The following is a 54210-nucleotide window of genomic DNA, read 5'->3' on the forward strand; positions in this document are numbered from 1 at the left end:
TTTCTGGCCCGCGCACAGGAAGACACCGACGGAAGAGACAGATCGCAGTTCCCTGGTTCCGCCTGTGCCGCCCGCCGCGCGCGCCCCGTAAGGCAAGCGAACCCTCATGGATACTCCCCTGCAGAATCTGGCCGTCATCGGCGCCGGCGCCATGGGCAGCGGCATCGCCGCGCTCTTCGCCTCGAAGGGATTGGACGTGGTCCTGGTCGATCCGATGGACGGCGCCCTGGATCGCGCCCGCGCCGTCATCGAACGCCAATTGAACGTCTACGCCCCCGGCCAGGTCGACGCCGTGATGCAACGCATCCGCATGGCGCCCGGCCTGGACGCGGCGGCGGCCTGTGACCTCGTCATCGAGGCGGTGCCCGAGAACCTGGAACTCAAGCGCGGCCTGTTCGCCCAGCTCGACGCGCTGTGCAAGCCCGAAGCGATCTTCGCCACCAACACCTCGGGCCTGTCGATCAACGCCATCGCCAGTGCTGTCGCGCGCCGCGACCGCTTCGTCGGCACGCACTTCTTCACCCCCGCCGACGTCATCCCGCTGGTCGAAGTGGTGCGCAACGACGCCACCTCGGAAGACACCGTGGCGCGCGTCATGGCGACGCTGCGCCTGGGCGGCAAGCGCCCGGTGCTGGTGCGCCAGGACATCCCCGGCTTCATCGCCAACCGCATCCAGCACGCCCTGGCGCGCGAGGCCATCTCGCTGCTGGAAAAGGGCGTGGCCAGCGCCGAAGACATCGACGAAGTGGTCAAGTGGAGCCTGGGCATCCGCCTGGCGCTGTCCGGTCCGCTGGAACAGCGCGACATGAACGGCATTGACGTCCACTACGCCATCGCCAGCTATCTCTACAAAGACCTGGAAAACCGCACCGAGCCGTCCGACCTGCTCAAGAGCAAGGTCGAGAACGGCCAGCTCGGCGCCAAGAGCGGCCAGGGGTTCTATACCTGGAGCCCCGAGCGCCGCGAACAGGTGCTGCGCGAGAAGAGCGCGGCGCTGGGCGAGCTGGCCGCGTGGCTCAACGCCAAGGCCGGCGATTCCTGACGCCGCCGCAACACCGAAACCTACACCATAAGGCGCGCGGCGATCCGTCCGACGCGCCAGCGGGCCACGAGCCCAACCACACAAAGAAACCGACCGTCCCATCCGCTCCGCGCCCTTATCCGGCGCACGGCGGCGCAAGACACAAGAGCAATACGCCTTACCGGAGTTCGTAGGAGGCACCATGAATAAATTGGCATCTTTTTTCACTGAGCTGATGCGCAAGTATCTGCCCGATCCCTTTGTCTTCGCGATCGCGCTGACCTTGCTCACCGTGCTGCTGGCCATGGGCATCGAAGGCCAGGGCATCGGCGACGTGACCCGCGCCTGGGGCAAGGGCTTCTGGAGCCTGCTGGCCTTCACCACCCAGATGGCCGTGATCCTGGCCATGGGCTACGTGCTGGCCACCGCGCCGCTGACCGACCGCCTGCTCAACCGCATCGTCAGCCACGTGCACAAGCCGCACACCGCCATCATCGTCGCCACGCTGGTCGGCGGCATCGGCAGCTACCTGAACTGGGGCTTCGGCCTGGTCATCGGCGGCATCGTCGCCAAGAAGCTGGCGCTCAAGGTCAAGGGCGTGCACTACCCGCTGATCATCGCCGCGGCCTACAGCGGCTTCACCATGTACGGCCTGGGCCTGTCGGCCAGCATCCCGGTGCTGGTGGCCACGCCTGGCCACCCCACCGCCAAGCAGATGGGCACCATTCCGCTGACGGAAACCATCTTCTCGGTGCCGATGCTGATCACCAGCCTGGTGATCATCGTGACGCTGCCGCTGCTGAACGCCTGGCTGCATCCGAAGAAAGGCGAAAAGATCGTCGAAGTGGACCCGGCCATCGACCGCGACACCACCGCCGCCGGCGCCGCCGAGGACCTGCTCGAAAAGGGCACGCTGGCCTCCAAGCTGAACAACAGCCGCCTGCTGAGCCTGCTGATCGGCGCGCTGGGCGTGGCCTACGTCGTCTTCCACTTCATGGACGGCGGCTCGCTCGACCTGAACCTGATCAACTTCATCATCCTGTTCCTGGGCATCATCCTGCTGGGCACGCCGGCCGCCTACGTGGCCAAGCTGACCGAAGGCATCAAGACGATCTCCGGGATCATCCTGCAATATCCGTTCTACGCCGGCATCATGGCCATCATGGCCGCCTCGGGCCTGGTGACCACCATCTCCAAGGTCTTCGTCGACGTCGCCACGCCGGCCACGCTGCCGTTCTGGGGCCTGATCAGCTCGTTCGTCATCAACTTCTTCGCGCCCTCGGCCGGCGGCCACTGGGTCATCCAGGGCCCGTTCATGATCGACGCCGCCCGCGAAATCGGCAGCGCGCTCAACCAGACCACCATGGCCGTGATGCTGGGCAACGCCTGGAACGATCTGGTGCAACCTTTCTGGATCCTGCCGGCGCTGGCGCTGTCCAAGCTCAAGCTGCGCGACGTGATGGGCTACACGGTCATCATGATGCTGTGGGTCGGCGTGATCCACATCACCGCCGTCCTGGCGTGGGGCTATCTGACGCATTAAGCCCCCCCGTACGCGCTTGCGCGCGCCCCCCAGGGGGCGACACCTGCAGACCGGCAGAGCCGGATCTGGCGGTGTCCTCGATGGGGAGGCAGATGGAATGTTGAGAGGCGGTGTTCTTGAGGACGTCGCGATTGAGAACTGAATTGGGAGCTGAGATGAGCAAACCTACCGCGTACCTGGTGACCGGCGGCAGCGCCGGGATCGGCGCCGCCATCATCCGCATGCTGCTGGATGCCGGGCACAAAGTCGTCAACATCGACTACCGCCTGCCCGAGCATCCGCCGGCGGGGCTGGTGTCGTACCAGGCCGACCTGACCGACGAGGCGCGCACCAAGGCAGTGGCCGCGGAAGTGACTGCGGCCTACGACATCGTCGGCCTGGTCAACAACGCCGGCGCCACGCGTCCCGGCACCGCCGACACGGCCACGCTGGCCGACCTGGACTACGTGGTCAACCTGCATCTGCGCACCGCGCTGATCCTGGTGCAGGCCGCGTTGCCGGCGATGCGCGCGGCCGGCTTCGGCCGCATCGTCAACATGTCGTCGCGCGCCGCGCTGGGCAAGCCGGACCGCGTGGTCTATTCGGCCACCAAGGCCGGCCTGGTCGGGCTGACGCGCACGCTGGCCATGGAACTGGGCGGCGACGGCATCACCGTCAACGCCATCGGCCCGGGCCCCATCGCCACCGACCTGTTCACCAAGAGCAATCCGGCCGGCGCGCCGCAGACCGAGCGCATCATCAACAGCATCGTGGTCAAGCGCCTGGGCACGCCCGAGGACGTGGCGCGCGCCGCCATGTTCTTCCTGTCGCCCGACAACGGCTTCGTCACCGGCCAGATGCTGTATGTGTGCGGCGGCACGACGCTGGGCGTCGCCCCGATCTGAGGCCCGCCGCGATGGCCGACCATTTTTCAGCCCACGCCCTTCGGCGCCGCCTAGCGGCGCAGCAGCGCGTGGTTGATCTGGTCGGCGGCGCGGCGCAGCGGCGGCAGGAAGGTCGCCAGCATCTCCTCGCGCGAGAAGCGGTTGGCATGGCCGCTGACGTTCATCGCGGCGATCACGCGGCCGCTGCGGTCGACGATCGGCACCGCCACGGACTGCAGGCCCGGCTCCAGTTCCTGCGCCACGCAGGCGTAGCCGTCGGCGCGCACGCCGGCCAGGATGGCCTTGAGCGCGCCGATGTCGGTCACGGTGTCCTTGGTGTAGGCCTGGATCTGGCTCATCGCCAGCACTCGGTCCAGTTCGGCCGCGGGCAGGCCCGCCAGCAGCACGCGGCCCATCGACGTCACCCAGGCCGGCAGGCGGCTGCCCACGGCCAGGTTGATGGTCATGACCTTGTGCGTCGACAGCCGCAGGATGTAGACGATGTCGGCGCCTTCCAGCACCGACACCGAGCACGACTCGCGCGTCAGCTCGGCCACTTCTTCCATGTAGGGCAGCGCCAGGTTCCACAGCGGCGTGCCCGACAGGTAGGCGTAGCCCAGTTCGAGGATGCGCGGGGTCAGCGCGAACTTGCGGTCCTCGACCGTGACGTAGCCCAGGTGCTCCAGCGTCAGCAGGATGCGGCGCGCGCCGGCGCGGGTCAGGCCGGTCACGGCCGCGACCTCGGACAGCGTCATCTGGGAACGATCCGGGCCGAACGCCCGGATCACGGACAGGCCGCGCGCAAAAGATTGAACGTAGCTGTCGCTGGGTTGCTGGGTTGCTTGCTCGGCCATCCGTCTACCGCGAGAAAAAACGTTGCCGCTGCCGGCAACCCTGAAACGGGGAGGATCGCACCGCGCCGGCTTGCCTTGACGGTCGACTATCCCCATGAAACGATGTTCTTCAGAAGAACGAAAGTTCTAATTAAGAACAAATTATGACACGCCACCTATGAGCGAACACCATGATTTCTAAGCTTGTTGCAAGCGCGGCGGCCGCCCTCGCCGACGTCCCGGACGGCGCCACCGTCATGATCGGCGGCTTCGGCACCGCCGGCCAGCCCATGGAACTGATCGACGCCCTGCTCGAGCAAGGCGCCAAGGATCTGGTCATCATCAACAACAACGCCGGCAACGGCACCACCGGCCTGGCCGCCCTGCTGGGCGCCAACCGCGTGCGCAAGATCATCTGCTCGTTCCCGCGCCAGGTGGACTCGCAGATCTTCGACGGCCTGTACCGCAGCGGCAAGATCGAGCTCGAACTGGTGCCCCAGGGCAACCTGGCCGAGCGCATCCGCGCCGCCGGCGCCGGCATCGGCGCGTTCTTCTCGCCCACCGGTTACGGCACCCCGCTGGCCGACGGCAAGGAAACCCGCGAGATCAACGGCCGCCAGTACGTGCTGGAATATCCGTTGCACGCCGACTACGCGCTCATCAAGGCCGAGCGCGGCGACCGCTGGGGCAACCTGGTGTACCGCAAGACCGCGCGCAACTTCGGCCCCATCATGGCCAGCGCCGCGCGCGTGGCCGTGGCGCAGGTGCGTGAAGTCGTCGAACTGGGCGCCCTCGATCCGGAAACCGTCGTCACCCCCGGCATCTTCGTGCAGCGCGTCGTGCAGATCGACGCCGCCCAGGCCGCCAAGGAGCAGCAATGAGCACCAAACTGACCCGCGACCAGATCGCCGCCCGCGTCGCCCAGGACATTCCTGAAGGCGCCTACGTCAACCTCGGCATCGGCCTGCCGACGCTGGTGGCCAACCACCTGCCGGCCGACCGCGAAGTCATCCTGCACACCGAGAACGGCATGCTGGGCATGGGCCCGGCGCCGGCCAAGGGCGAGGAAGACTACGACCTCATCAACGCCGGCAAGCAGCCCGTCACCGAACTGCCCGGCTGCTCGTTCTTCCATCACGCCGACTCGTTCGCGATGATGCGCGGCGGCCACCTGGACATCTGCGTGCTGGGCGCCTTCCAGGTGTCGCAGCACGGCGACTTGGCCAACTGGCACACCGGCGCGCCCGACGCCATCCCCGCCGTGGGCGGCGCGATGGACCTGGCCATCGGCGCCAAGGACGTCTTCGTCATGATGGAGCTGCAGACCCGTGAAGGCCAGAGCAAGCTGGTCGACGTCTGCACCTATCCGCTGACCGGCGTGCGCTGCGTGTCGCGCGTGTACACCGACGTGGCCGTGTTCGACATCCGCGCCGATGGCGTCACGGTGATCGACATGTTCGGCGAAACCACCGCCGACGAGCTGCTGCGCCTGACCGGCCTGCCGCTGAAGTTTTCCAACTGATCCTTCCCCCGCGCCCCGGCAACGCCGGGGCCGATTTCCTGGAGACACCCATCATGTTGTTCATGGTTCAAATGCAGGTCAATCTGCCCGTCGACATGCCGGCGGCCCAAGCCGACAAGCTCAAGGCCGACGAAAAGGCCCTGGCGCAGCAGCTGCAACGCGACGGCAAGTGGAAGAGCCTGTGGCGCGTCGTCGGCCGCTACGCCAACGTCAGCATCTTCGACGTGCAGGACAACGACGAGCTGCACACGCTGCTGTCGTCGCTGCCGCTGTTCCCCTACATGGACATCCAGGTGACGGCGCTGGCGCGCCATCCCTCGGCGATCTGAACGGAGCCGCCCATGCCCTACATCATCGAAACCTTCGACAAGCCCGACCACCAGGCCGTGCGCCAGCAGCATCGCGCCGCGCACCTGGAATACCTGGACGCCAACAAGCACCTGCTGCTGGCCTGCGGCGCCAAGCTGCAGGATGACGGCAAGGACCTGGGCGGCGGCCTGTACATCGTCGACCTGGACACGCGCGAGGCCGCGCAGCAGTTCATCGACGCCGATCCCTTCGCCCAGGCGCAGCTGTTCCAGCGCGTGACCATCACGCGCTGGCGCAAGGCCTACATCGACGGCACCTGCCACCTGTAATCGCCACGCGGCCGCCTCCGGGTGGCCGCGCTTTCATTCCCCGAGGATTTTCCGCATGTCTTACGCCGATCTCAGCCAGGCACGGCTGTTCTACGTCATCGATGGCCCCGCCGACGCGCCGGTGCTGGTGCTCTCCAATTCGCTGGGCACCAACGCCGACATGTGGGCGCGCCAGGTTCCCGCGCTGAGCAAGCACTTCCGCGTGCTGCGCTACGACACCCGCGGCCACGGCAAATCCTCGATCCCCGACGGCGAATACAGCTTCGCGCAGCTGGGCAACGACGTCGCCGAACTGCTGGCGCACCTGGGCATCGAACGCGCCCACTTCTGCGGCCTGTCGATGGGCGGCCCCACCGGCCTGTGGCTGGCGCTGAACCGGCCCGAGCTGATCGGCAAGCTGATCCTGTGCAACACCGCCGCGCGCATCGGCTCGGCCGAAGGCTGGAGCGCCCGCATCGCCGCCGTGGCCGAACAGACGCTGGAAAAGATGGCCCCGACCCTGGTCGAGCGCTGGCTCACCGACGGCTACCGCGCCGCCGAGCCGGGCCTGTCGCAGGTGCTGGTCGACATGCTGCGCCGCACCTCCGACGCCGGCTACTCGGGCAACTGCGCCGCGCTGCGCGACGCCGATTTCCGCGAACAGGTGTCGGCCATCAAGGCGCCGACGCTGGTCATCAGCAGCACCCACGACCTGGCCGCCACGCCCGCGCAGGGCCAGGAACTGGCCGGCGCCATCAACGGCGCGCGCTACCTCGAACTGAACACCTCCCACATCTCCAACTGGGAACAACCGGAAGCCTTCACCCGCGCGGTGGTCGACTTCCTCGCGGAGTAAGCCATGCAGCGCTGGACCCATCGGCCCGAAGGCTCCAACTGGGGCGACTTCGGACCCGACGACCAACTCGGCCGCCTCAATCTCATCACCGAAGAGCAGGTCCTGAAAGGCGCGCGTGAAATCCGCGCCGGCAAGACCTTCTGCCTGTCGCTGCCGCTGGACCTGCCCGGCGGCAACGTGCTCAACCCGCGGCGCCATCCGCCGCAGTTGAGCCCGACCCGGCTGGCCGACACGCCCTACCTGAACTTTCCGCTGCGCAACGTCAACCCGGACGCGGTCGACGTGCTGAGCGACGACCAGGTGCTGCTGTCGATGCAGTACTCGACGCAATGGGACGCGCTGGCGCACGTCGGCGCGCTGTTCGACGCCGACGGCGACGGCAAGCCCGAGCTGCGCTACTACAACGGCTACCAGGCCGGCGTCGACGTCATCGGCCCGGCCGACGGCGACCACACCGGCTGCGGCTGCAACAGCGGCGGCCCCTCGGCCGCGCTGAAGCTCGGCGTCGAGAACCTGGCGCAGAAAGGCATGCAGGGCCGCGGCGTGCTGCTGGACCTGGCGCGCCACTACGGCCCCGGCCGCACCCTGATCGGCCACGCCGAGATCCAGCATGTGCTGAAGACGGACGGCATCGAGATCGAGCCCGGCGACATGCTGGTGCTGCGCACCGGCTACGCCGAAGCCGTGGTCGCCATGGCCGGCAAGCCCGACGCCGAGGTGCTGCACACCTACGGCGCCGCGCTCGACGGCACCGACGCCGCGCTGCTGCAGTGGGTCACCGACAGCGGCATCGCCGCCATCTGCGCCGACAACTACGCCGTCGAAGCCTATCCCGCGCGCGAGAAGACCGGCCCGCGCGCCATGCTGCCGCTGCACCACCACTGCCTGTTCAAGCTGGGCCTGCCTCTGGCCGAGCTGTGGTACCTGAAGGACCTGGCCGAGTGGCTGCGGGCCAACGGCCGCCACCGCTTCATGCTGACGGCGCCGCCGCTGCGACTGCCGCACGCGATCGGTTCGCCGGTCACGCCGATCGCCACGGTGTAGGCGCGCCCCGCGGGGAACGCGCAGAAAAAAGCGCCGGTCCGTTCAACGGCCGGCGCTTTTCCATTGCGCGGATTCAACGCTGTGTTCAGCCCTTCAGGCAGGTGCTCATGAAGGTCTTGCGCTTGTCGCCGGTCAGCTTCTGCTCGCCGGCCTTGGCGTTGCAGTCCTTCATCTTCTGCTGCTGCGGCGTCAACTGCTTGGCGGGCGGCGGCGCCTCGCCCTTCAGGCAGGCGCTCATGTACGTCTTGCGATCATCGCCCTTCTTGCCCTCGGCCGACTTGTTGCAGTCGGCCATGCGCTGCTGCTGCGGGGTTGGCGTCTTGGCGGCAGGCGTGGCGGCGGGCGCGGGGGTCTTGGCGGGTGCGGGCGTGGCGGCGGGCGTCTGGGCGTAGACGGCGCCGAAGCAGCTGGCGGACAACACGATGGCCGAAGCCAATTGGCTAGTACGGGAAAGCATGAGTTCCTCCCTTGATCGCCCGTCGGCGCCAATCTGGCGCACGCCCGGGCCGCAAGATCCGCCGGCCAAGTTGCCGGCGTGGTCATCATCGGACAAAGCCGCACGCTTCGCAAGCGCCGAAAGGACAACAAATGCTAACGCCGCCGCGTTCATTCAGCTTATAGAAAGGTGCTCCGGCGGCCGCCATTTTTCCCGCGAAAACCGCACGCCGTCCCCCCGCGCCACCGCGCCTAAATCCCGCCTAAACCGCCTGAAACGCCCGCAAGTTGGAGACATTCCGATGCACTTGTGGCATCCGCAGAGGAATCTGCGGCTATCCCCTGCAACCTGTTACCCATTCATCCCTTTGGGCCGTTGTGCCCGGGTCGGGAAAGGTGTGAGATAGACGCATGCCCCCGACACGCGACGCCAGAGACCGCGGCGAAGGCAACCCGGTAGCCGGGCCCCACAGGAGACCGTCATGAAAACCGCCCTTGCCTTCCTCGCATTGCTGGCCGGCCTGACCGGTGGCGCGCAGGCGCAAAGCCTGTACGGCGTCACGCTGGGCAACATCCAGGCCATCCGCGACACCAACAAAAACGTCTCCACCATCACCGGTTCGCTCGCCAACCAGTCGGCGCGCGCCGTCAACTACGTCATGCTGACTTTCGTTCTCTACGACGACCAGGGCCGCGAGATCGGCCGCGTGCGCGACGACGACATCGGCCCGCTGGCGCCGGGCCAGATCAAGATGATCCGCGCCATCACGCCGCTGCAATTCGCCAAGGTCACCGCCCTGGACATACGCGCTCGGTAGGCGAAAAACCCTTATCTGGATAGGGTTTAGTCAAGCCGGCGTCAGCCCAATTGTGGGAAAATTCCACAGCCGACTCGACAAAAGGGGCTTCCACACGAAGCCCCTTGTTGCGTCTGCCGGCACGCCGGCATGCCCGGCCTCGTTACCAAGGAAGTGAATAGATCATGTTTCCCAAAAGACTCACCGAAGGCTATCAGTCCTTTCTCGCCGGCCGCTTCCACTCCGAACGCAGCCGCTACGAAAAACTGGCCGAAACTGGGCAAAGCCCGGAAATCCTGATCATCGGCTGCTGCGACTCGCGCGTCTCGCCCGAAGCCATCTTCGACGCCGGCCCCGGCGAGATGTTCGTGGTGCGCAACGTCGCCAACCTGGTCCCGCCCTGTGACCCCGACTCCGAATCCTCGTACCACGGCACCAGCGCCGCCATCGAATTCGCGGTCAACGGCCTGAACGTCAAGCACATCGTCGTCCTCGGCCACGCCTCCTGCGGCGGCATCCGCGCCTTCTTCGACGACGCCAAGCCCCTGACCAAGGGCGACTTCATCGGCAAGTGGATGTCCCAGATCGCGCCCGTCGCCGACGAACTCGGCTCCGGCGGCGACGACCGCGCCGCCAACCTCAAGCGCCTCGAACTCGCCGTCATCGGCCACAGCCTCAAGAACCTGATGACCTTCCCGTCCATCCGCCGCCGCGTCGAAAGCGGCGAACTGGAACTGCACGGCACCTACTTCGGCGTCGCCACCGGCGTCCTGTTCCTGCGCGACGCCGCCACCGGCGAATTCAGCCCCTGCCTGGAAACCGGCCTCCCCAGCTGATCGCTCCGCGAACGCGGCGGCCCCGCCGCCGCGTGCACTGCGCACCACATGATCGCCGTCGCAACCGTCATTGCCAACGCGACGTCGCCGCCAGCGCACCTCCACCACCAGCGCACAGCGTCTTCCCTCCGACGCCAGACACCCAAACGCCAAAGAAGGCCGCCCGCGCGGCCGCCTTTGGCGACCCCGCAAATCCCTCCCCCACCCCCGATTGATGGCAAAAACGCCAAGCAACCAGCCCGCCCCAACGACGGCCGTTAAGTCTCACCGCGAGCGGGTGACGGGGCCGGCGGGGGATGGCGGGGCGTGTAGATGCGCCCGAGGGAAACCGTAGGGAGCCGAAGGCGGACGAGGTTGACAACGGGGCAGTCCGGAGCGAACGCTCCGGACCGCAATCGTAGCCCCGCCATCCCCCGCCGGCCCCGTCACCCGCGCCTAAAGAACCCAACCGCCAACAATCCCCTCAAACCCGATAAGCCTGCGCCAACCTCTCATAATTATTCTTAAGAATGATCCCCGCATAATAGACATGCTCCCGCATCAGATCCTCAGCCCGCGCTCCATCCCGCGCAATAATGGCATTGACGATCCGATGATGATCATCATGCGACCGCAGAATGATCCCGTGGTCCTCCCACAGGATGATCCGATCCGACGCATACGGAATCGCCTGCGCCTGCGTCGCGAACCGCTTCACCCACGGATTGCCCGCCGCCTCCAGGATCCCGTTGTGCAAGGTAATGTTGACCTACTGATACGGCAGATGGTCCTCCGCCAGCAGCACGCCCTTGCCGAGAATGCGGTCGCCTTCGTCCAGGCAGTTCTTCAGCACCGCCACCGCGTCATTCGACAGGCCGCGCAGCGCCGCCTGCCGACAGGCCAGGCCCTCGAGGGCCGCGCGTACCTCGTAGGCCGCCACGATCTCGGCGATGTCATAGGCCCGCACCGTATAGCCGCGCTTGGGCAGGTGCTCCAGCAACCCCTCGTTGCCCAGCGTCGCCAGGGCCGCACGCACCGGCGTGCGCGACACCCCCAGCTTCTCGGCCAGCGGGATTTCCTCCAGACGGGCCCCGGGGCTGAACTTGCCATGCAGCACCCAGTCCCGCAGCGTATCGGTCACGTGTTGAGATAGCGTATCCATGCCCGCATTGTATACATGAAGAATACATGCGACACCGCCCCTTACCACTGCGCTAGGGCTTTCCCCAATGAGAACGATCAAGACCACCGCTCAACTACGGGAAACCCCCTATACCTGCCATCCCTCCATGTATACATAATCGCCAAAAATTCAGATCAGCGGACGCCCCTTCCAAGGCAGGCGAATCCGCGCAACAGGAGACAGCATGTCCAATGTATCCACGCCGGCCGCGGGCCCGGCCCCGCGGCTCGCGCTTGTCACCGGCGGCGGCGGCGGCATCGGCGCCACCATCTGCCAGGAACTGGCCCGCGCCGGCTACCGCGTGGTGGTGTCGGACGTGGATGCCCAGCGCGCCGGCCGCGTGGCCGATGAACTCGGCTCGCCGCACAGCGCCCATGCCTTCGACGTCAGCGACGAAAACGCCGTCGAAACGGCGTTCGACCAGATCGAACAGGCCCACGGCCCCATCGCCGTGCTGGTCAGCGCCGCCGGCCTGCTGCTGTTCCAGGCCAACGGCGAACGCCCGCTGATCAAGGACACCACGCTCGACATCTGGGAACGCAGCTTCGCCGTCAACGCGCGCGGCGTGTTCCTGTGCGGCCGCGCCTACCTGCGGCGGCGCGAAGCCGCGCCGCTCCAGCACGGCCGCATCGTCACCTTCACCTCGGTCGCCGCGCAGCTGGGCGGCTATCGCTCCAGCGCCTCGTGCATCGCCGCCAAGTCCGCCGTGCTGGGCCTGACCAAGGCCATGGCGCGCGAATCGGCGCACCTGGGCGTCACCGTCAACGGCATCGCGCCGGGGCTGATCGACACCGACATGCTGCGCAGCACCGTCACCAGCAGCGGCGCGCTGGCGGCCGCGGCGCAGGCGATTCCGCTGGGCCGCATCGGCACGGTGGACGACGTCGCCGCGGCCGTGCGTTTCCTGGCCTCGGAAGAAGCGGGCTACATCACCGGCAGCGTCATCGACGTGAACGGTGGCTACCGCATGCAGTGAACCCAATCCGGCGGCATCGCCGCCACGCAGCAACGCGCCATGGATAAAGGCGCGCACTCAAAAAACGGGAGACAAACCATGAAGCACCTTCGCCGCCACGCGGCCGCCGCGCTATGCGCCCTTGCCCTGGGCGCCTCCGCCCAGGCCCAGCAGGAACCCGGCATCACCGACAAGACCATCCGCATCGGCCTGTTCGCGCCCCTCTCGGGCAGCGGCATGGCCTACGGTTTCGACGTGCTGAACGCCGCCAAGATGTGGTACGCCAAGGTCAACAGGGAAGGCGGCATCAACGGCCGCCAGATCGAACTGGTGATCGAGGACGACCGCTGCAACGCCAATGACCTGGTGGCGGCCGTCAAGAAGCTGACCGAGCAGGACAAGGTGTTCCTGCTGAACGGCGGCTCGTGCTCGGCCGCCGTGGTGGCCGCGCGCGAATACGTCGAGCGCGAGAAGGTGCCGCTGGTCATGCTCAATGCCTCCGGCGACGGCGCGCTGTATCCGCCGTCCAAGTACATCTACGGCGCGTTCTCGATCTCGCAGCACGCCGTGGGCGGCTCGATGGTGCAGTTCGCCAATGAGCACCTGAAGGCCGCCAAGATCGGCTACATCAACCACGACGACGCCTACGGCGGCTGGAACCTGGAAGCCGCGCAGGCCCAGGCCAAGCAGCTGGGCAACGTGAACCTGCAGGTGCAATCGGTCAATCCCAATATCACCGACGTCACCGCGCCGATGCTCAAGATCCGCGCCGGCAACCCGGACGTGCTGTTGCTGACGACCTATGCCCGCCCCGCCGCGCTGATCATCAAGAAAGCGCAGGAACTGGGCTGGAACAAGCCCATCGTGCTGGCCGTCAACGGCACCGCCGACCTGAAGCAGCTGGTCGAGAACGTCGGCAACAAGGACGCCTTCAAAAACGTCTACATCCAGGAAGTGCTGGCCGACGTGCCCGGCGGCTCGAAGCTGACCTGGGTCTACGACATGTACAAGCAGGCCTATCCGGACCTGGCCGCCAAGCCTGGCCACCCGCAGACCTACATGCCCTACGGCCTGCCGCCGGCGATGGCGGTGGTCAACGCCCTCAAGGCCGCCGGCCCGCAGCCCACCCGCGAGAAGGTGCTGGCCGCGCTGGAGACCATGAAGTTCGATTCCGGCGTCATGGCCGGCCCGATCGAGTTCGGCCCGAACGACCGCGCCGCGCAGGAATCGGCCATCTACATCAAGTTCGACGGCACCAACATGTCGCTCGTGCCGGGCGCCTTCAAGAGCGTCTGGCAGTACCAGCCGTAACCGCCGCCACAGGCCAGGTCCGCGCCGCGGCGCAGCGCCGCGCGGACCGCCGGAGACCATCATGAGCTTTGCCGATATCTGGTTGTTCCTGCAGCAGGGGGTGCTGTCGGGACTGGTGACGGGCAGCGTCTACGCGCTGCTGGCGGTCGCCGTCGTCATTATCTTCAAGACCACCGACGTGCCCAACTTCGCCCAGGGCGAGATCTTCATGGTCGGGGGCTACATCGCCCTGTTCCTGACCCTGGTGATGGGCTGGCCCTACCTGGTCGTCATTCCGGTCACGCTGCTGGTGGTGGCGGCGGTCTCCGGCCTGTTCCAGCGCGTCGTCATGGAACGCGTCATCGCCTCCAGGGGCGTGGGGGTGCAGATGGTGATCGCCACGCTGGGCCTGGCGTATGCCCTGAAGGGGCTGGTGCGCCAGACCGGCCTGGGCGACACGCCGCGCTCGCTGCCGCCGCTGGCGCCGACCGACGCCATCATCATCGGCGACGCCGTGCTGACGCAGCTGGACCTGGTGATCTTCGCGGTGGCCGTGGGCGTGATGCTGCTGCTGTACGGGATGTTCACCTACACCCGCGTGGGCAAGGCCATGCGCGCCGTCGGCATGAACCCCAAGGCCGCGCGCCTGGTGGGCGTGAACCTGACGCGCATCCGCATGATGGTGTGGGCGCTGTCCGGGCTGATCTCGGCCGTGGCCGCGCTGCTCATCACGCCCAAGATCCTGATCACGCCGGACATCGGCCACATCGCCATCCTGGCCTACGCGGCCGCCATCGTCGGCGGCATCACCAGCCTGCCCGGCGCGGTGGTCGGCGGCTTCGTGATTGGCGTGGCCGAGAACCTGGTGGGCCTGTTCATTTCGACCAACGCGATCGTGGTGGCGCCCTTCGTCGCCATCATGGTGGTGCTGCTGCTGCGTCCGCAAGGCCTGCTGGGCGGCAAACTGCAGGTGAAAAAAGTATGAAATCCAAGACCGACCGCGCCCTGCTGGCGCTGATGGCCGTGGCGCTGGCGGCCCTGCCGTTCGTCGCCAGCGGCTATGTGATCTATGTCGTCAACCTGCTGATGGTGTTCGTGGTGCTGGCCCTGGGCCTGCACATCGTCATCGGCGAGACCGGGCAGTTCGCGCTGTCGCACGCCGCGTTCTACGGCGTCGGCATCTATACGGCGGGGCTGATCAACAACCTGTGGCATCCGCCCTTCTTCGTGTCGATCGTGGCCGGCGGGCTGCTGGCCGCGCTGCTGGGCTACGTCATCGGCGCCCTGGCGCTGCGCATGCGCGACATCTACCTGGCGCTGTCGACCTTCGCCTTCGGCGAGGCCATGCAGTGGGTGTTCCTGAACTGGCAGTCGGTGACCAATGGCTCGAACGGCTTCCGCATTTCGCCGGCCACGCTGTTCGGCTATGAACTGGTGTCCGACATCAAGGCCTATCCGTTCGTGGTCGCGATCGCCGCGCTGCTGCTGTGGATCACCGTGGCGCTGTCGCGCTCGCAGCTGGGCTCGGCCTTTCGCGCCGTGCGCGAAAGCGACGTGGCGGCGCAGGCCATGGGGGTGAACGTCAACGCCATCAAGCGCACCGCCTTCACGCTGTCGGCCGCCTACGCCGGCATCGCCGGCGGCATGTACACCACCTTCGCCTCGTTCATCCACCCGGAAAGCCTGGGCTTCCAGACCACTATCCTGATCCTGACCATGGTGGTGGTGGGCGGCATCGGCTCGGTGCGCGGCGCCATCGCCGGCGCGATCGGCTTCGGCCTGATCTCGGAGCTGCTGCGCCAGGCGCTGTCGTTCCAGGAAATCATCTACGGCGTGATCCTGATGGGCTTCATGATGTTCGCGCCCAAGGGCCTGTTCGCCAGCCGCGAGGCGCGCCGCCGCGCGCCGCCGCCGGCCGCCCCGCTGCCCGCGCGCCGGGACGTCCATGGCGGCGCCGCCAAACCCTCGCAAAGGAGCGCGGCATGAGCGCCCAACCCTACCTCGACGTCCAGGGCCTGACGGTGAAGTTCGGCGGCCTGACCGCCATCAACGGCCTGTCGATGCAGGTCGAGCGCGGCCGCATCCACGCGCTGATCGGCCCCAACGGCGCCGGCAAGTCCACCACCTTCAACTGCGTCTCGCGCTACTACCGGCCGACGCAGGGGCGCATCGTCTTCGACGGCGTCGACATCACGAAGAAGAAGCCGCACGAGATGGCCGCGCTGGGCGTGGCCCGCACCTTCCAGAACCTGGAACTGTTCAGCGCCCTGACGGTGCGCGAGAACGCGCTGCTGGGCACCTATGCGCACGGCGCCAACACGGCCTCGCGCCTGCTGCGCCCGGCCAATGCCGAGGCGCGCGAACTCGTCGAGCACCTGCTGGAACGCGTCGGCCTGGCCGATTTCCTCGACACGCCCGCGTGCAGCCTGGACTTCGGCCGCCAGAAGATGCTGGAACTGGCGCGCGCGCTGGCCATCTCGCCCAAGCTGCTGTTGCTGGACGAGCCCGCCGCCGGCCTGCGCAACCGCGAGATCGAGACGCTCGACCACATCCTCACCGAACTGTGCGAACGCGACGGCATCACGGTGCTGCTGGTCGAGCACGTGATGCAGCTGGTGATGTCGATCTCGGATCGCATCACCGTCATGTCGTTCGGCGAGAAGATCGCCGAAGGCACGCCCGCGGAGGTGCGCAGCAACCCCCGCGTCATCGAAGCCTATCTGGGCAAGGGAGCCGCCGGTGGCTGAGAACCTGCTTGAAGTCGAATCGGTCAGCGCCGCCTACGGCAATATCCGCGCCCTGCAGGACGTGTCGCTGAAGGTGCCGCAAGGCGCCATCGTCGCGCTGCTGGGCGCCAACGGCGCCGGCAAGTCCACCACGCTCAACGTGATCTCGCGGCTGGTGACGCCCACCGCGGGCAGCGTGCGCTTTGCCGGCGAGGCCATCCATCGCCAGCCGGCCGACGCCATCGTCGGCCGCGGCATCGTGCAGGTGCCGGAAGGCCGCGAGATCTTCCGCGAGATGAGCGTGCGCGAAAACCTGGAAATGGGCGCCTACCTGCGCCAGGACCGCCAGGCGGTCAAGGCCGACCTGGACATGGTCTGCGACACCTTCCCGCGGCTGCGCGAGCGCTTCGAGCAGAAGGCCGCCACGCTGTCGGGCGGCGAACAGCAGATGCTGGCCACCGGCCGCGCCATGATGGCCCGCCCGCGCATGATCCTGCTGGACGAGCCGTCCATGGGCCTGTCGCCGCTGGTGGTGGAACAGATCTTCGACATCGTGCTGCGCCTGAACCGCGAGCAGGGCATCACCATCCTGCTGGTGGAACAGAACGTGAAGCTGGCGCTGTCGGTGTCCAGCTATGCCTACATCCTGGAAAACGGCGAGATCGCGCTGGAAGGCGAATCGGCCGCGCTGGCCAGCGACGAAGGCGTTCAGCGCGCCTACCTGGGCGGCTAGGAGCCAACACACCATGACCCTGATGATGCAAGACAAGCGAGTCCTCGTCACCGGCGCCGGACGCGGCCTGGGCGCCACCATCGCGCAGGGCTTCGCCCGCGAAGGCGCCACCGTGATCGTGGCCGACCTCGATCCCGCCCTGGCCCGCGCCAGCGCCCAGGCCATCGCGGCCGCGGGCGGCCGCGCCATCGATGCCGCGCTGGACGCGACCGACGCCGCCGCGGTGCGCGCCTTCGCCGACGAGTGCGAGGCGCGTCATGGCGCCATCGACGTGCTGGTCAACAACGCCGGCATCTCGGCGCGGGCGCCGTTCGACGATCCGCAGACGCCGCAGATCTGGGAGCGCGTGATGAACGTGAACCTGCAAGGCACCTTCAACGTCACCCACGCCTTCGTCGAACAGCTCAAGGCCAGCCGCGGCGCCATCGTCAACCTGTGCTCGATCGTGGCCTACGGCTGCGGCATCTCGACCGCCGGCTACGTGGTCTCCAAGGGCGGCGTGCGCTCGTTCACCGAAGTGCTGGCGCGCGACCTGGCGCCGCACGGCGTGCGAGTCAACGCCGTCGCCCCCGGCCTGATGGAAACCGAGATGACCGCCGGCCAGCGCGCCCAGGCCCACGGCACCGACTGGTACATGCGGCGCGCGCCCATGGCGCGGGCCGGACGCGCCGACGAGATCGTCGGCCCCGTGCTGTTCCTGGCCTCGGCCATGGCCAGCTACGTCAATGGCGTGGTGCTGCCGGTGGACGGCGGCTACCTGGCCGTATAGGAATCGATATGGAACCCCTCAATTCTCGTGGCACCGCGCTGGTGACCGGCGGCGCCAGCGGCATGGGCCTGGCGATCGTCGAACGGCTGGCGCGCGACGGCTTTCGGGTCGTCATGGCCGACCGCAACGCGGCCCTGGCCGGCCAGGAAACCCAGGCGCTGCGCGCGCAGGGCCTGGACGTGGACTACCGCGTGGTCGACCTGGCCGACGAACACGCCACCCGCGCCCTGGTGCGCGAACTGGCGCCGCTGGCGGCGCTGGTCAACAACGCCGGCCTGTTCGACGAGCGCAAGTTCTTCGACGTCTCCAGCGACGACTACCGCCGCATGTTCGACGTCAACCTGCTGGCCGTCGCCACCCTGACGCAGGAAGCCGCGCGCGACATGGCCGCCGGCGGCAAGATCGTCAACATCGCCTCGCGCGCCTACCTGGGCGCGCGCAACCATCCGCACTACGTGGCCTCGAAGGCCGCGCTGGTGGGCTACACCCGCGCCTCGGCCATGGAGCTGGCGCCGCGCGGCATCCTGGTCAACGCCATCGCCCCCGGGCTGATCGACACGCCGCTGCTGCGCAACCTGAGCGCCGAGCGCCTGGCGGCCCAGCTGGCATTGCAGCCCACGGGCCGCGCCGGCCAGCCGCAAGACGTGGCCAACGCGGTGTCGTTCCTGGCCTCGCCGCAAATGGACTTCATCACCGGCCAGGTGATTTTCGTGGACGGCGGCAAGTCGCTGGGCGGGTCGGGAGCATAGGCAGCATGGACAGCATCAAGTGGGACAAGGAAGTCGACGCGCTCGTGGTCGGTTCGGGCGCGGGCGGCATGAGCGCCGCGCTGACCGCCAGCGTGGCGGGCCTGGACGTATTGCTCATCGAGAAGACCGACCGCATCGGCGGCTCGACCGCCATTTCCGGCGGCGCGCTATGGATACCGCTGAACGCGCAGACCGAGGCCGCCGGCCATCCGGACAGCTTCGACAAGGTCTGGACCTATCTGCAGGAAACCGTCGGCGCCGCGGCCTCCGACGAGATGAAGCGCGCCTATCTCGACGCCGGCCCGCGCATGATGGATGACCTGGTCGCGCGCGGCTTCCTGCAGGTGGCCGCGCGCACCGCCTCGCCCGACTACTACCCCGACCTGCCCGGCGCCGCCATGGGCGGCCGCTCGCTCGATCCGGTGGAATTCGACGGCCGCAAGCTGGGCCGCCACCTCAAGACGCTGCGCGATCCGCTCAAGGAATTCACGGTGCTGGGCGGCATGATGGTCACCATCACCGACGTGCGCCACCTGCTGCGCGCCACCCGCGCGTTCGCCTCGTGGCGTCACGCCATGAAGCTGGTGCTGCGCTATGGCGCGGACCGCCTGCGCGGCTACCACCGCGGCACCCGCCTGCTGCTGGGCAACGCGCTGGCCGCGCAACTGTTCCACGCCATGCTGGCGCGCAAGGTGCCGTACTGGCTCAACACGCCGGCGCTGGCGCTGCTGCGCGACGCCGACGGCGCGGTGCTGGGCGCCACCGTCGAACACGAGGGCCGGCGCATCAACATCCGCGCCCGCCGTGGCGTGGTCATGGCCACGGGCGGCTTTCCGTGGGATTCGACGCGCCGCCGCCAGACCTATCCCCACCCCACCGACGACTGGTCGATGTCGCCGCGCGACAATACCGGCGACGGCATCCGCCTGGCCGAGGACGCCGGCGCGGCGCTGGGCCAGGGCCATTCCAGCCCCGCCTTCTGGGCCCCGGTCTCGATCCTGGAACAACCCGGCGGCAAACGGCTGCACTATCCGCACCTGGTGTGGGACCGCGCCAAGCCGGGCCTGATCGCCGTCAACGGCGCCGGCCGCCGCTTCGTCAACGAATCGACCTCGTACCACGCCTTCGTGCAGGCCATGTACCGCAGCCACGAACAGGCGCCGACCATGCCCGCCTTCCTGCTGTGCGATCAGCGCTTCATCGACACCTGGGGCCTGGGCCTGGCGCTGCCCGGCGGCCGCCCGCGCCAGCACCTGATCGACGCCGGCTACCTGCTGCAGGCGCCGACGCTGGAAGCGCTGGCGCAAAAGCTGGGCGTGCCGCCGGACGCGCTGCACGCCACCGTGGCGCGCTACAACGAACACGCGGCGCAGGGCCTGGACCCCGACTTCGGCAAGGGCGGCACCGCCTACAACCGCTACCTGGGCGACCCCGAACACCAACCCAATCCCTGCCTGGCCCCGCTCGGCGCCGGCCCCTACTACGCGGTCAAGGTCTATGCCGGCGACATCGGCACCGCCTGCGGCATCGCGGCCAACGGCAATGCGCAGGCCGTGGATGCCAGCGGCCAGGCCATCCCCGGCCTCTACGTGGCCGGCAACGACATGCACTCGGTCATGGGCGGCGCCTATCCCGCGCCCGGCATCACGCTGGGGCCCGCGCTGACTTTCGGCTGGGTCGCTGGACAACACCTGGCCCGTGGCCAACACTGACGCTCCCCCACCGACAAGGACACCCATGAAGATCTACTTCTCGCCCGCCTCGCCCTTCGTGCGCAAATGCATGGTCATCGCCCACGAACTGGGCCTGGCCGACCGCATCGAAAAGCTGCCCAGCGCCGCCGGCCCCGTGGCCCGCGACCAGAACATCATCCCCGACAACCCGCTGGGCCAGGTGCCGACCCTGATCACCGACGACGGCCAGCGCCTGTTCGACAGCCGCGTCATCTGCGAATACCTCAACGACCTGGGCCGGGGCGCGCTGTTCCCCGCCGGCGCCGCGCGCTGGGCCGCGCTGGCCGAGCAATCGCTGGGCGACGGCATGCTGGGCGCGGCGCTGCTGGCGCGCTACGAGACCGTGCTGCGTCCCGAGCCGCTGCGCTGGGACGGCTGGTACGAAGGCCAGATGGGCAAGGTGCGCGACGGCCTGGCGCTGCTCGAAAAGACCGCCGCCCGCCTGGAAGGCCGCCTGGACATCGGCACCATCACCGTCGGCTGCGCCCTGGGCTACCTGGACTTCCGCTATCCCGATTTCGACTGGCGCGCCGGCCACCCCGCCGTCGCCGCGTGGTTCAAGGCGTTCAACCAGCGCCCGTCGATGCAGGCGACGCTGCCGCACGCCTGACCCGCTCCGGTTTGGGTGGCCGCCAGGCCTGGAGAACCCGCCGGGCTCCAGGCGCAACGGCCGCCCGGTACGGCGCGCCCTCTTGGGCCCGCCGCTCGCCCCTGGCGCTTGCCAGGGGCTTTTTTTCTTACAGATCGACATACCGCCCCGCCCGGGGCCGTCTATATTGAACTTCCGAGGTCCCCGCCGGACCAACAGGTAGACCCCACAGAACAGGGAGCCCACGCATGAACGTGACCGCCGTCTCCCCCATCGCCCGCGTCGCCCCGCCGTATGCCGCGCGCATCCCGCTGCTGGACGACACCCGCCCCGTCTGGGAAGCCGAATGGGCCGCCCGCAACGCCGCCACGCGCCAGGCGCAACGCAGCGCGCAGGCGCAGGCCGCCTGGCAGGCCCAGCGCATCGCCCGCACTGCCCCCGCGCCGCGCGCCGACGACGCCGATGCCAGCCGCGCCGTCACAAACACGCCATCCACGGCGGTTGCCGCCGCGGCCGCCGCGCCCGCCGCCGTCAACGTCGACCAGTTGCGCGACCTGTACGCCGACGCGCGCCTGCGCCGCGCCATCGACGAATTCTCGGCGCGCCCCGACCCGGTGGCGCTGCGCGCCGACACCGCCAACGACCTCGGCACCATCGAGGGCCTGACGCCGCTGCAGCCCTACCGCGTGGCCATGGGCAATCCGCAGGTGCAGGAACTGCAGACCGCCGTGGCCATGAAGGCCGCCGGTCTCGGCATCCCCAAGGTCGAGAACATCGGCCCGACCGAGAACGTCACCGACAACGCGCGCTACCGGCCCAACGCCCGCACCTGAGCCGCGCCGACGCCCAGCAAAAAAAAGCCGCCCATACCAGGGCGGCTTTTTCACTTGCCGGACGGCGGCGCCCGATCAGTGGAAGAACTCGGCGATCATCGTCGCGCCCAGGAAGGTGCCGGCGTTGGCCGCCAGCGACACCACCACGATCTTCCAGCCCAGCTTGCGGAAGGCCGGCAGGTCCTTCAGGATCGACAGGCCGGCCATGGCCAGGATCACCGTCGTGAACGGCAGGAAGTTGACCTTGTTGACCGCGGCGATGATCTGGTCCGAATACGGCACCGCGCCGGGGCAGCCCACGGTCATCGCGATCAGCGACAGCACCGCCACGGCGGGCAGCTTGGGCACCACGCGCAGCAGCAGGTCGGCGATCACGACCAGCAGGATGATGATCAGCATGCCGGGCAGCGCGTCCAGGATCGGCACCTTGTAGCCGAACTGGTTGCCGACCAGCGCGAACAGGCCGCACACGGCGTAGGCCGTGAGGCGGTCGCCGAAGCCCATCTTCACGGCATGCGACGGCGCCTCGGTGGCGGCCGGGGTGTCGGCGGCGGTTTCGGCCTTGGCGCGCGAGAAGCGGCCCAGCACCGGCTCCAGCTTGCCGTACAGGAAGATGGTCGTCGGCAGCGAAATGAACAGCGTGAAGTAGACGCCCACCACCGTGGTCAGCAGGTTGGCGGCGGCGGCCAGCGCGGCCACCTGGTGCGCCACTTCCGGCGTCTGCTGCGAGGCGATGGCGCCCACGCCCGCGGCCATCATGCTGCCCGAGCCCACGCCGGCGCCCATGGCGAGCGAACGCGGATCGAAGATGTTCAGGCTGGTGATGAAGCCGGCCATCAGCGCCACGAACAGCGCGCCGATCACGGTGCCGGTGATGTACTCGGCCATCACGCCGCGGCCTTCGGGCGAATTCATGCCGTAGCGCTCGCCGATGATCGCCAGGCTGGGCTCGCGGCCCACCGAGAACGTCGCGCCGATGGCTTCGCGCTTGATGCCCAGCAGCAGCGCCAGCGGCAGGCCGATGGCCATGGTGCCGAAGAAGTGGCCGAACTCCTGGAACACCAGGGCCCAGCCGGCCTCGCGCACTTGCGGCAGCGAGCCGCCGACCATCAGGCCCAGCTTGGCCAGGAACGGCAGCAGCGCGTACTGCAGGTAGCCGCTGATGCGGGTCTGCATGGCGGTGTCGATGCCGACGCCGGACGGCAGGCGCTGGCCGACGGCGGCCACCACCGCGCCGATGAAGATGGCCCAGAGCATGGGCTGCAGAACGATCTTGCCCGGACCCACCGCGAAGGTGGCGCTGCCGATCGCTTCGGACACGAGCACCACCAGCAAGATGGCGACAAGCATGCGGATGCGGCTGGATAGCGGCATGGCGGGCATGGCCAGGCTGGCGCCGGCATGAGACATCGGATTCCCCTGAGTACGTGAGTAGGTATTGGAGCGGCCCGATCGGCGCCTCCACGGCGGTCGCCCCCGGGCTGGAGGGCCGGTACGGGGCGGCTCGCGGGGCGAGCGGGCGGCAGCGGCGATTTTCGCCCGGGGGCCGGCGCGCCAACCATGACACCGCCAGGGCTAATGTGTTGCGTAAAATGCAACGGATGCCCCTAGACAGGGAATTTTTTGCAAGAACCAGCAATATATAAGGGTAAACCCTCAATATATTGCAGACCGAACCGATGTCTTTGCGCCACGGAGCACCGCCATGGACGAAAAACTCGACGCCCGCCGCACCCATTACTTCATGCAGGTCATGAGCCGGGGTTCGGTGCGCGGCGCCGCCGAAGTGCTGAACATGGACCCGTCCGCCGTCAGCCGCGCCATCGCGGCGCTGGAGCGCGACTGCGGCATGGCCCTGTTCGAGCGGCGCGGCCGCGGCGTGGTGCCGACCGACGCCGGCCACATCCTGGCGCGCTACGTGAAGCGCCAGCAGAACATCCAGGAAAGCTTCTTCTCGGAGATCGACAGCCTGCGCAAGGCGGAGCGCGGCCACATCGACCTGGTGCTGGGCGAAGGCTTCGTCGAGCTGATGTTCGACCGGGTGCTGCCCGGCTACTGGCGCAGCCATCCCGAGGTGACGCTGGACATCGACGTGGCCCACACCTCCGAGATCGTGCAGCGCATCGTCGACGACCTGGCCTATATCGGGCTGGTGTTCCAGCCGCCCAACGACGCCCGGCTGCGCACGCACTACTCGCGGCCCGAGCCGATCCGCGCCATCGTGCGCCAGGAACATCCGCTGACGCGCCTGCAACGGCCGCTGCTGCTGACCGACCTGGTCGAGTACCCCGGCGCCTCGATGCAGGAAGGCTTCGGCGTGCGCCAGCACATCCAGGCCGCCGAGATCAGCGAACAGGTGCGGCTGCGCAACGTGCTGACCACCTCGTCGTTCAAGGCGTTGTGGCAGTTCGCCGCCACCGGCATCGGCTACGCCCTGACGCCGCCCATCGCGGTCACCGCCGACATGGCCGCGATGCGCCTGGCCAGCCTGCCGCTGGCCAACCCCATCCTCAACCAGGGCAGCCTGCACGTGCTCAGCCGCGCCGGCCGCCACATCTCGCCGGCCGCGCGCGAACTGCTGGACCACATCGTGCGCGGCATCGGCACGCCCGCCGCCGGCGCCATCTGATACGGTCGCCTGGGGCGAATCTGCATCTGCCCCGCCCGCGCCGGGGCGGCTACAGTGGGCGCATCCCCTTTCAGGAGACCATCCCGATGCTCAGCTTCCTGCGCACGGTCAAATCCGTCCTGTGGGGCTTTTTCGGCGTGCGCCGCGGCCGCGGCTACGACGCCGACATCGCCCACAACAAACCCGCCCCGCTGATCCTCACCGGCCTGTTGATGGCGGCCTGCCTGGTCGTGATCCTGGTGCTGGTGGCGCGCTGGGCGGTCAACGCCGCGCTGTAGGCCCCACCGTTGGGGAATCCCCCCGGCGTGGAGGGCATACGCTTATTACCAGAATGACTTAGACGCTCGAAGCGGCTGCCTGTTACGGTTATGAATCCCCCAGTCCCCGCCCACGGCGGGCCACGCTTGCGGGGACCAGACCGAGAAGACCTCAAGGGCAGTAGACATGTACGTGTATGACCCCGTCGACCAGCAGCTTGTCGAAGAGCGTGTGGCGCAGTTCGCCGACCAGACGCGCCGCTTCCTCGACGGCCAGCTCACCGAAGATGATTTCCGCGTCCTGCGCCTGCAGAACGGCCTGTATATCCAGCGCCACGCGCCGATGCTGCGGGTGGCCATCCCCTACGGCATCCTGGCCTCGCGCCAGCTGCGCACCCTGGCGCACATCGCGCGCAAGTGGGACCGCGGCTACGGCCACTTCAGCACGCGCCAGAACATCCAGTTCAACTGGCCCAAGCTGGAAGACGTGCCGGACATCCTGGCCGAACTGGCCACGGTGCAGATGCACGCCATCCAGACCAGCGGCAACTGTATCCGCAACACCACCACCGACCACTTCGCCGGCGTCGCGCCGGACGAGCTGATCGACCCGCTGGTGTGGTGCGAGATCATCCGCCAGTGGTCCACGCTGCATCCCGAATTCGCGTTCCTGCCGCGCAAGTTCAAGATCGCCGTCAGCGGCGCCGTGCAGGACCGCGCGGCGGTCGGCGTGCACGACATCGGCCTGCAGGCGGTCGAGCGCGATGGCAAGCTCGGTTTCCGCGTCTGGGTCGGCGGCGGCATGGGCCGCACGCCGATCGTCGGCAAGCTGATCAACCCCTTCGTCGAATGGCAGGACCTGCTGACCTACATGCAGGCCGCGCTGCGGGTCTACAACCTGCATGGCCGCCGCGACAACAAGTACAAGGCGCGCATCAAGATCCTGGTGAAGGACCTGACGCCGGAAGTCTATGCGCAGCAGGTGGACGAACAGTGGCAGCTGATCAAGGGCGGCCCCGACACCATCACGCAGGAATTCGTCGACACCATCGCCGCGCGCTTCATCTGGCCGCAATACGACGCGGCCGCGGCCAACGACACCGACAACACCGCGGCGCTGGCCGCCGCCGATCCGCGCTTCGCGCGCTGGGTCCGCACCAACGTGCACGCCCACAAGACGCCGGGCTACGCCGCCGTCACCGTCTCGCTCAAGGCCACCGGCGTGCCGCCGGGCGACATCACCGCCGACCAGATGGACGCGGTGGCCGCGCTGGCCGATGAATACGGCTTCGGCGAACTGCGCGTGTCGCACGAGCAGAACCTGATCCTGGCCGATGTGCGCCGCGCCCGCCTGCACGAACTGTGGGGCAAGCTGGAGGCGCTGAACCTGGCCACGCCCAACGTCGGCCTGCTGACCAACATCATCGCCTGTCCGGGCGGGGATTTCTGCGCGCTCGCCAACGCCGTGTCGATCCCCGTGGCCGAGGCCATCCAGCGCCAGTTCGACAACCTCGACTACCTGTTCGAGATCGGCGAACTGGACCTGAACATCTCCGGCTGCATCAACTCCTGCGGCCACCACCACGTCGGCCACATCGGCATCCTGGGCGTCGATAAGGCCGGCGAAGAGTGGTACCAAGTCACCATCGGCGGCCGCCAGAACGGCGCCGCCAAGCCGCTGCCCGACATCGAATCGACGAAGGGCGGCGGCGCCGCCATCGGCCGCATCATCGGCCCGTCGTTCGCCCGCGACCAGGTGCCGGGCGTGGTCGACCGCCTGATCCAGACCTACCTGGGGCTGCGCGACAGCGAAGAAGAACGCTTCATCGACGTGGTGGACCGGGTCGGCATCGATCCCTTCAAGCAGGACGTCTATTCGGACCCCGCCTTTGCCAAGCCCGCGCAGGAGGCCGCCCATGTCTGAGCTCTATGCCCACGACGCGCCCGGCCCGCACCTGATCCGCAACGGCCGGCTGGAAGCCGACAGCGCCCGCCCCTTCGTGCCCGACCCCGAGGTGGCGGCCGACGGCCAGGTGCCGACCGACGAGCCCGGCTGGATCGTGCCGCTGGCCACCTGGAAAGCCTCGCACGCCACGCTGCGCCGCCATCGCCATCCGGTCGCGGTCCTGCTGGGGCCGGACGCCGACCTGCGCGACCTGCTGGAAGCCGACGGCACGCTCGACCCGGCGAGCATCGCCTTCATCGCGGTGGACTTCCCCGTCTACACCGATGGCCGCGGCTATTCGCTGGCGCAACTGCTGCGCACCCGCTATCAGTGGACCGGCGAGCTGCGGGCGGTGGGCGACGTGATGATCGACACCATCCACTACCAGGCGCGCGTCGGCTTCGACAGCTTCCTGGTCAAGCCGGGCCATGACCCGCGCAAGGCGCTGGATGCGTTCAAGACCTTCACGGTGCATTACCAGAAGACCTACCGCGCGCCGGCGCCCGCCCAGGCCTGACGCCCCAGCTGGGCGCGGATCAATTCCGCAATCGCGCGCTGGCGCGGCGCCTGCATCCGGTCGATCAGGCTCGACACGCTGACCGCCAGCCGCGGATAGCCGCTGGCGTCGCACAGCGCCACCCCCACGCCCAGCACGCCCGGCACGGCGGCATTGCCCACCACCGCCCAACCGCGGTCGCGGGCGTTCTCGGCCAGCCGCCGCATCTGCGCCACCGTCATGCCGCCATAGGCGCGCAGGGCCTGTTCATTCTGCGCGATCACCTCGTCGGCCTCGGCCGGCGGCAGGACGCCCAGCAGCGCCAGGCCAGCCGCGCCCACGCCCAGCGGCTGGCGATGGCCGATCGTCACCGCCAGCACCTGCACCGGGTAGTTGCCGACCTCGCGATGCAGGCATAGCGAATCGCCGCCGGCACGGCAGATCAGGAACGCCGAATCGCCGCTGACATCGCTGATCTGCCGCAGCACCGGCCGCAGGCCGCGCACCGCTTCGGCGTGCGGATCGCCGGCCATCATCACGCCCAGCTCCGCCACGCGCCAGTGCGGCGCATCCGGCTCGCGCAGCGCGTAACCCTCCTGCGCCAGCACGTCCAGATAGCGGTACACGGTGGAGCGCTGCATGCCGGCGGCGCGCGCGATGTCGGTCACGTGCATGCCGGCGGCCCCCGCCTGGCGCAACACGCCCAGCACCCGCAGCCCGCGCCGCAGCACCCGCGGCCCGCCGTCATCGCTTTCCGTCTTGTTCATTTTCTGGACACCTTGCGTTGCTGAGGCGCTTATCAAAGCCCAATATGAAATCGGGCAGGCAAAGATCTGTCCAGATATTAGACAAACGAGACGGAGACAACCATGCAGACATTCAGCAGGCGGCTGGCCGCCAGCGCCGCGGCCCTGGCGGGCGCCCTGGCATTCGCGACCGCCAGCCAGGCCGCCAAGCCCTATCCCGAACGCCCGGTGACCCTGGTGGTCGGCTATGCCGCCGGCGGCGCCACCGACATCGTCGCGCGCCTGGTGGCCAAGGCCCTGAACGAGGAACTGGGCCAGACCATCGTGGTGGAGAACAAGACCGGCGCCAACAGCAACATCGGCGCCGAAATCGTCTCGCGCGCCGCGCCCGACGGCTACACGCTGTACGTCGGCTCGATCGCCAACACCATCAACCGCACGCTCTACAGCAAGCTCAACTACGACTTCATCAAGGACTTCAAGCCGATCGGCCTGCTGGCGACCATCCCCAACATCCTGGTGGTCAACCCCAAGCTGCCGGTCAAGACCGTGCCCGAATACCTGGCCTACGCCAAGGCCCATCCCGGCAAGCTGACCTGCGCCTCGTCGGGCAGCGGCTCGTCGATCCACCTGTCGTGCGAGCTGTTCAAGATGCAGACCGGCACCGACATCCTGCACGTGCCCTATCGCGGCAGCGGCCCGGCGGTGGCCGACCTGCTGGGCGGCCAGGTCGACTCGATGTTCGACAACCTGCCCTCGTCGCTGCCGCACGTGCAGGCCGGCAAGCTGCGCGCCATCGGCGTCACCTCGCCGCAGCGCCTGCCGGCCGTGCCCGACGTGCCGACGCTGGCCGAGTCCGGCCTGCCCGGCTTCGACGTCGAATCGTGGTTCGGCCTGATGGCGCCCGCCGGCACCCCGCCAGCGGTCATCGAGCGCCTGAACCAGGCCATGAACAAGGCGCTGGCCAATCCGGCGCTGCTGGCCTCGTTCCAGCAATCGGGCTTCTACGCGCCGCAGCCGCCCAACACGCCCGAGACCTTCGGCAAGAAGATCGTCAGCGAAATCGACAAATGGAGCGCCGTGGTCAAGCGCGCCGATATCAAAGCCAACTGAGGAGCACCAGGGTGTACCCGATCGATTTCTTTTTCCGCGCCGCCGAGCAATACCCGGAGCGCGTGGCGCTGGACGCGCCCGAGGGCCAGGTGACGTACGAGCAGCTGGCCGCGCAGGTGCGCGCGCTGGCGGCCGCTCTGCAGGACCTGGACCCGGCGCCGCAGACCCGCGTCGCCCTCTGCGCCGGCAACACCGGTCGCCACATCCTGGCGCTGCTGGCGGTGCTGGCCAGCGGCAAGGTCTGGGTGCCGCTCAACACCCGCAGCACGGCGCGCGAGATCGGGCGCATCCTGGATGCCACCGAACCGTCCATCGTCATGGTGGACGGCGCCGGCGACGCGCTGGTCGCGGCGGGCGCGCCGCACCGCGTGAGCCTGTCGGCGGACGCCGCCGGCCTGGATGTCGACACCCTGCTGCAACGCGGCGCCGGGCGCGAACCGCTGCGCCACGCGCTGCCGCGCGACGCCACCCAGGCAATCAAATTCACCGGCGGCACCACCGGCCTGCCCAAGGGCGTGATGCAGCCCTATCACGCCTGGAACGCCGCCATCATCAACCAGATCCACAGCTGGGGCCTGACGCACGAGGACCGCTACGTGGTCGCCGCGCCCGTCACGCACGGCACCGGCACCTACCTCTTGCCGGTGCTGGCGCGCGGCGGCGCCCACGTGCTGCTCGACAGCGCCACGCCGGCCTCGATCACCACCGCCTTCCGCGAACGCGGCGGCACCCTCAGCTTCATGCCGCCGACGCTGATCTACATGATCATGGCGCAGCCGGGCGTGTCGCGCGCCGACTTTCCGGCGCTGCGCAACCTGATCTACGGCGGCGCGCCGATGCCGCCCGAGAAGATCGAACGCGCCCGCGCCTTCTTCGGCCCGGTGCTGGGCACCACCTACGGCCAGACCGAGGCGCCGCAGATCGTCACGGTGCTGCGCCCCGCCGACCTCGAATCGCCCGACAACCGCGCCTCGGTCGGCCGCGTCACCTGGCTGTCGGACGTCGCCATCATGGACCCGGCCGGCGCGCTGCTGCCGCGCGGCGAGATCGGCGAAGTGGTGGTGCGCGGCGACCTGGTGATGTCGGGCTACTGGCGCCTGCCCGAGAAGACCGCCGAGACCATCGTCGATGGCTGGCTGCACACCGGCGACACCGGCCTGATCGACGCGCGCGGCTACCTGTTCCTGAAGGACCGGCTGCGCGACGTCATCATCACCGGCGGCTTCAACATCTATCCCGTCGACGTCGAGAACGCGCTGTCGGCCCACCCCGCCGTATACGAATGCTCGGTGTTCGGCCTGCCCGACGACAAGTGGGGCGAAGCCGTCCACGCCGCGGTGCAGCTGCATCCCGGCGCGCCCGCCGATGCCGATGCGCTCAAGGCGCACGTGCGCGGCCTGCTCGGCCCGGTCGCCACGCCCAAGCAGATCCACATCCATGACAGCCTGCCGCGCTCGCCCGTCGGCAAGGTGCTCAAGAACGCCGTGCGCGACGCGGCCCTCAAGGAGTCTTCATGAACACGCCCGAAACCCGCCTCTGCGCCCATCACCTCACCGGCATGTCGTACCGCGACGTCGACCTGGTGGAAGACCTGATCGGCAAGAAGACCTTCACCGAAGTCATGATCATGCAGATCCTGGGCCGCGAGGCGCGGCCGGTGGACATGCGCATCGTCGACGCGGTGCTGGTGACCCTGATGGAGCACGGCCTCACGCCCAGCGCCATCGCCACCCGCCTGATCTACATGAGCGCGCCCGAGAACCTGCAGGGCGCGGTGGCATCCGGCCTGATGGCGGTCGGCAGCCAGTTCGTCGGCACCATGGAGAACTGCTCGCGCCTGCTGGACCGCATCCGCCAGGCCGCCGACGGCCGCGCCGAGGCGCTGGCGATCGCGCGCGAATTCCGCGCCAGCCGCCAGCCGCTGCCGGGCTTCGGCCATCACCTGCACAAGCCCGACGACCCGCGTTCGATCAAGTTGCTGGCGCTGGCCGAAGCCGAGCCGGACCTGTCCGGCGATTCGCTCAAGGCGCTGCGGCTGCTGGCGGCGGCGATCGACGAGACCTACGGCAAGCACATCACCATCAACGCCACCGGCGCGGTCGCCGCGCTGCTCAGCGAGATCGGCGTGCCCACCGCGCTGATGCGCGGCTTTGCGGTCATCTCGCGCGCCGCCGGCCTGGTGTCGCACGTGGCCGAGGAGCAGCAGAGCCCGTCCGGCCGCTACATCTGGGAAACCATCGACCACGCCATTCCCTACGTCGGCAAGGGCAAGTCGCACCAGCGCGACGGAGAACCGTCGTGATCCCGCCCGCGTCCGGCGCGCGGCTGGCGGGCAAGGTCGCGCTGGTGGCCGGCGCCGGTTCGTCGGCCGCCGGCTGGAGCATCGGCAAGGCCAGCTGCGTGACCCTGGCGCGCCAGGGCGCGGCCATCATCGCGCTGGACGCCGACCGGGCGGCGGCCGAGGACGCGGCGCATGAAGTCGAACGCGCCGGCGGCCAGGCGTTGCCCCTGCAAGCCGACGTGGCCGACGCGGACGCCATGCGGGCCGCCGTGGACGCGGCGCTCGGCCACTACGGCCGCATCGACGTGCTGCAGGCCAACGCCGGCATCGGCAAGATCGGCGGCCCGGAAGACATCGACCTGGCCGACTGGGACCGCATCCAGCGCGTCAACGTCACCAGCCTGTTGATCGCCACGCGCCTGCTGGCGCCCGTGATGCGCGCGCAGGGCGGCGGCGCCATCGTCACCGTGTCGTCGATCGCCGGCATCCGCTACACCGGTTATCCCCACCTGGCCTACAGCGTCAGCAAGGCCGCGGTGATCCATTTCGCGCGCATGGCGGCGCAGCAGTATGCGGCCGACGGCATTCGCGTCAACACGGTGATTCCGGGCCTGATCGATACGCCGCGCGTCGCGAAGAACGTGGCCGGCATGTTCGCCAAGGACGATCTGGCAGCCGCGCGCGCGGCGCGCGACCGGCAGGTGCCGATGGGCCGCATGGGCACGCCGTGGGAAGTGGCGAACGCGGTGGCGTTCCTGGCGTCGGATGAAGCGTCGTACATCACCGGCACGGAATTGCTGGTGGACGGGGGCCTGACGGGCAAATACGCGTGAGGCGAAACGCGGGGAAGAAAGCGGCGGCGCGGTCCAGCAGCATGTCCGGATCGCGTGACGCGGCGGCCGCGATCAGGCCGCGTCCTCATGCCGCGCCCGCCCTCGCCTTCAGGGCAATACCGGAAAGCGCGCGGCGATGTCATCGCCCGTGAACTGCGCCACCCAGCCGGCCGGGTCATTGAACAGCCGGATACAGGTGAAGGCGGGCGCCGAGCCCATGTCGAACCAGTGCGGCACGCCGGCCGGCACCGAAATCAGGTCGTCCTGCTCGCACAGCACCGCGTAGACGCGGCCGGCGGCATGCAGCGTGAACAAGCCGCTGCCGGCGACGAAGAAGCGCACCTCGTCATCGGCGTGCGTGTGCTCGGCCAGGAACTTGCGGCGCAGCGCCTCGCGGTCCGGATGCGCCGGATCCAGGCTGACCACATCGACGCTGCGATAGCCGCGCTCGGCCACCAGCCGCTCGATCTCGGGACGATACGCCGCCAGCACCTCGGCCTGCGGCGCGCCGGGCGCCACCGGCGCCTGCGCCCGCCAGCGCTCGAAGGTCACGCCGATGGCGGCCAGCTCGCGCCGGATCTCGCCGGCGTCATCCAGCCGCCGGCCGGCGGCCGGGTCGTCCTGCGGATAGATCGTCAGCGTCGACATGGCTTACCAGGAGGTGGTGTACGCGCCGGGGAATTTCTGCGCCACGAAGGCCTTCACCTCGTCGGACTGGTAGGCCTTGATGAAGCGCGCGATGCGCGGATCGTTCTTGTTGTCCTCGCGCGCGGCGATGACCACGGCGGCGAACGGCGCATCCTTGCTTTCCAGCGCCAGCGCGTCCTTGGCGGGCGACAGGCCGGCCGGGATGGCGTAGGCCGAGTTCACGGCGGCGGCATCGACGTCGGCCAGCGAGTGCGGCAGCTGCGCGGCCTCGATCTCGACGAACTTGAGCTTCTTCGGGTTGTCGACCACGTCGAACAGCGAGGCCGTCACGGTCACGCCGTCCTTGAGCTTGATGAGCTTGGCGGCCTGCAGCACCAGCAGCGCGCGGGCGCCGTTGGTCGGGTCGTTGGGGATCGCCACCTTGGCGCCCGGCTGCAGATCGTCCAGCGACTTCACGCGCTTGGAATAGATGCCCATCTGCTGCACCACGGCCGTGGCCACCGGCACCAGCTTGTAGCCGCGCGCCTTGTTCTGCGATTCCAGGAAGGGCTTGTGCTGGTAGATGTTCAGGTCCAGCTCCTTGGCGTCCAGCGCGGCGTTGGGCTGGATGAAGTCGCTGAACTCGACCAGCTTGACCTTCAAGCCCTGCCTGGCCGCGACCTGCTGCACCACTTCGCCGATCTGGGCGTGCGGGCCGACGGTCACGCCGACTTTCAGTTCGGCGTCCTGCGCCATCGCCGGCGCGGCGGCGGCAAATCCGATGAGGGTGGCAACGGCGGCCAGGGTGTGGCGTAGACGCATGGGAATCTCGGCAATCGAACAGGGAAGGGAAGCCCCGGATTCTAGTGAGCGCCCTTCAAAACCGGAAGCGATGAATTTTCATATTGATATGCGCATTTCCGTATAAGGCCCGCCGCCATGACAAGCGCGGCCGCGCGCGACACAATAGCGGCTGGATTCCCAACCCCTTGCCGTCATTGCCATGTCCACCCCCAACGAACTGCATCCGCACGCGCGCGCCCTGCTGGCCGACCACTATGCCGCCGTCGATGCCGACCTGCCCGTCCTGCTCGACCTGCTGTTTGCCCGCAGCGCCGGCGAAGACTGGCACAAGGCCGGCACCTTCAAGCACCACCTGCTGGGCGTCTACCGCACTCTGACGCTGTGGAACCAGCCGCGCGAGGTGCGGCTGCTGGGCCTGTTCCACAGCGTGTATGGCAATGAGTACGTCGACCTGACGCTGTTCGACCGCGAGCGCGAACGCAACACGCTGCGCGAGGTGCTGGGCGCCGAGGCCGAGGAATGGGTCAGCCTGTTCTGCGCCATGCCGCGCACCCGCTTCGTGCAGGCCATCCTGCAAGGCCAGGGCCAGGGCCCCGAGGGCCTGACGCTGGAAGGCGCCGACGGCCAGGTCTTCACCTTCACGCCGCGCCAGGTCGCCGCCTTCATCGTGGTATCGGCCGCCGACATCGGCGAACAATGGCACAGCTGGCAGGACGAGATCTTCGCCGGCTATCCGCAGCAGCAGCGCCGCGACCTCAAATCGCACTGGGCCGCCTCGCTGTGGCCCGGCCCGCTGAAGCCGCCGTCGAACATCCTGTCGATGCTGTCGCACCTGCTGGCGCCACTGTCGGCGCTGCCGGCCGATACCGGCATCCCGCTGCCGCCCGCCTTCGACCATTGCCGCGCCACGCTCAGCCCGCGCGACGAGGCCGCCGCCAGCGCGCTGTACTGGCAGGTCGTCACCCGCATGCATCCGCAGACCGAAATGGACACGGCGCGCCACATGCTGGAAGCCGCGGTGGCGCACAACCCGTGGGTCGCCGAGCCGCGCCTGCTGCTGGCGCAACTGGCGCTGACGGCGGGCGACTTCGAGGCCGCCGAAGGCCATGCCGCCGCCGGCCTGGCCGCGCTGCAGGCCTGGGGCACCGCGTGGGACAAGCGCATCGAGTGGGCCGGCTGGATGGCCTGGGCCCGCATCGAACTGCAGAACGCCCGCGCGCGCCGCTGGCCGGAAAACCTGGCCGCGCTCAACGGGCTGGGTCTGGTGGAATGACCGCCGCGCGGCGTGCGGCGGGCTGATCGCCCGCCACAACGCGCGCTGAAACGAAAACGCCCCGGAGATCAACCGATCTCCGGGGCGTTCACCATTCACGGCCCGTGGGCCGCGACGGCGCTTATTTCATGCCTTCCCAGTGCGGACCGGGCACATGGATGTCGAACAGCTCCAGCACGCGGGCCACGGTGTGATCCACCATTTCCTCAATGCTGGCCGGGCGATGGTAGAACGCCGGCAACGGCGGGAACACGATGCCGCCCATCTCGGTGACGGCGGTCATGTTGCGCAGGTGCGCCAGGTTGAACGGCGTTTCGCGCACCATCATCACCAGGCGGCGACGCTCCTTGAGCGTGACGTCGGCCGCGCGCGTGATGAGGTTGTCGGACAGGCCGTGGGCCACGGCCGCCAGCGTGCGCATCGAGCACGGCACGATGACCATGCCGGCGGTCTGGAACGCGCCGCTGGCCAGCGTGGCGCCGACATCGCGCACGCTGTGCACGTGGTCGGCCAGCGCGTAGACATCATGGCGGCTGACATCGAGTTCGTGCTTGATGTTCAGCACGCCCGAGGCCGACACCACCAGGTGCGTCTCGACATCGTCCACGCCGCGCAGCGCCTGCAGCATGCGCACCGCGTAGAGGGCGCCGGTGGCGCCCGTGATGCCGATGACCAGTCGCCGCACGGAATCAGGCCGTGGCGCCGGATTGCTCCAGCAGGGTCTTCAGTTCGCCCGATTCGTTCATCTCGTTCATGATGTCCGAACCGCCGATGAACTCGCCGGCCACGTACAGCTGCGGAATCGTCGGCCAGTTCGAGAATTCCTTGATGCCCTGGCGGACTTCGTCGTCCTCCAGCACATTCACGGTGACCAGCTTCTTGACGCCACAGCCCTTGAGGATCTGGATGGCCTTGCCGGAAAAGCCGCATTGCGGGAACTGGGCGGTGCCCTTCATGAACAGCACGACGGGGTGCTGGGTCACGGTTTCGCGGATGAATTCTTGAACGTCGCTCATGGTGGTCTCTTGGACAGGAGGCATAACGGAATACGCCAATTATAGGTACAGGCGGGATTTCGTCCCGGATTCCCCGGGGCGGCCCCCGGGAATCGGCCGGTTGCGGCGCGGCAGCCGGTTACAAATCGCCGGCCCGGCGTCAGCCCCGCCCGGGCCAGCGTCCGCCGGAAATGCGTTCGATGCCGGCCAGGTCGCGCCGGCTGTGGACATCGGCGAAGCCCGCGGCGGCCAGCAGGCCACGCACCGCCTCGGCCTGGTCCCAGCCGTGCTCCATCCACAATGCCGCGCCCGGCTTCAGGTGGCGATGGGCGCCGGCCACGATGCGGCGCAGGTCTTCCAGGCCGTCGGCGCCATCGGTCAGCGCGCCGCGCGGCTCGAAGCGCACGTCGCCCTGTCCCAGGTGCGGATCGTCGCTGGCGACATACGGCGGATTGGACACGATCAGGTCGAAGCCCTCGCCGGCGGGCACCGCGTCGTACCAGCTGCCTTCGACGAAGCGCACCGAGGCGGTCAGCTCCCAGGCATTGCCCGCGGCCACGGCCAGCGCGGCGGCGCTCACGTCGCTCGCCATCACGCGGGCATCACGGCGCGCCAGGGCGATCGAGATGGCGATGGCGCCGCTGCCCGTGCCCAGGTCCAGCACGGCGGGCGCGGACTGCCCGGCCACGCATTCCAGCGCGGTTTCCACCAGCACCTCGGTGTCCGGGCGCGGGATCAGCACGTCGGGCGTCACGCGGAACGCGTGCCCCATGAATTCTCGCCGCCCCAGCAGATAGGCCATCGGCTCGCCGGCCAGGCGGCGCTGCGCCAGCGCCTCGTAGGCCGCGGCCACGTCCGGCGCCAGCGGGTCGGTGTCATGCGCCAGCAGCCAGGCGCGCGGCTTGGCCAGCACGTGCTCGAGCAGCATGCGCACTTCGAGCCGGGGCAGGCGCGTGTCCAGCAGCAGGCTCTTGATCTGGGCGGTCATCGGCGTGGCAATCTCAACGGCGTGGGCTGGGCGGCGGCCTCAGATATCGTCGCCCAGCGCCGCCAACTGCTCGGCCTGGTGCTCGGCGATCAGGGCGCCGGTCAGCTCTTCCAGATCGCCTTCCATGATCTGCTGCAGCTTGTACAGCGTCAGGTTGATGCGATGGTCGGTGACGCGGCCCTGCGGGAAGTTATAGGTGCGGATGCGCTCGGAGCGGTCGCCGGAGCCGATCAGGCTCTTGCGTTCGGCCGCTTCCTTGCTCTGGCGCTCGCGGACTTCCCGGTCCTTCAGGCGCGCGGCCAGCACCTGCATGGCCTTGTCCTTGTTGCGGTGCTGCGAACGGTCGTCCTGGCACTCCACCACCAGCCCGGTCGGCAAGTGCGTGATGCGCACGGCCGAGTCGGTCTTGTTGATGTGCTGGCCGCCGGCGCCGCTGGCGCGGAACGTGTCGATGCGCAGGTCGCTCGGGTTGATGACGATCTCCGACATGGCATCGGCTTCGGCCATGATGGCCACCGTGCAGGCCGAGGTATGGATGCGGCCCTGCGCCTCGGTGGCGGGCACGCGCTGCACGCGGTGCGCGCCGGATTCGAATTTCAGGCGGCCATAGGCGCCGTCGCCCTCGATGCGCGCGATCACTTCCTTGTAGCCGCCCAGCTCCGACGCGCTTTCCGACATCAGCTCGACGCGCCAGCCGCGCTGTTCGGCGTAGCGCGTGTACATGCGCAGCAGGTCGCCCGAGAACAGCGCGCTTTCGTCGCCGCCGGTGCCGGCGCGGATTTCCAGGAACACGCTGCGGCCGTCATTGGGGTCGCGCGGCAGCAGCAGCAATTGCAGCGCCGCTTCCAGCGATTCCAGCTTGACGCGGCCGCTCTTGATCTCGTCCTCGGCCATCGCCTTCAGCTCGGGATCGGACAGCATCTCCTGCGCGGTCGCCAGGTCTTCCTCGCCGCGCACGAAAGCGGTGAACGCCTCGACCACCGGCTCCAGCTCGGAACGCTCGCGCGAGAGCTTGCGGAAGCGGTCCATGTCGGCCGCGGTTTCCGGTTCGGCGAGCAGCGCGTCCACCTCGATCAGGCGGTGACACAGATGCTCCAGCCGGCTGCGCATGGAAGATTTCATGATGGGGATTCAGCAAAGGAAAACGGGAATGGCGGGCGCCCGTGACGAGCGCCCGCCGCAAGGCGGGGCGGGAACAGCGCCGCTAACGGCGCGAGTCGCGGCCGGGGAACAGGCGCGGCATCCAGGCAAGCAGCTGCTTGCGGTCCTCGCCTTCGCTGCGGTTCAACGCCGCCAGCGGGCCATGCAGGTATTTCTGGGTCAGGCCGTGGGCCAGCTGCTCGAGCACGGCTTCCGGCGATTCGCCGCGCGCCAGCAGGCGGCGGGCGCGCTCGAGTTCGGCGGCGCTGACGTCTTCGGCGGCCTGGTGCAGGTCGCGGATGACGGGCACCACTTCGCGCGATTGCATCCAGTGCATGAAGCCCTGGACGCGGGTTTCGATGATGGCCTCGGCCTGCACCACGGCGGCGCGGCGCGCGTCGGTGCCGGTCTGGACCAGACGGCCCAGGTCATCGACGGAATACAGGTAGACGTCGTCCAGGCGGCCGACCTCGGGTTCGATGTCGCGCGGCACGGCCAGGTCGATCATGACCATGGGGCGGTGGCGGCGCAGGCGCGTGGCCCGTTCCACCATCCCCAGCCCGAGGATGGGCAGGGAGCTGGCCGTACAGGAGACGACCACGTCGAATTCGGAAAGGCGGTCGGTCAGGTCCGACAGCTTCATGGTGCTGGCCGAGAACCGGTTGGCCAGCAGCTCGGCGCGTTCCGCCGTGCGATTGGCCACCACCATGCTGCGCGGACGCTGCGCGGCGAAGTGGGTGGCGCACAGCTCGATCATTTCGCCCGCGCCGATGAACAGCGTGCGGGCCTGGTCCAGGTTGCCGAACACGCGTTCGGCCAGGCGCACCGCGGCGGCGGCCATGGACACCGACTGCGCGCCGATGGCGGTCTGCGAGCGGACTTCCTTGGCGACCGAGAAGGTGCGCTGGAACATCTGATGCAGCAAGGTGCCGAGCGAACCGGCCTCGCCGGCGGCGCGCACCGCGTCCTTCATCTGGCCGACGATCTGGGTTTCGCCCAGCACCATGGAATCGAGCCCGCTGGCCACGCGGAAGGCGTGGCGCACGGCGTCGTCCTGCTGGTGGCGGTACAGATGCGGGCGCAGCGTGCCGGCGTCCAGGCGGTTGTGCTCGGCCAGCCACGCGGGCAGCTGGTCGGCCACGTGGCCGTCGGCGGCGCAATAGATTTCGGTGCGGTTGCAGGTCGACAGGATGGCGGCTTCGCGCACCGACCCGCCGAACGCGGAACGCAGGCCTTCCAGCGCCGGCTTGACCAGATCGACGGGCATGGACACGCGTTCGCGAACCGACACCGGCGCGGACGTGTGATTCAGACCGAAGGCTAGGACAGCTACCGACATGTAAAGGACAAGGCCGTGAGTATTAGAGCTGTGGTCCCCGCAAAGCCCATGCGGTGCAGCGTGCATGTAACAGCGGACCGGCCATGATTATACTCCCGCGGGTTATCCCCATGCCATTCGGGGCCCGGGCCGCGACGCTGGGTCGCACCCCACGCGACGCTTGGTCGCACCCCATGCAACCGCCGCTTGCGGTAGTATGCGCCCCTTGCCCCTCGCCATACGGGAAGGCGCCGCGAAAATTCTTCAAACTTTTTTCGAGGCGGCTGGCACAAGTCCAAAAAATTGTGTATAGTTGCGGACTTCGTTGGCCTGGTAGCTCAGTCGGTAGAGCAGAGGATTGAAAATCCTTGTGTCGGTGGTTCGATTCCGCCCCAGGCCACCAGAATTAAAAAGCCCGGCTCCTTGGAGTCGGGCTTTTGCATTGTGGCGCCGGGATCAAAGTCCGGAGATCAAAGTCCGGAGATCAAAGGCCGCGGATCAAAACGCGCGGATCAAAACCCGGGGCTCAAGACCCCGGCAGCGCCACCCCCATCGCCGCGAACAATCCCCCGCACACCTTGTTGAAGCGCCGGCCGGCGCGTTCGAGCCACGGCCGCACGCGGTGCGCCAGGCGCGCCAGCACGTACTCCACCACGAACTCGATGGCCACGAAGGTCGCGGCCATGATCAGGAATTGCGTAAACAGGCTGCGGGCCGGATCGATGAACTGCGGCAGGAAGGCGCCGTAGAACAGCAGCGCCTTGGGATTGGCGATCGCCGACAGGAAACCCTGGCTGAACATGCGGGTGCCGCGCAGCCGCGGCATGTCGGGCGCCGGGCGCAGCTGCACGCCGGGCGAGCGCCACAGCTGGATGCCGAGCCAGATCAGGTACGCGCCGCCGGCCCACTTCAGCACCGTCAGCGCCGGCCCCCAGGCCTTGAGCAGCGCGCTGATGCCCAGCATCGACAGGGCGATCAGCGCAATGAAGCCGACCGCGCCGCCAGCGATGGTGCACAGCGCCTTGCGATGCCCGTGCAGCGCGCCGTGGGTCAGCGCCAGCAAGGTGTTGGGGCCGGGCGTGATCGACAGGCCGATCACGGCAACCAGGTAGATGAGCCAGCTGTGCAATGCCATGGCGGTGAGACACGGAAAGAGGAGGAGGCGGCCAGTCTAGCGCCGCCGGCTCGGCCCACGCAATCGGCGGCGAGCCCGCTACGCCTCGCCGGGCTGCGTCGTCGGCACCGCCAGTCCGTATTTGACGCGGTTCATCACCACCAGCGTCGAGAAGCGCTTCACGTTGGGATCGCCCCAGAAATGGCGCTGCGCGAAGGCGTCGTACTCCGCCATGTCGCGCACGGTCATGGTGACGACGAAGTCCACCCCCCCGTCACCGCCAGGCACTGCATGATCTCCGGCGCGCCGCGCATCGCGCGCTTGAAGGTGTCCAGCTTGTCGGCGCGCTCGCTTTCGAGCGACACCAGCACCACCATCATGATGTCGCGCCCCACCGCCGCCGGCTCCACCACCGACACATCCCCCAGCACCACTCCGGATTCGCGCAACCGCTTCATGCGCCGCAGGCACGATACCGGCGACAGGTTCACGCGCTCGGCCACCTCCTGGCTGGTGCGCTGGTTGTCTTCCTGCAGGCTCTGCAGGATCTGAAGGTCGAAATCGTCTAGTTCCATGGGGTCTCGGCGCCGCGGCGGTCCAGGCCGTGCGGGCCTGTAGACGGATTCTAAACGGGCGCGCAAAACGACCTGCCCCCAAATTCGACGGGAAACTTCATTTGCGCACCGCTGGCTGCAGGAATTAATCAGGCGCCTTGCTTACACTGGGAACCCTCTGGTCGCCCTCGCGGCCAGGCGCAGCCCGATTCCCATGCCGTCACTCCAGCTTTTCCTGCTCTTCCTGGCCGCCGACGCGGCGTTGAAACTCACCCCCGGCCCGGACATGGCGCTGACGCTGTCGCGAGGCATGACGCAGGGCTTCCGGCCGGCGTTCCACAGCGTGCTGGGCAATGTGGCGGCGGGTTTCATCCAGGTGCCGGCCGTGGTGCTGGGGCTGGCCTCGGTGCTGCAGGCGTTTCCGACGCTGTTCCTGGCGATCAAGGCGGCCGGCGGCCTGTATCTGGGCTACCTGGGCATCAAGGCCATCCTGCGCTGCGCCCGCGACGCCGACGTGTCCCTGGCCGCGCGGCCCGGCGAGGCGCGCGATGCGTTCTGGCAGGGCTTCATGACCAATCTGCTGAACCCGAAGGTGCTGCTGTTCATGATCGCCTTCCTGCCGCAGTTCACCACGCCGGACAACGGCCCGGTGTGGATCCAGATGCTGGTGCTGGGCGTGACCATGAAGGCGCTGAGCCTGCCCTACGGCAGCTGCTTCGCCTACGGCGCATCGCGCATCCGCGGCTGGGTCGGACGCAACCCGTGGTTCCTGCGCATGCAGCAGGGGCTGCTGGGCGCGATCATGCTCGGCCTGGCCCTCTACGTGCTCTACTCCACCGCCTCCACCTTGAACCCCTGATTTTTCCGCAGACGCCGCATCATGACCGCCGCCACCCTTCCCTCCGGACGCGATACGTCCGCCTCCACCCTGATGCCGACACTGTCGCTGATCGGCGCCATGGCCTCGCTGTGCATCGGCACGTCGTTCGCCAAGTCGCTGTTTCCCGAGGTGGGCGCGCAAGGCACCACGGCGTACCGCATCGTCATCGGCGCCATCATCCTGATCGCGTTCTGGCGTCCGTGGCGCTTTCCGCTGACCGCGCGCAACGCCGCCAAGATCGCGCTGTACGGCGTGACGCTGGCCTGCATGAACCTGCTGTTCTACATGGCGCTGCGCACCCTGCCGCTGGGCGTGGCCATCGCCATCGAATTCACCGGCCCGCTGACGCTGGCCGTGGTGCTGTCGCGGCGCGCCATCGACTTCGTCTGGATCGCCTGCGCGCTGGCCGGGCTGGTGCTGCTGATCCCGACCGGCCAATCCATGCACGACCTCGATCCCGCCGGCATCGGCTACGCGCTGGGCGCGGCGGTGTGCTGGGCGCTGTACATCATCTTCGGCAAGATGGCCGGCAACGTGCATGGCGGACAGGCCACCTCGCTGGGCCTGCTGGCGGCCACCATGGTGGCGCTGCCGGTGGGCGCGGCCCACGCCGGCATGGCGCTCTTGGACCCCAAGCTGATCCTGGCCGGCGTGGCGGTCGGCATCCTCTCCAGCGCCCTGCCCTATTCGCTTGAAATGGTGGCGCTGCGGCGCCTGCCGCAGAAGACCTTCGGCGTGCTGCTCAGCATGGAGCCCGCGATGGGCGCGCTGGCCGGCGTCATCGTGCTGAACGAACACCTGTCCGGCACGCAGTGGCTGGCGATCTGCGGCATCATCATCGCCTCGGCCGGCTGCGCCGCCACCGCGCGGCGGCAAAAGCGCGCGGCGGCCGCGGGCTAAGACCCGTCAATCCACCGAAATATTCTTCTGGCGGATCACCGCGCCCCAGTTCTCGTACTCGCGATGCGCGTAGTCGAAGAAGTCGTTCGACGAGCTGCCCATCGGCTCCATGCCCTGCAGCTTGAGCTGCTTGATCACCTCGGGTGACTTCAGCGCCGCCTGGATCGCGCCGCTGAGCCTGTCGACCACCGCCTTGGGCGTGCGCGCCGGCGCCACCACGCCCTGCCAGGCGGTGGCTTCCAGCGGCGGGCCGCCGGCCTCGCCGAAGGTGGGCACGTCGGGCAACTGCTCCGAGCGCTCGTTGGCCGGCACCGCGATGGCGCGCAGCTTGCCCGCCTGGATCAACGGCCGCGCGGCGGCCAGATCGGCCATCATCAGCGGCACCACGCCCGCCGCCACGTCCTGCAATGCCGGCGGCGTGCCCTTGTAGGGAATCGCGGTGGCCTTGCCGCCGAACTGGGACAGGAACAATTCCATCGCCAGATGGTGCGGGCTGCCCACGCCCAGCGAGGCGTAGCTGGCCTTCTTGTCGTCGGACAGGTACGCCATCACTTCCGGCATGTTCTTCAGATCGGAAGCCGGCGACGCCACCAGCACGATCGGCAGCGCCACCAGCGTCGAGACCGGCTTCAGGTCCTTCCACGGGTCATACGGCAGCTGCTTGTAGAGCCACGGGTTGAGCGACAGCGTGCTCATGCCGGCGGTCATCAGCGTGTAGCCGTCGGGTGCGGCGCGCGCGGTTTCCTGCGCGGCGACGATGGTGGCGGCGCCGGGGCGGTTCTCCACCACCACGGGCTGGCCCAGCGCCTGGCTCACGTGCTTGGCCACGATGCGGGTGGCCAGGTCACTGCCGCCGCCGGCGCTGAATGGCACCAGCCAGCGGATGGGATGCTCGGGAAATTCTCCGGCCAGCGCGGGCGCGGCCTGCGCGGCGAACGCCGCCACGGCCACGGTTCCCAGCGCGCGGCGGATGAAGCCTCTTCTGGACATGGGGTTGTCTCCTGGTATTCTGAATTTAATTAACATATTAACTATATTTTTGACGCCCGGCGAGCAGGACTGCGGCGACGATCATGGACGCGGCATCGGCGCGGCGCCGCATCAGCCGCGGGCCGCGGCCAGCCAGCGCAGGCCGGCCGAGGTGCCGGCGGCCGGACGGTACTCGCAGCCGATCCAGCCGCTGTAGTCCAGCCCGCGCAGCACCGAGAAGATCCAGCCGTAGTCCAGCTCGCCCCGGTCCGGTTCCTGCCGCAGCGGCACGCCGGCGATCTGCAGGTGTCCGACCCGCCCGGTGGGCAGGTACTGGCGCAGCTTGGCGGTGACATCGCCCTCGACGATCTGGCAGTGGTACAGGTCCATCTGCACTTTCAGGTTGGGCGCGTTGACGGCCTGCACCACCTGGTGCGCCTCGTCCTGGCGATTGAGGAAATAGCCGGGGATGTCGCGGGTGTTGATGGGCTCGATCAGCAGCGTCACGCCGACGGAACGCGCCTGGCGCGCGGCCCAGTCGAGGTTCTCGCGGTAGCAGTCCAGCATCTCGGCGCGCGTGACGCCGTCGGGCATCAGGCCCGCCATCACGTGGACCTGGGCGCAGGCCAGCACCGTGGCGTAGCCCAGCGCCTGCTCGATGCCGGCGCGGAATTCGTCCTGGCGGCCCGGCAACGCGGCCAGCCCGCGCTCGCCGCGCGAGGCCACGCCCGGCGGCGCGTTGAACAGGACTTGCGACACGCCGGCGGCATCCATGCGCTCACGCACGAACGCGGCCGGCGCTTCGTAGGGAAACATGCATTCCACGCCCGCGAAGCCGTCGGCCGCGGCGGCCGCGTAGCGGTCCAGGAACGCATGTTCCGGGTACATCATCGAGAGATTGGCGGCGAACTTCAGCATGGCGGACTCCGGGGCGGGCGGCATGCCTGGAAATTAGCATATCCGCCCGTCACGCCCGCCGCGCCGCGATCCCTCAATACGTCATGCGCACGCCCAGCATCACGCTGCGGCCCGGCAGCGGCGCGACCGACGAGATGAACGAAGCGTGGTTGTAGGCCAGCTTGTTCAGCAGGTTGGCGCCGCGCAGGAAGACCTCGTAGCCCGTCGCGCCGTAGCGGCCGCGATACGCCACCACGGCGTTGACCAGGTTGTAGCCCGGCGTGCTGTTCTCATACGCGGCGATGTCCTTCTGCGAGAACACGCGCGCGTACTCGACGCCGCCCGACCACTGCTGCCACTTGACGTTGCCGCGCAGGCCCGCGCGCGCCGCCGGAATCCGCGGCAGGTTGCCGTCGCCGCCAGTCAGCTTGCCGCGCACGTAGTCGCCGAACACCGCCGCCGAGAACACCGGTGTGAACTGGTGCCGCAGCTCGCCTTCCACGCCGGTGAATTCGGCGTCGCGCTGGGTGTACTCGATCAGGCGGAAATCCTCATAGCGGTCCAGCGTGTCGGCGTAGATGTAGTTCTTCACCTTGTTGTGGAACACGCTGGCCGAGAAGGTCGTGTCGCCCGCATGCTTGCGCAGCGTCAGGTCGATGTTGCGCGAGGTCTCGCGGCCCAGGCCGGTATTGCCCAGTTCGTAGGTGTTGGTGGCCAGGTGCACGCCGTCGGCGTACAGCTCCTGCGCGGTCGGCAGGCGTTGCGAGCGCGACAGCGACAGGGCCACCGAGTACTGCGGCGCGAAGTCCCAGATGGCGGCGGCCGACAACGACGTGCCCGACAGGCTGCTGCGCGGCGCGCCGCCGGCGGGCGCGATGCGCTGCCAGTCCTGGCGCGCGCCGAGTTCGAAGCGCCAGTCGTTCAACTGGTATTCCTCCAGCACGAACAGGCCGTTGGAACGAGTGCGGCTGCGCGGCAGGAACGCTTCCTCGCCGTCGGCGCGGAAGTCGCTGTAGGCGTTCTGCAGGCCGATCACGCCGCGCCAGCCGGCCAGCGGCTTGTGCTGCAGCTCGACCCGCAGGTCGTAGCCCTTGTTCTTGAAGCGGGTGCCGACCTGGCCGCCCTCGATCTCCTCGTGCTGGTAGTCGGTCAGGCCGCCGCGCACGCGGATCTTCTCGAAGCCGGCGAACGGGTCCTGGTATTCGGCGCGCAGGTCCAGACGGTCGCTGCGCAGCTTCACATAGGGCACGCCGCCGTGCGCGTGGTCATGGTCGTGATCTTCGTGATCGCCATCGCCATGGTCGTGGTCGTGGCCGCCGCAATGCAGGTGGGTGCCATGCGGATGGCAACCCTCGTACTCGTGATTGTGGCCGGGCAGGCCGTACTTGCTTTCCAGGTGCGTGAACGCCAGGCCCACGTAGCCGCGCGGCGTGATCCACGACAGGCCGACCGAGCCCTGCGTCGATTCACTGTAGGAGCCGGCCAGCTTGCCGCCGGGCCAGTCCGGCACGTCGTAGTCGCTGGTGCGCCGCTTCATGCCTTCGACCCGCACCGCGAACTGGCCTTCGCCGGCGGTGATGCCGATCGCGCCGGCGCGCTCCTTGGTGCCGGTGGCGCCGCGCAGCTCGGCTTCCATCTCCACGCCCTTCTCGGGCACGGCGGTGGGAATCTTCTTGTCCACCACGTTCGCCACGCCGCCGATCGCGCCGCCGCCATACAGCAGCGCGGCCGGGCCGCGCAGCACTTCGATGCGTTCGGCCAGCAGGGGCTCGACCGTCACCGCGTGGTCCGGCGAAATGCCGGAGGCGTCCATCACCTCGGAACCGTCGGACAGCACCTTGACGCGGGGCGCGGTCTGGCCGCGGATCACCGGCCGGCTGGCGCCGCCGCCGAAGGTATCGCTGTTCACGCCCGGCAGGCTCTTCAGGGTCTCGCCCAGCGTGCCGGCGCGCCGCTCGACCAGTTCATCGCCTTCCAGCACGGAGGCCGGCAGCATGGTGCTGTTCAGGTCCAGGCCCAAGGGATTCGCGGACACCGTGATCGGCGCCAGCGTGCGATGGCGCGACGGATCGGCCTCGGTCTCGGCCTGCGCCACCGGCGCGGCCAGCATCAGCGAGCAGACCAGCGGCTTGAGCGCCCGCGCGCCGTTCCTGCGCCGCGCCGCCACCGCGCCGCGCTTGCCCCGGGTTCCCTGCAATCCCTGCGTCTTGCCTGTCATCTTTACCCTCATGGATGTTATATCATTACAAATAGCTGAAGGATGATATAACATTTCGATGACAAAGCAAGCCGATCCCCTGGATCGGCCCTGATACCTCAGTCCGCCGCGGCCTCCAGCCCCAGCACGGCCTGCAGTACTGCCACCCGGCTTTGCCCCAGCACCGCGCCATGCCAGTCCGGCGCGTCGCAATAGAACGCGTCCAGCGTGGCCTGCAGGATCTGGTCGCGCAAGGCCGCCGGCGCATCGGGATGCGCGCGCAGCCAGTTGCGTCCGCGCAGCGCGTCCACCACCTGTTCCGACGGCTGCGTGCCGTACTCCAGCGCCATCAGCGTCGGCACCGCATCCGGGCAGGCCTGGTAGGCCAGCCCGGCCAGATGGCCGGTGATGTCCACCGAGGCCGATGTGCCCTGGTAGGGCACGGCGATATCGGCGCCCCACCAGCGGCGCGCGCGCGCCACTTCGGCCTCGTCGCGGCGGCCGGCATAGATCTTCTCGCCGTGTCCGCGCGGCCCCAGCCCGGTATGCACGTCGATCCAGCCGATCTGCGCATGGCCGGCGGCGTGCTCTTCAAGAATGCGGCGCAGGTTGCGCAGGGACGCGGCCGGGCGGTCGCCGCCATAGAACAGGCCGTCCGCGTGCGTGTACTGCCCGCGGGTCACGGCCTGCTTGAAGGCCGCCAGGCCATGCTCGCCAATGTAGGCGGCGATCTGTTCGCGGTTGGCGTCCGACGGCGGCCATTGCGCCGGCAGCAGCAGCTCATGGATCCGGCCGTAGCCGGGGTTGGCCGGCAGCGGCTGGCCGTCGAACGGCTGCGCGTTGCGGTTCAGGTCGACGTTGCCTTCGTCGGTGCGCGCGATCCACGAAAAGCCATGCGGGTTCACCGCGTGCACCAGCAGCAGCGCCACGCCGGCCTGGCGCGCGCGGTCCAGCATCTCGGCGTCGTCCAGCAACGCCAGCTGGCACCCCGAGCCACAGAAGCCTTCCACGCCATGGGTGGCGGAGGTCATGATCAGCAGCCGCCTGGCGCCGGCATCGCCGATCAGGGCGACATCGGTGGCCAGGTCCTCGCCCTCGCGCCCCTTGGGCTCGATGGCATAGGACGCGAAACGCGTCGCCAGCGGCCGGGCGGCGGCGGTGAAGCGCTCGCGCGCCAGGGCATAGCTGCGGGAAAAGTAAGGGCTAGCGGATTGCATCAGGCCTCCTGGTTGTCGATATCGTCGCCGGTGCGGTCGCGTATCCAGAACAGCACCACCGTGGAAAGCGCCACCGCCACCATCAGGTACCAGGCGGGCGCCATGGGATTGCCGGTCACGTGCAGCAGCCAGGTCACGAAGAACTGGGCGAAGCCGCCGAAGACGGAAATCCCCAGACCGTACACCACCGACATGCCCGTGGTACGCACGGCTTTCGGAAACAATTCGGGCAGCATGGTGATGCCCGGCGCGGATTGCAGCGCCAGCAGGATCGACAGCAGCCCCACCACCAGCATCAGCCGCGCGCTGCTGGGGGCCGCGATCAACCACTGGAAGCACGGCAGCAGCACCGCCACCGTCGTCACGCGCGACCAGAAGATCACGCGCTTGCGCCCCACCCGGTCGGCCAGCATGCCGACCAGCGGCGCGAACAGGAAGCCGACCGCGCCCACCACCACGCTGGCCGACAGCGTCGAGGTCGCCGGCAGGCCAAGTTCGCGATGCGCATACGAGGGCATGTAGAAGCCGATGATCTGCGCGCACACCATGCCGCCGATCATCAGCAGGATGCCCTTGGCGACCTCGGTCTTGTGTTCGGCGAACACGCGGCGCAGCGGCTGGTGGCCCACGGCGCGCGGCCGGCCGCCAGCCGGCTCGTCGACGTGCAGCGTCTCTTCGAGATTGCGGCGGATGTAAGCGCCCACCGGCACCGTCAGGATGCCGATCACGAACGGCACGCGCCAGCCCCAGGCCTGCATCTGCTCGGCGGTCAGCGCGGCGGTCAGCGTGCCCACCACCACGGCGCCCAGCGCCACGCCGAGCGACTGGCTGCCGAATTGCCAGCTGGAATAGAAGCCGCGCCGCGTGGGCGGCGCGTGCTCGACCAGCAGCGTGGTCGACGCGCCCACCTCGCCGCCGGCGGCAAAGCCCTGGATCAGCCGCGCCAGCACCATCATCACCGGCCCCAGCAGCCCCATCTGCGCATGCGTGGGCGCGGCGGCGATCAGCGCACAGCCCAGGCCCATCAGCCACAGCGTCAGCGTCATGGCGGCGCGGCGGCCATGGCGGTCGGCGTAGGAGCCGATCAGCATGCCGCCCACCGGCCGCATCAGGAAGCCGACGCCGAAGGTGGCCGTGGTCAGCAACAGTTGCCCATAGCCGGAGGCCGCCGGAAAGAACAGCGGCCCGATGACCAGCATCAGGAAGGTGAATACGGTGAAGTCGAAGAACTCGAGCGCATTGCCGATGGTGGTGCCGGCGATGACCCGCCGGCGCATGGAAGGCGTATGCAGGCTGCGCGCGCCGGCGCCGGCCGCGATGGCGATAGACATGTTTTCCCCTTGATGTCCGATCCGTCTCCGCCGGTCCGTGTGCCGGTATCCGTGCGGTGCTAGTGAATATACGGATGGCGGGCGAAACGCAAAAGACAGTATTTTTGCTGCAGCGATGACTTTTGCTTATACCCCACCGTGCCCGCTCCGATGAACCTGCGCCAGCTGCGCGCCTTCGTGCTGATCGCCGAGCACGGCAGCATCCGCGCCGCCGCGCGCGCCCTGTGCGTGACGCAGCCGGCGGCCACGCGCAGCCTGCGCGAACTGGAACAGAGCCTGGGCGCGGAATTGGTGCGGCGCAGCGCCAAGGGCGTCGAGCTGACGCCCTACGGCCAGGCGCTGCACAAGCGCGCCGTGCTGATCCTGCAGGAAGCGCGGCGGGCGCAGGAAGACATCGACCAGATGCGCGATGGCGAGGGCGGCACGCTCAACCTGGCCATCAGCTCGTCGGTGCTGCCGATCCTGCCGACGGCGCTGGCCGCGTTCCGCGCGCGCATGCCGCGCGTCGCCGTGGCCTTCCATGAGGTCGCGCCGCCCTACAGCCACGAACAGCTGGAAACCGGCCGCTATGACCTGGTGGTGCAGACCGAATACGACGGCGACATCTACGACGGCTTCGCCCGCACCACGCTGTTCACCCTGCCGCTGGCGGTGGGCGCGCGCGCCGACCATCCCCTGCGCCACGCGACCGACCTGGCCGAGCTGAGCGACCTGCTGTGGCTGATGCCGGGCAATACGCAGACGCCCACCAACCTGCTGCGGCTGGCCTACTCCGAACGCGGCCTGCCGCCGCCCGCCGACGTGATTCCCTGTCAATCCATTGCCATCGCCCTGGCGATACTGGGCCAGAGCGACGCCGTGGGTTTCTTCGTGCGCAACGGCTTGCATCGCGTGCTGGCGCCGACGTCGCTGTGCATCCTGCCGCTGGCGCATCCGCTGCCCGCGGCGCGGGTGTCGATCCTGACGCGGGCGGATTCGCCGCCGACGCCGGCCGCGCAGTATTTCATCGACTGCCTGAACCGCGCCCGCGCGGCGGCGTGAGCCGGCGGGTTATCATGAGCCCCCCATCCCAGAGCCACGTCCCGCCCGCCTTGCGCGGCCCCATGCCATGGCGTTTCCCCGACTCCACACGCCCCCCACGCTGACCGATACGGTGGCCAAGCAGCTGCTCGCCGAGATCGACGCGGGCCGCGTGCTGCCTGGCGAAAAACTGCCCACCGAAACGCGCCTGGCCGAGCAGTTCGGCGTCAGCCGCACCGTCATCCGCGAAGCGGTGTCGCGGCTGCGCCAGGACGGCATCGTCGAGGCGCGCCAGGGCAGCGGCGTGTTCGTCACCGGCCAGGGCGGCCAGCGCGCGCTGCGCATCGACGCGGCCGAACTGTCGTCGCTGGACGCGGTGCTGCACATCGTCGACCTGCGGCGCGCGCTCGAAACCGAAATCGCGGCGCAGGCCGCGGCCCAGCGCAGCAAGCGCGACATGGCGGCCATCGACGACGCGCTGGCGGCCATTGCCGCCGCGGTCGAGCGCGGCGGCGACGGCGTCAAGGAAGACGTGGCCTTCCACCGCTGCATCGCGCAGGCCACCGGCAACCCCTACTTCCTGGCCACCCTGGCGTTCGTCAGCCAATACCTGGAAGCCGCCACCCGCGTCACGCGCGGCAACGAGGCGCGCCACGCCGACCAGATGCGCGCGGTGCTGCAGGAACACGCCGCCATCGCGGATGCCATCCGCCGCCAGGACGTGGAGGCGGCGCGCGAAGCCGCCCGCATCCACATGGTCAACGCCGCCGGACGCCTGCGCCAGGCACATCGCTGAGGCGGCTCGTCAATCCGCCTGGTTGAAATGCGGCCTCAATAGGCACCGCCAATACGCGCAGTCAATGCGCGCCGTCAGGCGTCCTGGCCGAAGGCCCGCGTGAAGAAATCCACGCCGCCGAAATTGCCTGACTTCAGGGCGATGCTGATGCGCGCCCCCACCGCCTGCGCCTGGCCCGCGCACCACGGCACCCCCGGATCGATCTGCTCGCCGATGGCCAATTGCGTCAGGCCCAGCGCCTGCACCACCGCGCCCGAGGTCTCGCCGCCGGCCACGATCAGCTGCCGCACCCCGAGCCGCGCCAGGCCCGCCGCGATCCGCGCGATCGCGTCCTCGACCAGCGCCCCGGCGCGCGCCGCGCCCAGGCTGGCCTGGGTCGCCTGCACGGCGTCGGGCCGGGCGGTCGAATAGATCAGTACCGGGCCATCGGGCAGGCGCGGCGCGGCCCAGGCCAGCGCCTGCGCCACCACGTCGTCACCCGCGGCGATGCGCAGCGGATCGAGCGCCAGCGCCGGCCCGCCCGCCGCGATGAACGCGGCGACCTGGCCCTGGGTCGCGATGGAGCAACTTCCCGCCACCACCGCCTGCGTTCCCGGCTCGCGCGGCAGGCCGGCGGCCGCGCCCCGCGCCAGCCCCCAGTTGCCGGGCAGGCCGATGGCCACGCCCGAGCCCGCCGTCACCAGCGGCATGCCCTTGAGCGCCGGCCCCAGCGCCAGCAGGTCATCATTGGAAATGGCGTCGACGATGGCGATCTCCACGCCCTCGCGCCGCAACGCATCGATGCGGCCTCGAATCGCCTCGGCGCCACGCGCCACCACCGCATAGTCGATCAGGCCGACCTTGCGCCGGGTCTGCGCCGACAGCACGCGAACCAGGTTGGCGTCGGTCATCGGCGTCAGCGGATGATGCTGCATGCCCGATTCATTCAGCGGTACGTCGCCGGCGAACAGGTAGCCCTTGAACACCGTGCGCTTGTTGTCCGGAAAGGCCGGCGTGGCGATGGTGAAATCGGTGCCGAGCGCCGTCATCAGCGCGTCGGCGACCGGGCCGATATTGCCCTGCGTCGTGCTGTCGAAGGTCGAGCAGTACTTGAAATAGATCTGCTCGGCGCCCTGCGCCCGCAGCCATTCGAGCGCGGCCAGCGACTGCGCCACCGCGTCGGCGGCCGGCAAGGTGCGGGTCTTCAGCGCCACCACGACCGCGTCGGCGGGCGTCTCCAGCGCGCCGTCGGGCACGCCGATGGCCTGCACCGTGCGCATGCCGGCGCGCACCAGGTTGTTGGCCAGATCGGTGGCGCCGGTGAAATCGTCGGCGATGCAGCCCAGCTTGATCGTCATGCGGACTCCGGCAAGGTGATTCCGGGAAAGATCTTGATGACCGCGCTGTCGTCCTCGCGCCCGTGTCCGGCGGCCGACGCCTGCATGAACATCTGGTGCGCGGTGGACGCCAGCGGCAGCGGAAACTTGCTGTGGCGCGCGGTGTCCAGCACCAGTCCCAGGTCCTTGACGAAGATGTCCACCGCCGACAACGGCGTGTAGTCGCCCGCCAGCACGTGCGCCATGCGGTTCTCGAACATCCAGCTGCTGCCGGCGCTGTGGGTGATGACCTCGTACAGCGCATCGGCATCGACCCCTTCGCGCAACCCCAGCGCCATGGCTTCGGCGGCGGCGGCGATATGCACGCCGGCCAGCAGCTGGTTGATGATCTTGACCTTGCTGCCCGCGCCGGCGCGGTCGCCCAGCCGGTAGACCTTGCCCGCCATCGCGTCCAGCACCGGCCCGCACGCCGCGTAGGCGGCCGGCGCGCCGGCGGTCATCATGGTCATCTCGCCCGCCGCGGCCTTGGCCGCGCCGCCCGAGATCGGCGCATCCAGGTACAGCACGCCCAGGGCCGCCAGGCGCGCCTCCAGCGCGCTCGACCAGGACGGATCCACGGTCGAGCACATCACGAACACGCTGCCGGGCCGCAGGGCCGCCGCCAGATCGCCGTCGCCGAACAGCACGCTCTCGGTCTGCTGCGCGTTCACCACCACGCTGACCACCACGTCGCAGGCCGCGGCCAGCGCCGCCAGCGTGTCGCAGGCCACGCCCCCCCCCTGTTCGGCGAACGCCGCCGCCACGCCCGGCCGGATATCGTAGGCATGCACCCGATGGCCGGCGCGCCGCAGGCTCTGCGCGATGCCCGCGCCCATGGCGCCCAGGCCGATCACGCCGACATCGCGCGCGGCTTCCTCATGATGGCTCATACCGTTCCCCGCAAGTCGTCGCCGATGTAGGCGCGGATGATCTCGGCGAAATCGCTGTCGCCTTCCAGGCCCAGTTGCGTGGCCCGCGCCGTGTCCCAGCGCCCCGGCCAACTGCCGACGATGGCCTGCACCCGCGCATCGGCCTGCCAGCTGATGCGGTCGGCGACCGCATCGCCCGCGATCTCGCGCAGCGCCCGCGCCATGTCGGCGGCGGTCACCGACACGCCCGGCAGATTGATCGGCCGGCGATCGGCCACCGCGGCCGCGTCCAGCTCGCAGCCCGCGATCAGCGCCTGCACCGCGCGCCGCGGCGACAGCAGCCACAGGCGCGTGTCCGGCCCCACCGGGCAGGCCGCCGGCTCGCCATTGAGCGGCTCGCGGATGATGCCGCTGGCGAACGACGAGGCCGCCGCGTTGGGCCGGCCCGGCCGCACGCTGATGGTCGGCAGCCGCAGCGCGCGGCCATCGACGAAGCCGCGCCGCGTGTAGTCGGCCAGCAGCAGCTCGGCGATCGCCTTCTGCGTGCCGTAGGAAGACTGCGGATTGAGCGCGGTGTCGTCGCGCACCGTCTCCGGCAACGCGCCGCCATAGACCGCGACCGAACTGGTGAACACCACGCGCGGCCGGTGGCCACGCTGGCGGCAGGCCTCGAGCAACGCCCGCGACGCATCCAGGTTGATGCGCATGCCCAGGTCGAAATCGGCCTCGGCCTGGCCGCTGACGATCGCGGCCAGGTGGA

The 54210-nt window shown here is 68.9% G+C and carries 59 protein-coding genes and 1 tRNA gene (1 of these 60 cut by a window edge); 36 read left to right on the forward strand and 24 right to left on the reverse strand.

What is annotated here, in order from left to right; all coding sequences use genetic code 11:
- Positions 1-106 precede the first annotated feature (106 nt).
- The 3 genes from AOZ49_RS08055 to AOZ49_RS08065 all read left to right on the forward strand — a co-directional run bounded on the left by AOZ49_RS08055 (position 107) and on the right by AOZ49_RS08065 (position 3448).
- The gene (locus AOZ49_RS08055) at positions 107-1042 is read left to right on the forward strand and encodes a 3-hydroxyacyl-CoA dehydrogenase family protein (RefSeq protein ID WP_054429404.1); all 936 of its coding nucleotides are present in this window, start codon (positions 107-109) and stop codon (positions 1040-1042) included.
- A gap of 181 nt (positions 1043-1223) precedes the next feature.
- The gene (locus tag AOZ49_RS08060) at positions 1224-2564 is read left to right on the forward strand and encodes a short-chain fatty acid transporter (RefSeq protein WP_054474834.1); all 1341 of its coding nucleotides are present in this window, start codon (positions 1224-1226) and stop codon (positions 2562-2564) included.
- Positions 2565-2719: 155 nt separating this feature from the next.
- Positions 2720-3448 carry an SDR family NAD(P)-dependent oxidoreductase gene (locus tag AOZ49_RS08065; protein WP_020926102.1) on the forward strand — a complete coding sequence of 243 codons (729 nt, stop codon included), beginning with the start codon at positions 2720-2722 and terminating at the stop codon, positions 3446-3448.
- 50 nt (positions 3449-3498) lie between these two features.
- Here AOZ49_RS08065 and AOZ49_RS08070 read toward each other — a convergent pair whose 3' ends face one another.
- Positions 3499-4281, reverse strand: coding sequence for an IclR family transcriptional regulator (locus tag AOZ49_RS08070; RefSeq protein WP_054429402.1), 783 nt, complete (start codon positions 4279-4281; stop codon positions 3499-3501).
- A gap of 170 nt (positions 4282-4451) precedes the next feature.
- Between AOZ49_RS08070 and AOZ49_RS08075 the strand changes: the two genes are divergently transcribed.
- The 6 genes from AOZ49_RS08075 to AOZ49_RS08100 are packed head-to-tail and all read left to right on the forward strand — an operon-like array spanning position 4452 to position 8299.
- On the forward strand, positions 4452-5141 hold the full coding sequence (locus tag AOZ49_RS08075; protein WP_024070578.1) for a 3-oxoacid CoA-transferase subunit A: 690 nt from the start codon (positions 4452-4454) through the stop codon (positions 5139-5141).
- On the forward strand, positions 5138-5782 hold the full coding sequence (locus AOZ49_RS08080) for a 3-oxoacid CoA-transferase subunit B (RefSeq protein WP_006391658.1): 645 nt from the start codon (positions 5138-5140) through the stop codon (positions 5780-5782). Before AOZ49_RS08075 ends, AOZ49_RS08080 begins: the two co-directional genes overlap by 4 nt.
- A 53-nt stretch (positions 5783-5835) precedes the next feature.
- On the forward strand, positions 5836-6111 hold the full coding sequence (gene catC / locus AOZ49_RS08085) for a muconolactone Delta-isomerase (protein ID WP_054429400.1): 276 nt from the start codon (positions 5836-5838) through the stop codon (positions 6109-6111).
- Between the two features lie 12 nt (positions 6112-6123).
- On the forward strand, positions 6124-6420 hold the full coding sequence (locus AOZ49_RS08090) for a YciI family protein (protein ID WP_054474835.1): 297 nt from the start codon (positions 6124-6126) through the stop codon (positions 6418-6420).
- Between the two features lie 55 nt (positions 6421-6475).
- Positions 6476-7255, forward strand: coding sequence for a 3-oxoadipate enol-lactonase (gene pcaD / locus AOZ49_RS08095; protein ID WP_054429398.1), 780 nt, complete (start codon positions 6476-6478; stop codon positions 7253-7255).
- 3 nt (positions 7256-7258) lie between these two features.
- Positions 7259-8299, forward strand: coding sequence for a cyclase family protein (locus AOZ49_RS08100; RefSeq protein ID WP_054474836.1), 1041 nt, complete (start codon positions 7259-7261; stop codon positions 8297-8299).
- Positions 8300-8384: 85 nt separating this feature from the next.
- Here the strand turns inward: AOZ49_RS08100 and AOZ49_RS08105 are convergent, their stop codons facing one another.
- Positions 8385-8756: a PsiF family protein gene (locus AOZ49_RS08105; protein ID WP_054429396.1), complete on the reverse strand. Its 372-nt coding sequence runs from the start codon at positions 8754-8756 to the stop codon at positions 8385-8387.
- 460 nt (positions 8757-9216) lie between these two features.
- On the opposite strand from AOZ49_RS08105, the gene AOZ49_RS08110 reads away from it, so the two are divergent.
- Positions 9217-9552 (forward strand): FxLYD domain-containing protein, encoded by a 336-nt coding sequence (locus AOZ49_RS08110; protein ID WP_054474837.1) that lies wholly within the window; start codon positions 9217-9219, stop codon positions 9550-9552.
- A gap of 164 nt (positions 9553-9716) precedes the next feature.
- The gene (locus tag AOZ49_RS08115) at positions 9717-10367 is read left to right on the forward strand and encodes a carbonic anhydrase (RefSeq protein ID WP_054474838.1); all 651 of its coding nucleotides are present in this window, start codon (positions 9717-9719) and stop codon (positions 10365-10367) included.
- A gap of 463 nt (positions 10368-10830) precedes the next feature.
- Here AOZ49_RS08115 and AOZ49_RS33415 read toward each other — a convergent pair whose 3' ends face one another.
- The gene (locus tag AOZ49_RS33415) at positions 10831-11103 is read right to left on the reverse strand and encodes an FCD domain-containing protein (RefSeq protein WP_231690280.1); all 273 of its coding nucleotides are present in this window, start codon (positions 11101-11103) and stop codon (positions 10831-10833) included.
- 12 nt (positions 11104-11115) lie between these two features.
- A complete protein-coding gene (locus AOZ49_RS33420) occupies positions 11116-11508 on the reverse strand; it encodes a GntR family transcriptional regulator (RefSeq protein WP_231690281.1) in 393 nt (130 codons plus the stop codon).
- 205 nt (positions 11509-11713) lie between these two features.
- Between AOZ49_RS33420 and AOZ49_RS08125 the strand changes: the two genes are divergently transcribed.
- The 11 genes from AOZ49_RS08125 to AOZ49_RS08175 all read left to right on the forward strand — a co-directional run bounded on the left by AOZ49_RS08125 (position 11714) and on the right by AOZ49_RS08175 (position 21906).
- Positions 11714-12505: an SDR family NAD(P)-dependent oxidoreductase gene (locus AOZ49_RS08125; protein WP_054474839.1), complete on the forward strand. Its 792-nt coding sequence runs from the start codon at positions 11714-11716 to the stop codon at positions 12503-12505.
- A gap of 78 nt (positions 12506-12583) precedes the next feature.
- Positions 12584-13795, forward strand: a complete 1212-nt coding sequence (locus tag AOZ49_RS08130; RefSeq protein ID WP_054429392.1) for an ABC transporter substrate-binding protein — start codon at positions 12584-12586, stop codon at positions 13793-13795.
- 61 nt (positions 13796-13856) lie between these two features.
- Complete coding sequence (locus tag AOZ49_RS08135) at positions 13857-14759, forward strand: branched-chain amino acid ABC transporter permease (RefSeq protein WP_054474840.1); 903 nt, start codon at positions 13857-13859, stop codon at positions 14757-14759.
- On the forward strand, positions 14756-15760 hold the full coding sequence (locus AOZ49_RS08140; protein WP_054474841.1) for a branched-chain amino acid ABC transporter permease: 1005 nt from the start codon (positions 14756-14758) through the stop codon (positions 15758-15760). The genes AOZ49_RS08135 and AOZ49_RS08140 overlap by 4 nt, the downstream gene beginning before the upstream one ends.
- Positions 15757-16521 carry an ABC transporter ATP-binding protein gene (locus tag AOZ49_RS08145; protein WP_054474842.1) on the forward strand — a complete coding sequence of 255 codons (765 nt, stop codon included), beginning with the start codon at positions 15757-15759 and terminating at the stop codon, positions 16519-16521. The genes AOZ49_RS08140 and AOZ49_RS08145 overlap by 4 nt, the downstream gene beginning before the upstream one ends.
- 4 nt (positions 16522-16525) lie before the next feature.
- On the forward strand, positions 16526-17233 hold the full coding sequence (locus tag AOZ49_RS08150) for an ABC transporter ATP-binding protein (protein ID WP_277403430.1): 708 nt from the start codon (positions 16526-16528) through the stop codon (positions 17231-17233).
- 13 nt (positions 17234-17246) lie between these two features.
- Positions 17247-18002 (forward strand): SDR family NAD(P)-dependent oxidoreductase, encoded by a 756-nt coding sequence (locus tag AOZ49_RS08155; RefSeq protein ID WP_054474844.1) that lies wholly within the window; start codon positions 17247-17249, stop codon positions 18000-18002.
- Between the two features lie 8 nt (positions 18003-18010).
- Positions 18011-18751 (forward strand): SDR family NAD(P)-dependent oxidoreductase, encoded by a 741-nt coding sequence (locus tag AOZ49_RS08160; protein WP_054474845.1) that lies wholly within the window; start codon positions 18011-18013, stop codon positions 18749-18751.
- A gap of 5 nt (positions 18752-18756) precedes the next feature.
- Positions 18757-20463, forward strand: coding sequence for an FAD-dependent oxidoreductase (locus AOZ49_RS08165; protein WP_054474846.1), 1707 nt, complete (start codon positions 18757-18759; stop codon positions 20461-20463).
- Positions 20464-20488: 25 nt separating this feature from the next.
- Entirely contained in the window at positions 20489-21094 is a 606-nt protein-coding gene (locus AOZ49_RS08170; RefSeq protein ID WP_054429385.1) for a glutathione S-transferase, read from the forward strand.
- 227 nt (positions 21095-21321) lie between these two features.
- The gene (locus AOZ49_RS08175; protein WP_054429384.1) at positions 21322-21906 is read left to right on the forward strand and encodes a hypothetical protein; all 585 of its coding nucleotides are present in this window, start codon (positions 21322-21324) and stop codon (positions 21904-21906) included.
- A 75-nt stretch (positions 21907-21981) separates the two neighbouring features.
- Here AOZ49_RS08175 and AOZ49_RS08180 read toward each other — a convergent pair whose 3' ends face one another.
- Positions 21982-23316 (reverse strand): DUF3100 domain-containing protein, encoded by a 1335-nt coding sequence (locus AOZ49_RS08180; RefSeq protein ID WP_054429383.1) that lies wholly within the window; start codon positions 23314-23316, stop codon positions 21982-21984.
- Between the two features lie 295 nt (positions 23317-23611).
- Between AOZ49_RS08180 and AOZ49_RS08185 the strand changes: the two genes are divergently transcribed.
- From AOZ49_RS08185 to AOZ49_RS08200, 4 genes are all read left to right on the forward strand, one after another.
- Positions 23612-24535, forward strand: a complete 924-nt coding sequence (locus tag AOZ49_RS08185) for a LysR family transcriptional regulator (RefSeq protein WP_054474847.1) — start codon at positions 23612-23614, stop codon at positions 24533-24535.
- Positions 24536-24621: 86 nt separating this feature from the next.
- Positions 24622-24813: a DUF2970 domain-containing protein gene (locus AOZ49_RS08190; protein WP_006390012.1), complete on the forward strand. Its 192-nt coding sequence runs from the start codon at positions 24622-24624 to the stop codon at positions 24811-24813.
- Between the two features lie 166 nt (positions 24814-24979).
- Positions 24980-26716 carry a nitrite/sulfite reductase gene (locus tag AOZ49_RS08195; RefSeq protein ID WP_054429381.1) on the forward strand — a complete coding sequence of 579 codons (1737 nt, stop codon included), beginning with the start codon at positions 24980-24982 and terminating at the stop codon, positions 26714-26716.
- A complete protein-coding gene (locus AOZ49_RS08200; RefSeq protein ID WP_054474848.1) occupies positions 26709-27254 on the forward strand; it encodes a DUF934 domain-containing protein in 546 nt (181 codons plus the stop codon). Before AOZ49_RS08195 ends, AOZ49_RS08200 begins: the two co-directional genes overlap by 8 nt.
- On the opposite strand, the gene AOZ49_RS08205 is transcribed toward AOZ49_RS08200, so the two are convergent.
- Positions 27224-28000 carry an IclR family transcriptional regulator gene (locus tag AOZ49_RS08205; RefSeq protein WP_054474849.1) on the reverse strand — a complete coding sequence of 259 codons (777 nt, stop codon included), beginning with the start codon at positions 27998-28000 and terminating at the stop codon, positions 27224-27226. The genes AOZ49_RS08200 and AOZ49_RS08205 overlap by 31 nt on opposite strands.
- 102 nt (positions 28001-28102) lie before the next feature.
- Between AOZ49_RS08205 and AOZ49_RS08210 the strand changes: the two genes are divergently transcribed.
- The 4 genes from AOZ49_RS08210 to AOZ49_RS08225 are packed head-to-tail and all read left to right on the forward strand — an operon-like array spanning position 28103 to position 32206.
- Complete coding sequence (locus AOZ49_RS08210; RefSeq protein WP_054474850.1) at positions 28103-29092, forward strand: Bug family tripartite tricarboxylate transporter substrate binding protein; 990 nt, start codon at positions 28103-28105, stop codon at positions 29090-29092.
- Positions 29093-29103: 11 nt separating this feature from the next.
- Positions 29104-30609, forward strand: coding sequence for a class I adenylate-forming enzyme family protein (locus AOZ49_RS08215; RefSeq protein WP_054474851.1), 1506 nt, complete (start codon positions 29104-29106; stop codon positions 30607-30609).
- A complete protein-coding gene (locus tag AOZ49_RS08220) occupies positions 30606-31394 on the forward strand; it encodes a citryl-CoA lyase (protein ID WP_054429376.1) in 789 nt (262 codons plus the stop codon). The genes AOZ49_RS08215 and AOZ49_RS08220 overlap by 4 nt, the downstream gene beginning before the upstream one ends.
- The gene (locus AOZ49_RS08225) at positions 31391-32206 is read left to right on the forward strand and encodes an SDR family NAD(P)-dependent oxidoreductase (RefSeq protein WP_054474852.1); all 816 of its coding nucleotides are present in this window, start codon (positions 31391-31393) and stop codon (positions 32204-32206) included. The genes AOZ49_RS08220 and AOZ49_RS08225 overlap by 4 nt, the downstream gene beginning before the upstream one ends.
- Positions 32207-32314: 108 nt before the next feature.
- Here the strand turns inward: AOZ49_RS08225 and AOZ49_RS08230 are convergent, their stop codons facing one another.
- Positions 32315-32854 carry a 1,2-dihydroxy-3-keto-5-methylthiopentene dioxygenase gene (locus tag AOZ49_RS08230; protein WP_054474853.1) on the reverse strand — a complete coding sequence of 180 codons (540 nt, stop codon included), beginning with the start codon at positions 32852-32854 and terminating at the stop codon, positions 32315-32317.
- Positions 32855-32857: 3 nt separating this feature from the next.
- Complete coding sequence (locus tag AOZ49_RS08235; protein WP_054429373.1) at positions 32858-33655, reverse strand: MetQ/NlpA family ABC transporter substrate-binding protein; 798 nt, start codon at positions 33653-33655, stop codon at positions 32858-32860.
- Positions 33656-33836: 181 nt separating this feature from the next.
- Here AOZ49_RS08235 and AOZ49_RS08240 point away from each other — a divergent pair, with 181 nt between their 5' ends.
- Positions 33837-34910: a DUF6817 domain-containing protein gene (locus AOZ49_RS08240; protein ID WP_054429372.1), complete on the forward strand. Its 1074-nt coding sequence runs from the start codon at positions 33837-33839 to the stop codon at positions 34908-34910.
- A gap of 121 nt (positions 34911-35031) precedes the next feature.
- Here AOZ49_RS08240 and AOZ49_RS08245 read toward each other — a convergent pair whose 3' ends face one another.
- The 5 genes from AOZ49_RS08245 to hemA form a co-directional block, all read right to left on the reverse strand.
- On the reverse strand, positions 35032-35595 hold the full coding sequence (locus AOZ49_RS08245) for a UbiX family flavin prenyltransferase (protein ID WP_054429371.1): 564 nt from the start codon (positions 35593-35595) through the stop codon (positions 35032-35034).
- A gap of 4 nt (positions 35596-35599) precedes the next feature.
- Positions 35600-35926: a Grx4 family monothiol glutaredoxin gene (grxD, locus tag AOZ49_RS08250; protein WP_006391696.1), complete on the reverse strand. Its 327-nt coding sequence runs from the start codon at positions 35924-35926 to the stop codon at positions 35600-35602.
- Between the two features lie 139 nt (positions 35927-36065).
- Positions 36066-36893, reverse strand: a complete 828-nt coding sequence (gene prmC, locus AOZ49_RS08255; protein ID WP_054474854.1) for a peptide chain release factor N(5)-glutamine methyltransferase — start codon at positions 36891-36893, stop codon at positions 36066-36068.
- Between the two features lie 39 nt (positions 36894-36932).
- A complete protein-coding gene (gene prfA, locus AOZ49_RS08260; RefSeq protein WP_054474855.1) occupies positions 36933-38015 on the reverse strand; it encodes a peptide chain release factor 1 in 1083 nt (360 codons plus the stop codon).
- An 82-nt stretch (positions 38016-38097) separates the two neighbouring features.
- The gene (gene hemA / locus AOZ49_RS08265) at positions 38098-39372 is read right to left on the reverse strand and encodes a glutamyl-tRNA reductase (RefSeq protein WP_006391699.1); all 1275 of its coding nucleotides are present in this window, start codon (positions 39370-39372) and stop codon (positions 38098-38100) included.
- A gap of 306 nt (positions 39373-39678) precedes the next feature.
- Between hemA and AOZ49_RS08270 the strand changes: the two genes are divergently transcribed.
- Positions 39679-39754: transfer RNA gene (locus AOZ49_RS08270), tRNA-Phe, on the forward strand.
- A 123-nt stretch (positions 39755-39877) separates the two neighbouring features.
- On the opposite strand, the gene AOZ49_RS08275 is transcribed toward AOZ49_RS08270, so the two are convergent.
- The 3 genes from AOZ49_RS08275 to AOZ49_RS08280 form a co-directional block, all read right to left on the reverse strand.
- Positions 39878-40486, reverse strand: coding sequence for a LysE family translocator (locus AOZ49_RS08275; RefSeq protein ID WP_006391700.1), 609 nt, complete (start codon positions 40484-40486; stop codon positions 39878-39880).
- A 78-nt stretch (positions 40487-40564) separates the two neighbouring features.
- Positions 40565-40732: an Lrp/AsnC ligand binding domain-containing protein gene (locus AOZ49_RS33945; RefSeq protein ID WP_369815779.1), complete on the reverse strand. Its 168-nt coding sequence runs from the start codon at positions 40730-40732 to the stop codon at positions 40565-40567.
- The gene (locus AOZ49_RS08280) at positions 40711-41040 is read right to left on the reverse strand and encodes an Lrp/AsnC family transcriptional regulator (RefSeq protein WP_369815780.1); all 330 of its coding nucleotides are present in this window, start codon (positions 41038-41040) and stop codon (positions 40711-40713) included. The genes AOZ49_RS33945 and AOZ49_RS08280 overlap by 22 nt, the downstream gene beginning before the upstream one ends.
- A gap of 193 nt (positions 41041-41233) precedes the next feature.
- On the opposite strand from AOZ49_RS08280, the gene AOZ49_RS08285 reads away from it, so the two are divergent.
- Both AOZ49_RS08285 and AOZ49_RS08290 read left to right on the forward strand, forming a co-directional pair.
- Positions 41234-41878, forward strand: coding sequence for a LysE family translocator (locus AOZ49_RS08285; RefSeq protein WP_082380361.1), 645 nt, complete (start codon positions 41234-41236; stop codon positions 41876-41878).
- A gap of 21 nt (positions 41879-41899) precedes the next feature.
- The gene (locus AOZ49_RS08290) at positions 41900-42799 is read left to right on the forward strand and encodes an EamA family transporter (RefSeq protein WP_054429366.1); all 900 of its coding nucleotides are present in this window, start codon (positions 41900-41902) and stop codon (positions 42797-42799) included.
- A 6-nt stretch (positions 42800-42805) separates the two neighbouring features.
- Here AOZ49_RS08290 and AOZ49_RS08295 read toward each other — a convergent pair whose 3' ends face one another.
- The 5 genes from AOZ49_RS08295 to AOZ49_RS08315 all read right to left on the reverse strand — a co-directional run bounded on the left by AOZ49_RS08295 (position 42806) and on the right by AOZ49_RS08315 (position 49410).
- Positions 42806-43789 carry a Bug family tripartite tricarboxylate transporter substrate binding protein gene (locus AOZ49_RS08295; RefSeq protein ID WP_054474856.1) on the reverse strand — a complete coding sequence of 328 codons (984 nt, stop codon included), beginning with the start codon at positions 43787-43789 and terminating at the stop codon, positions 42806-42808.
- Positions 43790-43900: 111 nt separating this feature from the next.
- The gene (otnI, locus tag AOZ49_RS08300; RefSeq protein ID WP_054474857.1) at positions 43901-44686 is read right to left on the reverse strand and encodes a 2-oxo-tetronate isomerase; all 786 of its coding nucleotides are present in this window, start codon (positions 44684-44686) and stop codon (positions 43901-43903) included.
- Positions 44687-44759: 73 nt separating this feature from the next.
- Positions 44760-46775 carry a TonB-dependent receptor domain-containing protein gene (locus tag AOZ49_RS08305; RefSeq protein WP_231690285.1) on the reverse strand — a complete coding sequence of 672 codons (2016 nt, stop codon included), beginning with the start codon at positions 46773-46775 and terminating at the stop codon, positions 44760-44762.
- Positions 46776-46981: 206 nt separating this feature from the next.
- A complete protein-coding gene (locus AOZ49_RS08310) occupies positions 46982-48079 on the reverse strand; it encodes a M14 family metallopeptidase (RefSeq protein WP_054429363.1) in 1098 nt (365 codons plus the stop codon).
- Entirely contained in the window at positions 48079-49410 is a 1332-nt protein-coding gene (locus tag AOZ49_RS08315) for an MFS transporter (protein WP_054429362.1), read from the reverse strand. The genes AOZ49_RS08310 and AOZ49_RS08315 overlap by 1 nt, the downstream gene beginning before the upstream one ends.
- Positions 49411-49548: 138 nt before the next feature.
- Here AOZ49_RS08315 and AOZ49_RS08320 point away from each other — a divergent pair, with 138 nt between their 5' ends.
- Both AOZ49_RS08320 and AOZ49_RS08325 read left to right on the forward strand, forming a co-directional pair.
- The gene (locus tag AOZ49_RS08320; RefSeq protein ID WP_231690282.1) at positions 49549-50451 is read left to right on the forward strand and encodes a LysR substrate-binding domain-containing protein; all 903 of its coding nucleotides are present in this window, start codon (positions 49549-49551) and stop codon (positions 50449-50451) included.
- A gap of 67 nt (positions 50452-50518) precedes the next feature.
- Positions 50519-51226: a FadR/GntR family transcriptional regulator gene (locus AOZ49_RS08325; protein WP_054429360.1), complete on the forward strand. Its 708-nt coding sequence runs from the start codon at positions 50519-50521 to the stop codon at positions 51224-51226.
- A 74-nt stretch (positions 51227-51300) separates the two neighbouring features.
- On the opposite strand, the gene otnK is transcribed toward AOZ49_RS08325, so the two are convergent.
- The 3 genes in view from otnK to denD are tightly spaced (each overlapping or abutting the next) and all read right to left on the reverse strand, a layout consistent with a single transcriptional unit that may run on beyond the window.
- Positions 51301-52563, reverse strand: a complete 1263-nt coding sequence (gene otnK, locus AOZ49_RS08330; protein ID WP_054429359.1) for a 3-oxo-tetronate kinase — start codon at positions 52561-52563, stop codon at positions 51301-51303.
- Entirely contained in the window at positions 52560-53471 is a 912-nt protein-coding gene (gene ltnD / locus AOZ49_RS08335) for an L-threonate dehydrogenase (RefSeq protein ID WP_054474858.1), read from the reverse strand. The genes otnK and ltnD overlap by 4 nt, the downstream gene beginning before the upstream one ends.
- Positions 53468-54210, reverse strand: the 3' portion of a protein-coding gene (denD, locus tag AOZ49_RS08340; protein ID WP_054429357.1) for a D-erythronate dehydrogenase. Its footprint extends 235 nt past the window's final position; only the last 743 of its 978 coding nucleotides appear in the window; its start codon lies beyond the right edge, outside the window — the gene reads right to left on this strand; it ends in the stop codon at positions 53468-53470. The genes ltnD and denD overlap by 4 nt, the downstream gene beginning before the upstream one ends.

It is taken from the genome of Achromobacter sp. 2789STDY5608615, assembly GCF_001298995.1.
In the GTDB taxonomy this organism is placed as follows: Bacteria; Pseudomonadota; Gammaproteobacteria; order Burkholderiales; family Burkholderiaceae_B; genus Achromobacter; species Achromobacter insuavis.

Coding starts and splice junctions, on each gene's coding strand:
- AOZ49_RS08055 (WP_054429404.1), top strand. CDS start 107: ATGGATACTCCCCTGCAGAATCTGGCCGTCATCGGCGCCGGCGCCATG.
- AOZ49_RS08060 (WP_054474834.1), top strand. CDS start 1,224: ATGAATAAATTGGCATCTTTTTTCACTGAGCTGATGCGCAAGTATCTG.
- AOZ49_RS08065 (WP_020926102.1), top strand. CDS start 2,720: ATGAGCAAACCTACCGCGTACCTGGTGACCGGCGGCAGCGCCGGGATC.
- AOZ49_RS08070 (WP_054429402.1), bottom strand. CDS start 4,281: ATGGCCGAGCAAGCAACCCAGCAACCCAGCGACAGCTACGTTCAATCT.
- AOZ49_RS08075 (WP_024070578.1), top strand. CDS start 4,452: ATGATTTCTAAGCTTGTTGCAAGCGCGGCGGCCGCCCTCGCCGACGTC.
- AOZ49_RS08080 (WP_006391658.1), top strand. CDS start 5,138: ATGAGCACCAAACTGACCCGCGACCAGATCGCCGCCCGCGTCGCCCAG.
- catC (WP_054429400.1), top strand. CDS start 5,836: ATGTTGTTCATGGTTCAAATGCAGGTCAATCTGCCCGTCGACATGCCG.
- AOZ49_RS08090 (WP_054474835.1), top strand. CDS start 6,124: ATGCCCTACATCATCGAAACCTTCGACAAGCCCGACCACCAGGCCGTG.
- pcaD (WP_054429398.1), top strand. CDS start 6,476: ATGTCTTACGCCGATCTCAGCCAGGCACGGCTGTTCTACGTCATCGAT.
- AOZ49_RS08100 (WP_054474836.1), top strand. CDS start 7,259: ATGCAGCGCTGGACCCATCGGCCCGAAGGCTCCAACTGGGGCGACTTC.
- AOZ49_RS08105 (WP_054429396.1), bottom strand. CDS start 8,756: ATGCTTTCCCGTACTAGCCAATTGGCTTCGGCCATCGTGTTGTCCGCC.
- AOZ49_RS08110 (WP_054474837.1), top strand. CDS start 9,217: ATGAAAACCGCCCTTGCCTTCCTCGCATTGCTGGCCGGCCTGACCGGT.
- AOZ49_RS08115 (WP_054474838.1), top strand. CDS start 9,717: ATGTTTCCCAAAAGACTCACCGAAGGCTATCAGTCCTTTCTCGCCGGC.
- AOZ49_RS33420 (WP_231690281.1), bottom strand. CDS start 11,508: ATGGATACGCTATCTCAACACGTGACCGATACGCTGCGGGACTGGGTG.
- AOZ49_RS08125 (WP_054474839.1), top strand. CDS start 11,714: ATGTCCAATGTATCCACGCCGGCCGCGGGCCCGGCCCCGCGGCTCGCG.
- AOZ49_RS08130 (WP_054429392.1), top strand. CDS start 12,584: ATGAAGCACCTTCGCCGCCACGCGGCCGCCGCGCTATGCGCCCTTGCC.
- AOZ49_RS08135 (WP_054474840.1), top strand. CDS start 13,857: ATGAGCTTTGCCGATATCTGGTTGTTCCTGCAGCAGGGGGTGCTGTCG.
- AOZ49_RS08140 (WP_054474841.1), top strand. CDS start 14,756: ATGAAATCCAAGACCGACCGCGCCCTGCTGGCGCTGATGGCCGTGGCG.
- AOZ49_RS08145 (WP_054474842.1), top strand. CDS start 15,757: ATGAGCGCCCAACCCTACCTCGACGTCCAGGGCCTGACGGTGAAGTTC.
- AOZ49_RS08155 (WP_054474844.1), top strand. CDS start 17,247: ATGACCCTGATGATGCAAGACAAGCGAGTCCTCGTCACCGGCGCCGGA.
- AOZ49_RS08160 (WP_054474845.1), top strand. CDS start 18,011: ATGGAACCCCTCAATTCTCGTGGCACCGCGCTGGTGACCGGCGGCGCC.
- AOZ49_RS08165 (WP_054474846.1), top strand. CDS start 18,757: ATGGACAGCATCAAGTGGGACAAGGAAGTCGACGCGCTCGTGGTCGGT.
- AOZ49_RS08170 (WP_054429385.1), top strand. CDS start 20,489: ATGAAGATCTACTTCTCGCCCGCCTCGCCCTTCGTGCGCAAATGCATG.
- AOZ49_RS08175 (WP_054429384.1), top strand. CDS start 21,322: ATGAACGTGACCGCCGTCTCCCCCATCGCCCGCGTCGCCCCGCCGTAT.
- AOZ49_RS08180 (WP_054429383.1), bottom strand. CDS start 23,316: ATGTCTCATGCCGGCGCCAGCCTGGCCATGCCCGCCATGCCGCTATCC.
- AOZ49_RS08185 (WP_054474847.1), top strand. CDS start 23,612: ATGGACGAAAAACTCGACGCCCGCCGCACCCATTACTTCATGCAGGTC.
- AOZ49_RS08190 (WP_006390012.1), top strand. CDS start 24,622: ATGCTCAGCTTCCTGCGCACGGTCAAATCCGTCCTGTGGGGCTTTTTC.
- AOZ49_RS08195 (WP_054429381.1), top strand. CDS start 24,980: ATGTACGTGTATGACCCCGTCGACCAGCAGCTTGTCGAAGAGCGTGTG.
- AOZ49_RS08200 (WP_054474848.1), top strand. CDS start 26,709: ATGTCTGAGCTCTATGCCCACGACGCGCCCGGCCCGCACCTGATCCGC.
- AOZ49_RS08205 (WP_054474849.1), bottom strand. CDS start 28,000: ATGAACAAGACGGAAAGCGATGACGGCGGGCCGCGGGTGCTGCGGCGC.
- AOZ49_RS08210 (WP_054474850.1), top strand. CDS start 28,103: ATGCAGACATTCAGCAGGCGGCTGGCCGCCAGCGCCGCGGCCCTGGCG.
- AOZ49_RS08220 (WP_054429376.1), top strand. CDS start 30,606: ATGAACACGCCCGAAACCCGCCTCTGCGCCCATCACCTCACCGGCATG.
- AOZ49_RS08230 (WP_054474853.1), bottom strand. CDS start 32,854: ATGTCGACGCTGACGATCTATCCGCAGGACGACCCGGCCGCCGGCCGG.
- AOZ49_RS08235 (WP_054429373.1), bottom strand. CDS start 33,655: ATGCGTCTACGCCACACCCTGGCCGCCGTTGCCACCCTCATCGGATTT.
- AOZ49_RS08240 (WP_054429372.1), top strand. CDS start 33,837: ATGTCCACCCCCAACGAACTGCATCCGCACGCGCGCGCCCTGCTGGCC.
- grxD (WP_006391696.1), bottom strand. CDS start 35,926: ATGAGCGACGTTCAAGAATTCATCCGCGAAACCGTGACCCAGCACCCC.
- prmC (WP_054474854.1), bottom strand. CDS start 36,893: ATGACCGCCCAGATCAAGAGCCTGCTGCTGGACACGCGCCTGCCCCGG.
- prfA (WP_054474855.1), bottom strand. CDS start 38,015: ATGAAATCTTCCATGCGCAGCCGGCTGGAGCATCTGTGTCACCGCCTG.
- hemA (WP_006391699.1), bottom strand. CDS start 39,372: ATGTCGGTAGCTGTCCTAGCCTTCGGTCTGAATCACACGTCCGCGCCG.
- AOZ49_RS08275 (WP_006391700.1), bottom strand. CDS start 40,486: ATGGCATTGCACAGCTGGCTCATCTACCTGGTTGCCGTGATCGGCCTG.
- AOZ49_RS08280 (WP_369815780.1), bottom strand. CDS start 41,040: ATGGAACTAGACGATTTCGACCTTCAGATCCTGCAGAGCCTGCAGGAA.
- AOZ49_RS08285 (WP_082380361.1), top strand. CDS start 41,234: ATGCCGTCACTCCAGCTTTTCCTGCTCTTCCTGGCCGCCGACGCGGCG.
- AOZ49_RS08290 (WP_054429366.1), top strand. CDS start 41,900: ATGACCGCCGCCACCCTTCCCTCCGGACGCGATACGTCCGCCTCCACC.
- AOZ49_RS08295 (WP_054474856.1), bottom strand. CDS start 43,789: ATGTCCAGAAGAGGCTTCATCCGCCGCGCGCTGGGAACCGTGGCCGTG.
- otnI (WP_054474857.1), bottom strand. CDS start 44,686: ATGCTGAAGTTCGCCGCCAATCTCTCGATGATGTACCCGGAACATGCG.
- AOZ49_RS08305 (WP_231690285.1), bottom strand. CDS start 46,775: ATGCTGGCCGCGCCGGTGGCGCAGGCCGAGACCGAGGCCGATCCGTCG.
- AOZ49_RS08310 (WP_054429363.1), bottom strand. CDS start 48,079: ATGCAATCCGCTAGCCCTTACTTTTCCCGCAGCTATGCCCTGGCGCGC.
- AOZ49_RS08315 (WP_054429362.1), bottom strand. CDS start 49,410: ATGTCTATCGCCATCGCGGCCGGCGCCGGCGCGCGCAGCCTGCATACG.
- AOZ49_RS08325 (WP_054429360.1), top strand. CDS start 50,519: ATGGCGTTTCCCCGACTCCACACGCCCCCCACGCTGACCGATACGGTG.
- otnK (WP_054429359.1), bottom strand. CDS start 52,563: ATGACGATCAAGCTGGGCTGCATCGCCGACGATTTCACCGGCGCCACC.
- ltnD (WP_054474858.1), bottom strand. CDS start 53,471: ATGAGCCATCATGAGGAAGCCGCGCGCGATGTCGGCGTGATCGGCCTG.